Annotated in this window: 41 protein-coding genes and 2 pseudogenes (1 of these 43 running past the window's edge); 18 read left to right on the top strand and 25 right to left on the bottom strand. The window is 64.3% G+C overall.

Annotated features, from left to right (window positions below):
* A protein-coding gene (locus tag ACP7EG_RS25465; RefSeq protein ID WP_426089900.1) for a hypothetical protein crosses the window boundary here: on the top strand, window positions 1–774 show its 3' portion. The gene continues 408 nt to the left of window position 1, outside the view; 774 of the gene's 1182 nt are visible here — the last part of the coding sequence; the start codon falls outside the window, past its left edge; it ends in the stop codon at window positions 772–774.
* A gap of 170 nt (window positions 775–944) precedes the next feature.
* Window positions 945–1280: a hypothetical protein gene (locus ACP7EG_RS25460; RefSeq protein ID WP_426089898.1), complete on the top strand. Its 336-nt coding sequence runs from the start codon at window positions 945–947 to the stop codon at window positions 1278–1280.
* 70 nt (window positions 1281–1350) lie between these two features.
* Here ACP7EG_RS25460 and ACP7EG_RS25455 read toward each other — a convergent pair whose 3' ends face one another.
* The 5 genes from ACP7EG_RS25455 to ACP7EG_RS25435 form a co-directional block, all read right to left on the bottom strand.
* A complete protein-coding gene (locus tag ACP7EG_RS25455; protein ID WP_426089896.1) occupies window positions 1351–2787 on the bottom strand; it encodes a catalase in 1437 nt (478 codons plus the stop codon).
* A gap of 266 nt (window positions 2788–3053) precedes the next feature.
* Window positions 3054–3746, bottom strand: coding sequence for a tetratricopeptide repeat protein (locus ACP7EG_RS25450; protein ID WP_426089894.1), 693 nt, complete (start codon window positions 3744–3746; stop codon window positions 3054–3056).
* A gap of 56 nt (window positions 3747–3802) precedes the next feature.
* Entirely contained in the window at window positions 3803–5902 is a 2100-nt protein-coding gene (locus ACP7EG_RS25445; RefSeq protein WP_426089892.1) for a bifunctional 2',3'-cyclic-nucleotide 2'-phosphodiesterase/3'-nucleotidase, read from the bottom strand.
* Window positions 5903–6016: 114 nt separating this feature from the next.
* Window positions 6017–7123: a hypothetical protein gene (locus tag ACP7EG_RS25440; protein ID WP_426089890.1), complete on the bottom strand. Its 1107-nt coding sequence runs from the start codon at window positions 7121–7123 to the stop codon at window positions 6017–6019.
* A 31-nt stretch (window positions 7124–7154) separates the two neighbouring features.
* A complete protein-coding gene (locus ACP7EG_RS25435) occupies window positions 7155–7799 on the bottom strand; it encodes a hypothetical protein (protein WP_426089888.1) in 645 nt (214 codons plus the stop codon).
* A gap of 399 nt (window positions 7800–8198) precedes the next feature.
* On the opposite strand from ACP7EG_RS25435, the gene zigA reads away from it, so the two are divergent.
* From zigA to ACP7EG_RS25415, 4 genes are read left to right on the top strand one after another with little or no spacing between them, the layout of a single operon-like run.
* Window positions 8199–9425: a zinc metallochaperone GTPase ZigA gene (zigA, locus tag ACP7EG_RS25430; protein WP_426089886.1), complete on the top strand. Its 1227-nt coding sequence runs from the start codon at window positions 8199–8201 to the stop codon at window positions 9423–9425.
* A gap of 19 nt (window positions 9426–9444) precedes the next feature.
* Window positions 9445–10443 carry a CobW family GTP-binding protein gene (locus tag ACP7EG_RS25425; RefSeq protein ID WP_426089884.1) on the top strand — a complete coding sequence of 333 codons (999 nt, stop codon included), beginning with the start codon at window positions 9445–9447 and terminating at the stop codon, window positions 10441–10443.
* Window positions 10440–11228: a hypothetical protein gene (locus ACP7EG_RS25420; protein ID WP_426089882.1), complete on the top strand. Its 789-nt coding sequence runs from the start codon at window positions 10440–10442 to the stop codon at window positions 11226–11228. Before ACP7EG_RS25425 ends, ACP7EG_RS25420 begins: the two co-directional genes overlap by 4 nt.
* Window positions 11229–11272: 44 nt before the next feature.
* Complete coding sequence (locus tag ACP7EG_RS25415; protein WP_426089880.1) at window positions 11273–11791, top strand: GNAT family N-acetyltransferase; 519 nt, start codon at window positions 11273–11275, stop codon at window positions 11789–11791.
* A 15-nt stretch (window positions 11792–11806) separates the two neighbouring features.
* On the opposite strand, the gene ACP7EG_RS25410 is transcribed toward ACP7EG_RS25415, so the two are convergent.
* The 9 genes from ACP7EG_RS25410 to ACP7EG_RS25370 all read right to left on the bottom strand — a co-directional run bounded on the left by ACP7EG_RS25410 (window position 11807) and on the right by ACP7EG_RS25370 (window position 22478).
* A complete protein-coding gene (locus ACP7EG_RS25410) occupies window positions 11807–12232 on the bottom strand; it encodes a Fur family transcriptional regulator (protein ID WP_070218730.1) in 426 nt (141 codons plus the stop codon).
* A gap of 103 nt (window positions 12233–12335) precedes the next feature.
* Window positions 12336–13676 (bottom strand): alpha/beta hydrolase, encoded by a 1341-nt coding sequence (locus ACP7EG_RS25405; RefSeq protein WP_426089877.1) that lies wholly within the window; start codon window positions 13674–13676, stop codon window positions 12336–12338.
* Between the two features lie 106 nt (window positions 13677–13782).
* Window positions 13783–14661: a peptidase gene (locus ACP7EG_RS25400; protein WP_099763788.1), complete on the bottom strand. Its 879-nt coding sequence runs from the start codon at window positions 14659–14661 to the stop codon at window positions 13783–13785.
* A gap of 89 nt (window positions 14662–14750) precedes the next feature.
* Complete coding sequence (locus tag ACP7EG_RS25395; RefSeq protein WP_426089875.1) at window positions 14751–15560, bottom strand: transglutaminase family protein; 810 nt, start codon at window positions 15558–15560, stop codon at window positions 14751–14753.
* Window positions 15560–16504, bottom strand: coding sequence for an alpha-E domain-containing protein (locus ACP7EG_RS25390; RefSeq protein ID WP_426089873.1), 945 nt, complete (start codon window positions 16502–16504; stop codon window positions 15560–15562). Before ACP7EG_RS25390 ends, ACP7EG_RS25395 begins: the two co-directional genes overlap by 1 nt.
* Window positions 16498–17952 carry a circularly permuted type 2 ATP-grasp protein gene (locus ACP7EG_RS25385; RefSeq protein WP_426089871.1) on the bottom strand — a complete coding sequence of 485 codons (1455 nt, stop codon included), beginning with the start codon at window positions 17950–17952 and terminating at the stop codon, window positions 16498–16500. The genes ACP7EG_RS25390 and ACP7EG_RS25385 overlap by 7 nt, the downstream gene beginning before the upstream one ends.
* 128 nt (window positions 17953–18080) lie before the next feature.
* Window positions 18081–19238, bottom strand: a complete 1158-nt coding sequence (locus ACP7EG_RS25380) for a sensor histidine kinase (protein ID WP_426089869.1) — start codon at window positions 19236–19238, stop codon at window positions 18081–18083.
* A 44-nt stretch (window positions 19239–19282) separates the two neighbouring features.
* Entirely contained in the window at window positions 19283–20182 is a 900-nt protein-coding gene (locus ACP7EG_RS25375) for a hypothetical protein (protein ID WP_426089867.1), read from the bottom strand.
* Window positions 20183–20279: 97 nt separating this feature from the next.
* The gene (locus ACP7EG_RS25370; RefSeq protein ID WP_426089865.1) at window positions 20280–22478 is read right to left on the bottom strand and encodes a TonB-dependent receptor; all 2199 of its coding nucleotides are present in this window, start codon (window positions 22476–22478) and stop codon (window positions 20280–20282) included.
* 233 nt (window positions 22479–22711) lie between these two features.
* On the opposite strand from ACP7EG_RS25370, the gene ACP7EG_RS25365 reads away from it, so the two are divergent.
* Both ACP7EG_RS25365 and ACP7EG_RS25360 read left to right on the top strand, forming a co-directional pair.
* A complete protein-coding gene (locus tag ACP7EG_RS25365; RefSeq protein WP_426089863.1) occupies window positions 22712–23377 on the top strand; it encodes a hypothetical protein in 666 nt (221 codons plus the stop codon).
* Between the two features lie 350 nt (window positions 23378–23727).
* Window positions 23728–24678 carry a 2-hydroxyacid dehydrogenase gene (locus tag ACP7EG_RS25360; RefSeq protein WP_426089861.1) on the top strand — a complete coding sequence of 317 codons (951 nt, stop codon included), beginning with the start codon at window positions 23728–23730 and terminating at the stop codon, window positions 24676–24678.
* Between the two features lie 15 nt (window positions 24679–24693).
* On the opposite strand, the gene ACP7EG_RS25355 is transcribed toward ACP7EG_RS25360, so the two are convergent.
* The 5 genes from ACP7EG_RS25355 to ACP7EG_RS25335 form a co-directional block, all read right to left on the bottom strand.
* Complete coding sequence (locus tag ACP7EG_RS25355; RefSeq protein ID WP_426089859.1) at window positions 24694–35232, bottom strand: LysM peptidoglycan-binding domain-containing protein; 10539 nt, start codon at window positions 35230–35232, stop codon at window positions 24694–24696.
* A gap of 66 nt (window positions 35233–35298) precedes the next feature.
* Window positions 35299–36798 (bottom strand): endonuclease/exonuclease/phosphatase family protein, encoded by a 1500-nt coding sequence (locus ACP7EG_RS25350; RefSeq protein WP_426089857.1) that lies wholly within the window; start codon window positions 36796–36798, stop codon window positions 35299–35301.
* The gene (locus ACP7EG_RS25345; protein WP_426089855.1) at window positions 36795–40463 is read right to left on the bottom strand and encodes a hypothetical protein; all 3669 of its coding nucleotides are present in this window, start codon (window positions 40461–40463) and stop codon (window positions 36795–36797) included. The genes ACP7EG_RS25350 and ACP7EG_RS25345 overlap by 4 nt, the downstream gene beginning before the upstream one ends.
* A 180-nt stretch (window positions 40464–40643) precedes the next feature.
* Complete coding sequence (locus ACP7EG_RS25340) at window positions 40644–41021, bottom strand: hypothetical protein (protein WP_426089853.1); 378 nt, start codon at window positions 41019–41021, stop codon at window positions 40644–40646.
* Window positions 41022–41481: 460 nt separating this feature from the next.
* The gene (locus ACP7EG_RS25335; protein ID WP_426089851.1) at window positions 41482–41940 is read right to left on the bottom strand and encodes a hypothetical protein; all 459 of its coding nucleotides are present in this window, start codon (window positions 41938–41940) and stop codon (window positions 41482–41484) included.
* A gap of 168 nt (window positions 41941–42108) precedes the next feature.
* Here ACP7EG_RS25335 and ACP7EG_RS25330 point away from each other — a divergent pair, with 168 nt between their 5' ends.
* Complete coding sequence (locus tag ACP7EG_RS25330) at window positions 42109–43299, top strand: low temperature requirement protein A (RefSeq protein ID WP_426089849.1); 1191 nt, start codon at window positions 42109–42111, stop codon at window positions 43297–43299.
* Window positions 43300–43312: 13 nt separating this feature from the next.
* Here the strand turns inward: ACP7EG_RS25330 and ACP7EG_RS25325 are convergent, their stop codons facing one another.
* Complete coding sequence (locus ACP7EG_RS25325; protein WP_426089847.1) at window positions 43313–43843, bottom strand: GNAT family N-acetyltransferase; 531 nt, start codon at window positions 43841–43843, stop codon at window positions 43313–43315.
* Between the two features lie 80 nt (window positions 43844–43923).
* Between ACP7EG_RS25325 and ACP7EG_RS25320 the strand changes: the two genes are divergently transcribed.
* Window positions 43924–44496 (top strand): helix-turn-helix domain-containing protein, encoded by a 573-nt coding sequence (locus ACP7EG_RS25320; RefSeq protein WP_426089845.1) that lies wholly within the window; start codon window positions 43924–43926, stop codon window positions 44494–44496.
* Here ACP7EG_RS25320 and ACP7EG_RS25315 read toward each other — a convergent pair.
* The gene (locus ACP7EG_RS25315) at window positions 44493–45389 is read right to left on the bottom strand and encodes a LysR family transcriptional regulator (protein ID WP_426089843.1); all 897 of its coding nucleotides are present in this window, start codon (window positions 45387–45389) and stop codon (window positions 44493–44495) included. The two genes, ACP7EG_RS25320 and ACP7EG_RS25315, sit on opposite strands and share 4 nt — an antisense overlap.
* 63 nt (window positions 45390–45452) lie before the next feature.
* Between ACP7EG_RS25315 and ACP7EG_RS25310 the strand changes: the two genes are divergently transcribed.
* The 3 genes from ACP7EG_RS25310 to ACP7EG_RS25300 all read left to right on the top strand — a co-directional run bounded on the left by ACP7EG_RS25310 (window position 45453) and on the right by ACP7EG_RS25300 (window position 48954).
* Window positions 45453–46958 carry an MFS transporter gene (locus ACP7EG_RS25310; RefSeq protein ID WP_426089841.1) on the top strand — a complete coding sequence of 502 codons (1506 nt, stop codon included), beginning with the start codon at window positions 45453–45455 and terminating at the stop codon, window positions 46956–46958.
* 92 nt (window positions 46959–47050) lie between these two features.
* A complete protein-coding gene (locus tag ACP7EG_RS25305; RefSeq protein ID WP_426089839.1) occupies window positions 47051–48604 on the top strand; it encodes an EAL domain-containing protein in 1554 nt (517 codons plus the stop codon).
* Window positions 48601–48954: a hypothetical protein gene (locus ACP7EG_RS25300; RefSeq protein WP_426089837.1), complete on the top strand. Its 354-nt coding sequence runs from the start codon at window positions 48601–48603 to the stop codon at window positions 48952–48954. The genes ACP7EG_RS25305 and ACP7EG_RS25300 overlap by 4 nt, the downstream gene beginning before the upstream one ends.
* Window positions 48955–48957: 3 nt before the next feature.
* On the opposite strand, the gene ACP7EG_RS25295 is transcribed toward ACP7EG_RS25300, so the two are convergent.
* The 3 genes from ACP7EG_RS25295 to ACP7EG_RS25285 form a co-directional block, all read right to left on the bottom strand.
* On the bottom strand, window positions 48958–50322 hold the full coding sequence (locus tag ACP7EG_RS25295; protein WP_426089835.1) for a serine hydrolase domain-containing protein: 1365 nt from the start codon (window positions 50320–50322) through the stop codon (window positions 48958–48960).
* A gap of 124 nt (window positions 50323–50446) precedes the next feature.
* Window positions 50447–51820, bottom strand: coding sequence for a serine hydrolase (locus ACP7EG_RS25290; RefSeq protein WP_426089833.1), 1374 nt, complete (start codon window positions 51818–51820; stop codon window positions 50447–50449).
* A gap of 11 nt (window positions 51821–51831) precedes the next feature.
* Window positions 51832–52818, bottom strand: coding sequence for a VirK/YbjX family protein (locus ACP7EG_RS25285; protein WP_426089831.1), 987 nt, complete (start codon window positions 52816–52818; stop codon window positions 51832–51834).
* Window positions 52819–53007: 189 nt separating this feature from the next.
* On the opposite strand from ACP7EG_RS25285, the gene ACP7EG_RS25280 reads away from it, so the two are divergent.
* From ACP7EG_RS25280 to ACP7EG_RS25270, 3 genes and pseudogenes are all read left to right on the top strand, one after another.
* Window positions 53008–53616: a hypothetical protein gene (locus ACP7EG_RS25280; protein ID WP_426089829.1), complete on the top strand. Its 609-nt coding sequence runs from the start codon at window positions 53008–53010 to the stop codon at window positions 53614–53616.
* 52 nt (window positions 53617–53668) lie between these two features.
* Window positions 53669–53848, top strand: a pseudogene (locus tag ACP7EG_RS25275) (DUF1801 domain-containing protein); the annotation flags it as partial.
* A gap of 38 nt (window positions 53849–53886) precedes the next feature.
* Entirely contained in the window at window positions 53887–54396 is a 510-nt protein-coding gene (locus ACP7EG_RS25270) for a hypothetical protein (RefSeq protein WP_426089827.1), read from the top strand.
* A 141-nt stretch (window positions 54397–54537) separates the two neighbouring features.
* Here the strand turns inward: ACP7EG_RS25270 and ACP7EG_RS25265 are convergent, their stop codons facing one another.
* Entirely contained in the window at window positions 54538–55560 is a 1023-nt protein-coding gene (locus tag ACP7EG_RS25265) for a DNA-binding protein (protein WP_426089825.1), read from the bottom strand.
* Between the two features lie 221 nt (window positions 55561–55781).
* On the opposite strand from ACP7EG_RS25265, the gene ACP7EG_RS25260 reads away from it, so the two are divergent.
* Complete coding sequence (locus tag ACP7EG_RS25260) at window positions 55782–56801, top strand: tyrosine-type recombinase/integrase (protein ID WP_426089824.1); 1020 nt, start codon at window positions 55782–55784, stop codon at window positions 56799–56801.
* Between the two features lie 163 nt (window positions 56802–56964).
* A pseudogene (locus tag ACP7EG_RS25255) lies at window positions 56965–57419 on the top strand (IS5 family transposase); the annotation flags it as partial.
* Window positions 57420–57671 lie beyond the last annotated feature (252 nt).

Raw genomic sequence — 57671 nt, 5'->3', positions numbered from 1 at the left:
GCCATGGGCGTGCGTGCCGTGGCCAGCGACAGGGTGCCCGTGAATATTGTCGTCACGGGCGTGATCGACGCGCAACCGCACCGTTTCCGCTTGCGTCCGGCGCCGGGCGGCGTGTCGGTCGGGCATTTCCGCATCACGGCTGGCACCATCGGCTGCCTGGCCGTGGGGCGCAGCGCGCCGCGCAACAGCCGTTTGATGATTCTGAGCAATAATCACGTGCTGGCCAATTCCAACGGCGGCGCGTTCAACGACTGCATCGTGCAGCCGGGCCCCATCGATGGCGGGCGTTGCCCGCAAGACCAGGTGGCCGTACTCGAACGCTTCGTGCCCATCAATTTCAGTGGCGGCGTCAATTTTGTCGATTGCGCCACCGGCTGGGCCTGGCCAGACCGCGTGCGTCGCGAACTGGTCTACCTGAGCGGTGGCGTGCCGGCCTATTTCCGCATCAGCAACGCGCTGGCAGCGCCCGCGCTGGGCATGCTGGTCGGCAAATCCGGACGCACGACGCAATTGACGCAGGGCCGCATCACGGGCCTGGGCGCTACCATCAACGTCAATTATGGCGGCGGCAGGATCGCGCTGTTCCAGGATCAGATCGCCATTACGGGCGTCAGCGGGGCATTCAGCGCGGGCGGCGACTCCGGCTCGTCCATCTGGACCTGGAACCAGCAGCGCAATCCCGTCGGTCTGCTGTTTGCCGGCGGCGGCAATATCACGTTTGCCAATCAGATGCGCAGGGTGGTGGTGGCGCTCGATATCAATTTATATACTTGAGCATGGTCACAGAAAACGGCGCGGCGGCGTGATGCTTCCTTGCACTGCGCCACCTTTTGCACGATGATGATATGGTCAGGTGTAGCTGCCATGCATGGCCTGGCGGGCAAGAGGCGCTGCCGTGCCTCCTTGTTCCACGCGTGCCGTGGGCAGCATCAGGAGGATGTGTCATGTCAAACAGTAAATTTGTAACAGCGGCTTACGCCGTCTTCGAGGATGCGGCCATGCCGTATGTGCCGGACGAGGCGAGTAGCCTCGCGGTGGCGGGCTTCGCGCATGCCGCGCCGCCGCCCGGCCGGCTGGAAGCGGCAAAGCGGCGCAACGAGCGGGCCCTGATGGCGATCGATGGGGTCGAAGGCGTCAGCCTGGGGCAGACTGCCATCGGCGGCGAAGCCCTTGTCGTGTATTTGCGCGATGCGTCCGTCAAGCGCCGCGTGCCGTCGCAGGTCGATGGTTACCCGGTGGAAACGAGCATCACAGGCCAGATCGATATCCAGCGCTGGTAGGGCGTAGTGACGTATATGGCAGGCAAGAAAAGCCCGCTTGCGGGCCTTCCTTGCCATGCGTGCGCTGAGCCTATTTGCTCAGGCGGGCTATCGCTTCGGCCACGCCCGCGCCATACGCGGGGTCGCACAGGGTGCAGTTGCCGATGTGGCGTTGCTTGACTTGCTCCGAGGCACCCGAGATGGCACGCGCCGTATTGTCGAACAAGGCTTGCTGCTGTGCCGCAGTCATCAGGCGGAACAGGGCCCGTGGCTGCGAATAGTAATCCTCGTCGACCCTGTGGTTCCAGTGGTCGGCCGCGCCTTCGAGACTCAATGGCGGCTCGCGGAAGTCGGGCTGCTCGGCCCATTCCTGCTCGCTGTTCGGTTCATAGCCCAGGGTGCCGCCCTGGTTGCCGTCGACGCGCATCTGGCCGTCGCGGTGGTAGCTGTGGAACGGGCATTTCGGCGCGTTGACGGGGATATGGCTGTGGTTGACACCGAGGCGATAGCGCTGCGCGTCGCCATACGAGAACAAGCGGCCTTGCAGCATCTTGTCCGGCGAAAAACTGATGCCCGGCACTACGTTGGCCGGGTTGAAGGCCGCCTGTTCCACTTCGGCAAAGTGGTTGTCGGCATTGCGGTTCAGTTCCAGTACGCCCACCTCGATCAGCGGATAGTCGCCGTGCGGCCACACTTTCGACAGATCGAAGGGGTTCAGGTGATACGTGCCTGCCTCTTTTTCCGGCATGATCTGCACGTACAGCGTCCAGCGGGGGAAATCCTTGTTTTCGATGCTTTCGTATAGGTCGCGGTGCGAGCTTTCACGGTCCTTGCCCACCAGCGCCTCGGCTTCGGCATCCGTCAGGTTTTCAATTCCTTGCTGGGTTTTGAAGGTGAACTTGACCCAGAAACGCTCGTTTTGCGCGTTCAGGAAGCTGAAGGTATGGCTGCCGAAGCCGTGCATGTGGCGGAAGCTGCGCGGCAAGCCCCGGTCGCTCATCACCACCGTCACCTGGTGCAGCGCTTCCGGCAGCGAGGTCCAGAAGTCCCAGTTGCTGTTGGCGCTGCGCAAGCCCGTGCGCGGGTCGCGCTTGATCGCGTGATTCAAATCGGGGAATTTCAGCGGGTCGCGCATGAAGAACACGGGCGTGTTGTTGCCGACCAAATCCCAGTTGCCTTCTTCCGTGTAGAACTTCAGGGCGAAGCCGCGGATATCGCGTTCCGCGTCCGCCGCGCCACGTTCGCCGGCCACCGTGGAAAAGCGCGCGAACATGGGCGTTTGCTTGCCCACGGCGCCAAAGATTTTCGCCCGCGTGTAGTGCGTGATGTCGTGCGTGACGGTAAACGTGCCATGCGCGCCGGAACCCTTGGCATGCATGCGGCGCTCGGGAATGACTTCGCGGTCGAAGTGGGCCAGCTTTTCCAGGAACCACACATCTTGCAGCAGGGCAGGGCCACGGGGGCCGGCCGTCTGGATGTTCTGGTTGTCGACGACAGGTGCGCCAAAGGCGGTGGTCAGCTTTTTCATTGGACTCTTTCTTATAGGGAGGTCAACGGACGAGCCAGGGCCTACCCAAACACTGGCTGGGCTGAGCATTGCGACACGCTCACCGAGGCTGGTCCAGAGTAACAAATTTCTAAAAAGCAAATACAGTATGCCAATCGGGGCCAGCAACAGCCCCGCCGCCTCCACGGAAGCAGCTAGACCATCATAGCCCCTCAGCAATGTCCAGTCCAACACGATTGATTTGGCGCAAAGCGCAGCGTTATTTTCTGGCGCGCCAGCGACTTGGCTTAAAACCTGTTCCAGTTATTGTGCCGGTGTTCCGTCGCTTCCTTCATCAGGTGGCCAGCGCGCAAGGCGTCATCGGCCTGCACCGTCATGGCCAGCTCCTGGATGGCGGGCGGGTATTCGTGATGGGCCGCTTCTTCCAGCAGTGCATGGCCCTTGACCAGGTCGCGCGGTACACCGCGGCCTTCGCGGTAGGCGTTGTACAGCAGGAACATGGCATGTGGATTGCCCAGTTCGCTCGATTTTTCCAGCCAGCGCGCGGCTATTACGGCATCTTGCGGCACGCCTTCGCCATTCGCCGCCAGCAAGCCCAGCATCAAGGCCGCCTTGGCGTGCCCTTGCTGCGCCGCTTGCCGGTACCACAGCCAGGCTTGGGCCGGCGTGGCCGCGCGCAGCATTTGTCCCAGTTCGAAGGCCGCTTCCGTGTCGCCGGCGCGGGCCGCCTGTTCGAACAGACTCAGCGCTTCGGAGCGGCGCTCCGGACGGGCCTGGTAAATCAGCGCCAGTTCGCGCTCGGCGACGGGCATGTCCTTGCCGGCCCAGCTGCGGACCTTGCGCTCGGCCTGCTGGTCGCCCGCCTGGCGCGCGTGCATGGCGACGGCTTCGATTTCCGCTGACGTAGGCGGCGGCGATGCCTGGCAGGCGGCCAGGACGGAGGCCAGCACGACGGCGGGGAGGGAAAGTGCGTGTTTCATCTGGATCACCTTGCAGAATGAGGGGCCGGAACTGCAGCAGTTCCGGCCCATGGACCTTATTTGCTCAGGTCGATGCGGTACTTGGCGAAACCGCTGGCGTCGAGGCCGCCTTCGGCCGCCACGTTGGCGATGCCGCTGCCTTGCGCCAGCACCAGGTGACCGGGTGCCGAGCGCAGGATCACGGGACCGGCCGTGGCCGTCTTGACGAAGCTCCAGCTGCGCGCGCTGCCATTCGCCGCCAGGGTCACCTTGCCGCCCTTGGTGCTCAGCGAGGCCAGGTAATTGCTGACCACGGCCTGGTTCGCATCGGGCGACTTGATGATGGTCTTGCTGCCATCGATGCCAGGCACGGCGCCGCCACCACCGGCGCGGTAGTCGTTGGTGGCGACGATGAAATCATCGCCATCGGCGACCGCCGCGCCCTTGTACGTGAGGTTGACGATGCGGCTGCCTGGCTTTTTCGTCACGTCGATCTGGTACGTGAGCGCATTGTTTTCTGCATAGAACACGTCGTAGTTATAAATCGTGCCATACGACGGCACCAGGTCTTGCTCGGCAGTACTGGCCGGGTCGATCTGGCCAAATTGCTTGGCCGATGTTTCCAGCCAGGCCTTCAAGTCCGATCCCTTGATTTTCACGGCTTGCAGGTTGTTGTTGCTATATAAATACAGGTCGCCCGGATTGCGCACTTGCAAGCCGATTGGCGCGGCCGGCGTCGCACCTGCGGCCACATCCGTGAAGTCCGATGGCCCGTTGCGGCCCGCCTTGAATGGCGCGCTGCACGAGATGACGGGGATATTCTTGTAGCTGGACAAGGTCGCATCCGTGCTGGTGGCGATGAAATTCTTCACGTAGTCGAGCTGCGCCTGGTTCACCAGCTGGATGGCGCTGACATCGCCCACCAGCGCGAAGTAGGCGGACATTTCGAAATCCGTGCTGATGCCCAGCGGCTGCTTGGCGTAAGCGATGGTGGCTGCGTGCTCGGTGGCCACCAGCGGCGCAATGGCCGGGTCGGCTTTCACCAGGGTCTTGCCATCCGTGTACTTGAAGCCACGCGATTCCACCGTCGTCTTGGCCGGCTGCACCACCCATTTTCCGGCCTGATACACCATCGTCAGCTTGATGATGCCCAGGCGGCGGCCCCAGCTTTGCGCCATGACGGTCGGTACGCCGTTCACGAAGCCGTTGACGGCGTCGATCTTCGCGCTGGCGGGGAAGGCGGCAAACGAGGCGTCCAGCGCGGCCGCGCCTTCTTCCTTGCCTTTCGGGAAGATCAAGTGGGAATGGCCGATCATCAGTGCGTCGATGCCCGTGCTGGTCAAGTGATAGCTGCCGTTTTCCATCTTCGGGCTGTAGGCGCTGGTGTCCAGGCCGCCATGCGACAGGGCCACGACGAGGTCGGCGCCCTTGTTGCGCAATTCCGGCACATACTGTTTCGCCGCTTCCTGCACGCCCGTCACGCTAACTTTACCAGCGAGCACTTTCTGATCCCATTCGAGGATTTGCGGCGGCACAAAGCTCAGCACGCCCACATTGATCTTCACAGTCAGCTTGCTGCCATCGGGTGCCGTGGCGGCGAAATCGCGGGGCAGCAGGGTGTAGGGCTGGAAAATGGGCTTGCCGCTGGCCACGCCGACTACATTGCTCAGCACGGAAGGGAAGGCGGGCGCGCCGCAGGTAGCCGTCGGCTTGGCCACGCCCGGTATGCCGAAATCCGTGTTGGTGATCTGGCTCAGGTAAGGCAAGCCATAGTTGAATTCATGGTTGCCCATGCCGCCCGCATCATATTTCAGTGCGTTCATGGCCTTGTGTACGGCCAGCGTGCCGGAGCAGGGCACGGGCGCGGCTACGGCTTGTAAATCGGCCAGCAGGGTGCCCTGGATGACGTCGCCATCGTCGAGCAGCACGTTGTTCGGGTTTTCCGCGCGCGCCGCCTGGATCAGGGTCGACGTGCGCTCCAGGCCCAGGCTGGTGTCTTCCGCCAGCGCGTAATAGTTGTAACTCAGGACGTTCGAGTGGATATCGGTGGTTTCCAGCAAGGCCACGCTGACCGTCGTGCCTTCTGGAATGACCTGCGCCGTCGTCGAGCCGCCGTTGCAGCCAGTTATTAAACCTGCACTTGCCAGCGCCGCCAGCATGATCCAATTTGTTTTCATTGCCGCCCTCGGAAAGATTCAAAGGACGCGACTGTAACGCCGCCATATGACGCGGCGATGACAGCCGTGCAGGGCGCATGGATGCACGCTGCCGCGCGATGGCGCGACTGCCTGTCAATGCACGGGCAGTCTTTTCAGCACTTCATTACTAAAGTAAGGCTCGTCTTCTACCCAGAAAATATAGTCCAGGCCCAGGTAATTGCGGGCAAAATCGAGCAAATCTTCGACTGAATTTTTTTTCTTGGTACGGGGATTGATCTGACGCAGGTTGCCATCTTGTACTGCCATGCCCTTCACCAGGTTCGCAGGGTAGTTCTTGATAAAGCCGTAACTCTGACCCATATGGCTTTTCCGATATGGCATCAGGTCGGGACCGCCCACGCCCATCTGCAGCGTTTGCGCTTGCGCAAACAGGCTACGCATATAACCCTTGTCGGTCCACGGCAGCCATTCACCGGGCAAAAAATTCAAATACACCATGGTGGTGGTATGGGGAAAGGCGCCGGCCAGCACCCGCATGTTTTCCTTGATGGCATCGACATACTGTTGCGGCTTGAAATCATCGGGGAAAATCGTATTTCCCTTGCTATCCTCGACGCCGATGTCGATCGAGCTTTCGCTGAAATTAATACCCTCGATTTTCCCGTCAAATTCCTTGCCCAGCGCCTGGATCAGGCGTTGATAACGCTCGCGTACCGGTACTTCCCACATTTTCGGCGACCAGCCGTATTCATCATCCGTCACCGCTTTGTTCGGGTCGCGTTCTGGTGCGGAAAGCATGCTTTGCTTGATGATGCCGCCCTGGTAGCGAGGATCGCTGAGCAAATAGGCCGGCACATTATGGCGTGGCGTAAAGGACTTTTCCTGCAGTTGTATCCACAGTTTTTTCCCGATTGAATCGAGATAGGCGATGTCGTGGCGGATCGCCGAAAAATCATAACGGTCCTGCTCCGGCTCCAGGCTGCGCCATGTGTACACGATTTGCGCGCCACTGAAGCGGGGATCGCTTAACGCTTTATCCGAGGTGATGTTTTCCCCGTTCAGTTCGCGGTGATTGAAGTAGAGATAGTGCTTGATCGGCTTTTTTATGTCTGCCGCAATGGCACTGCCCATCATCAAAACAAGTAAGGCAAGAAGCCTTGTGGAGTTACGTAAGAACATCGATTCCTTGGTGATTGTGAAAATTGAACTGTGGCAAGATGGAGTATCTTCACGCGCCATGCAAGCACAATTTATCAAGCGCGCCAAAAATCTAATTTTGTATCAAATCTATATTTTCTGATGAATTTTTGGCCAATTCAGGATTGTTGCTATTATTTAAAACCCAGAGAACAAGCTTTCCATTTTCAATAATTTCTTTTTTGGAATAGATTGCACTAAAATAATCCTGTAGTTTGTTATTGTCTGTCGGTAACGGCAAATTTTTCATATCTTCAGCGATATCTTCGAAGTAATACCTTGATTTTTCCAATGAAGGATACTTCTTTAGCAAATAATCATTCATGGTATATGGCTCATAATTTCCCACGAATAAGTCTTTTGTCAATATTCCTGTAACTGTAATTTTATTGATATGTTTTTTTAAATATTTAAAATTCTCTTTTGTGGTCGAGAAGTCGGATTGTGAAATTGTGTTATTTTTCGACAATTGCCTGACAACAGAAAGCCGAACATGATCGCCATTGATCTCTATTACTTTGCAAATGTAATAATCCGTTTGAATGCTTTGGCTTCCACCATTAACCCCTGTTCTTTTGTTGAAAATAAAACTCCCAATTTGCAATTTATGCTCAGGGCTGTTAATGGTTTGTTTCCATATATGCGGGTTGTAAATCATTTGCTTAAAAGCATATATGGAGACGAGAGCGAGCAGGCTTATTATCAGTATTTTTTTCATTGGGCTAGGCGAGAATAAAATATTTAAGAGCGGCTTGCTAAGGGCTAATAAAATCGAAGCCAGCCGATGTGATGCTCGCGCGGCCGCGCGGCTGAGAAGCACTGCTGTATGTCTGCACGAGGGGCAGAACCAGTCTTCATCGCATCATCCAGGGGCTGTCGACAACAGTTCAGCCGCCATGCGCTTACTTCGATGGCGTCGCCGACGAGATCGCACTCTAGCACGTCGAGGGCTGGGATCCTGATCCTGCTGGTAGCGCATGGATTCCTCTTTTTCACGGTGGCAGGCAACGATCAGCGCACAAATGCAAGTCGATTGCATTATAATTCTAAAACGCAATTCATTTGCATTAACGAGACCATCGCCAACCCTGCAACTCAGCCAGCCTAAGGAATCCCCATGCCCCAGCGCAAACTCCCCGTCACCGTCCTGTCCGGCTTTCTCGGCGCCGGCAAGACCACCTTGCTCAACCACATACTGCGCAACCGCGAGGGCAAGCGCGTGGCCGTCATCGTCAACGACATGAGCGAAGTCAATATCGACGCCTCGCTCGTCAAGGACAGTGCCGCGGCGGCTGGCGCGGCACTGTCGCGCACGGAAGAAAAACTCGTGGAAATGTCGAACGGTTGCATCTGCTGCACCTTGCGCGACGATTTGTTGCTGGAAGTGCGGCGCCTGGCAGCCGAAGACCGCTTCGATTATCTGCTGATCGAATCGACGGGCGTGGGCGAGCCGATGCCCGTGGCCGCCACCTTCGACTTCGAGGATGAGCACGGCGACAGCCTGAACGACGTGGCGCGCATCGACTGCATGGTCACCGTGGTCGACTGCGCCAACCTGCTGATGGACTTTCATAGCGAAGACAGCCTGGAGCAGCGGGGAGAAACGGCGGGTGAGGGCGACGACCGGCAGCTGGCCAACTTGCTCACGGAACAGATCGAATTCGCCAATGTCATCGTCCTCAACAAGGTCGACATGGTGGCGGCGGCCGAGCGCCTGCGCGTGCTGGCCATTTTAAAAGCCCTGAATCCCGGCGCGCGCATCATCGAAACCAACCAGTCCATCGTGCCGCTCGATGCCATCCTGGGCACGAACTTGTTCGACCTGGAGCAGGCGGCCAGCATGCCGGGCTGGGCCCAGGAGCTGGCTGGCGTGCACACGCCGGAGACGGAAACGTATGGCATCGCCAGCTTCGTCTACCGGGCGAAAGAGCCGTTCCACGCGCAGCGCCTGCATGAGTATATTTCGCAGCCGATTCCGGGAGTGGTGCGCAGCAAGGGATACTTTTGGCTGGCCAGCCGCCCCGAATGGGTGGCCAGCCTGTCCGGCGCGGGCAAGCTGATGAATATCGAACCCGTAGGCCTGTGGTGGGCGTCCGTGCCGAAGGAACGCTGGCCCACGGATGCCGCCTCGCTGGCGGAAGTCAAAGCGGGCTGGAGCGAAACGTATGGCGACCGCTACCAGGAGCTCGTCTTCATTGGCCAGAACATGGACCAGGCCGCCATCGAGGCGGACTTGAAAAAATGTCAATTGAACTATACGGAAACGCGCCAGGGCATGGCCGCCTGGCGCAAGCTGCCCGATCCGTTTCCCCAATGGCAACGCATGGAAGAACTGGAAGACTAACCTTGAACAGGAATACACCATGACAGAACTGATCCCCGTCACCATCATCACGGGTTTTCTCGGCAGCGGGAAAACCACCTTGCTCAAGCGCATATTGCAGGGCGATCACGGCGTGCGCATTGCCGTGATCGAAAACGAATTCGCCGCCGAAAGCATCGACCATGGCTTGCTGGTGCAGGATAGCGACGAGCAGATCGTGGAAATGAACAATGGCTGCATCTGCTGCAGCGTGCGGGGCGACCTGATCCGCATCCTCGGTGAACTGCACGCGAAACGCGCAGCGGGCACGATCGCCTTCGACCACGTGATCATCGAAACGACGGGCCTGGCCGCACCGGGCCCCGTGGCGCAAACCTTTTTTGCGGAGCCGTCAATCAGCGAGTTTTACATGCTCGACGCGATATTAACCGTGGTCGATGCGCGCCATGCGCAGCAGCAATTGACGGCGCACAGGGAAGCGCAGGAGCAGGTGGGCTTTGCCGATCGCATCCTGCTGTCGAAGACGGACCTGGTCAGCAAGGACGCGCTGGCCGCGCTGCGCCAGCGCCTGGTCGCCATCAATGGCCGCGCCGGCATACAGAAAGTGCGCTTCGGCAACGTGCCGCTGCGCGACATCCTGAATATACGCGGTTTCAATTTGAACGCCATCGTCGAACTGGAGCCGGATTTCCTCGGAGAACTGGGCCACCGCCATGGGGACGGCGTGCAATCGTTCGTCTACCACCAGTCCCAGGCCCTCGATTTGCTGCAGGTGGAAAACTTTCTCGATGCCGTGGTGCAGCTGTTCGGCAGCCAGCTGATGCGCTACAAGGGCATTTTGTACGTTGCCGATCTGCCATGCCGCGCCGTGTTCCAGGGCGTGCACATGCTGATGGGCTCGGAACTCGGTGCGCCGTGGCGCGATGAGGAAACGCGCGCCAGCAAGATCATCTTCATCGGCCGCGACTTGCCGCAGGAAATGCTGATCCGTGGCCTGGACCGCTGCGTCCTGGACAGTCTGGCCAAGGTGGCGGCATGAGCGTTGAAGCGGGCTTGCCCGCCCTGGCGCTGATTTTCCTGCTCGGCATGCGGCATGGCCTGGAGCCGGACCACCTGGCCGCCGTCGACGGTCTCACTTTGCGCAGCCAGGCCACCCATGCGCGCTGGACACCTTGGATGGGCGCGCTGTTTGCACTGGGGCATGGCGTCTGCGTGCTGGCCATCTTGGCCGTGGCCGCCGTGGCATCGCAGCAATTTACGCCCTCGCCAAATCTGTTCGGCTGGCTGGAGTGGCTGCCCATCGCCTTGCTGTTGATAATTGCCGCCATGAATGCGCGCAGCTTGCTGGCCGGCGCGCAACTGGCCGAGGTGCGCAGCCGGTTGCTGCCTCGCTGGCTGCGGGGCGCTTCCGGGCCGCTCGGCGCCATCCTCGTCGGCATGCTGTTCGCGCTGGTGTTCGACACGGCCCTGCAGGCGGCGGCCTGGGGCTACGCGGCCGTGGCCCTGGGCGGCATGGGGCCGGCCTTGCTCACGGGTACGGTGTTTGCCGTCGGCATGGGCGTGACGGATACCTTCGATGGCTGGGTCACGGCGAAAGTCATGCGCACCGGCAAGACTGACATCGTGCGGGCCTTCCGTCGCCGTCTGGGCTGGCCCATCGTCGCCATTTGCGTGGCCATGGCCGCCTGCATGGCCGCCGGCAAGCTGGACCCGGCCTGCTCGCTGCCGGAAAGCTGGATGGCAGCACTGGGTGGGGCCATGGTATTGCTGATGGCGGCCCTGTACGGCTGGACATTGCATGGCTTGCGGCGCGTACGTGCGTAAGGGAAGGGCGTGGGTATAATGGAAAAAAACTCCCGAGTCCTCCTATGCCCGCACCCGATATCGTCATCCGCCTGCTGACGCCAGCCGACACCACCGCCTTTTGCGCGCTGCGCCTGCGCGCCATCCTGGATTCTCCCAGCGCGTTTTCCTCGTCGCGCGAGGATGAACTGGCGCGCACGCCCGAGGAACACGTGCAGCGCATCGCCGGCGGTTCCATGCAGCGCGGCTTTGGCGCCTTCGATGGTGATCGTCTCGTGGGTTTTGCCGGCTTGCGGCGCGAATCGCTGCGCCAGTTGTCGCACAAGGCCCTGCTATGGGGCGTGTTTGTCGATGTGACGCAACGGGGCCGTGGCGTGGCGCGGCGGCTCGTCAACGCCTGCATCGAACAGGCCGAGACGGACCCTGCCATCATGCAGGTGCACTTGAGCGTGAATGCGGAAAACAATGCCGCACGGCAACTGTATGAATCGCTGGGATTTATCGCGTATGGCACGGAACCGCGTTCGATGCGCGTGGGCGACTTGTTTTATGACGAGCATCACCTGGCCTTATTGATCAGGTAATGCTGCTGGCAACGCTTACTTGCAGCGCGGGCACAGGCCCTTGATCAGGTAATCGACTTCGCCGCCGCTGAAACCTTCCGGCAAGAGCACGGGCGGGGGCAGCTTGACTTCATTGAAACAGGTGACGTTGGCGCACTTGGTGCACTGGAAATGCGCGTGTTCGTGCGCCTGGTGGCCGGCGCCCGCGCTGAAGCGCCACACCTGGTCGGCGCCCGCGATGCGGTGCACGAGTTCATTTTCCGTCAGCCATTCCAGCACCCGGTACAGGGTGACGGAATCGATATCGCTGTCCTGCGACAGCGCTTGCTGGATTTCATGGTGGGTCAGCGAACGGCTCTGCGCCATTAAAAAGTCGAGCACCTTCACGCGTGTCTTGGTGACGCGGGCGTTGGTGTTACGGATCAGCGATTCGGCGTGCGGTGTAGAAGATGATGTCAACATGATAGGCCTGCTTGCGGGGGATCGGCTGACGGCGTCATCGCCGTGCCAGTTGCCACCCTATGGGCCGTATCTTAGCATGCGTGCCGCACCGGATGAAACGGTGTCATGCTTTGAACGTCCAATAGCGGCCGGCCGGCGTATCGACGGGGTCGAGAAAGCGCTGATCGGCGCGCGTCTGGTCGCGTATCAGATAAAACATGTCGGACAGGGCCGAGCGCTTTTCCGCAAAGTAGGAGTGCTTCATGAAGCTCGTGTCGACCCCGGTGGCGTCGATGGTTTCCACGCCCGCCACGATCAGCATGCCGGCGCCGCTGTCGCCTGCGCGCGGGTAGCCGTGCACGGCTTTCGAGGCGGCCAGGGCCAGGTCTTGCGACGAGGCATACAGTGTGACGGGGTTGCGCGCGTGGGCCAGTTTGGGCGCGATATCGTGCTTGAAGATGGCAGCGTCGATATCGGGCGCGGACAAGATGAGCTCCGTGATCTTTTGCGCCAGCTGCGGCTGCGCGGCCAGCAAGTCGGCCACGGCCCGCGCCAGCCCCCGGCTGCCCATGCTGTGTCCCACCAGATACACTTGCGCCGCCTGCGTGCTGGCGAGAAAGTCGGCCAGAAATGCCGTGATGTGGGGCGTGCTCCATTCGATATTGTTTTCATCGATGGTGTAGGCGGCCAGGTCGCCGCGCGACGGCCAGCTGTAGAACACGGGCGCGCCGTCGAAACCCAGGTCGTAGGCCATTTGTCCCGTGCGCCGCGCCGCATCCTCGAAACTCACGTTGTAGCCGTGCACAAAGACAAACGCGCTCTTGCCGGCCGAGGCTCGGATCCGGGTTGTCAAGGCGGCAAAGAAGTTGTCGCGGTCCTGCACCGTGGCGTCCAGCAGCACCACGTGCTTGGCCGGGTCGTCGCGAAATTCCAGGCGCCACAGCGACGGCGATTCCAGCTGGCCCATGCGGTGGTCGCGGGGAATGCTGATGTCGCAGCTGCCATAGCTGAGCGGGCCATTGCCGCCCATGACGTTGCGTTCGCCGCTGAAGCGCCGGGCCGGCGGCTTGCCCACGTCGCGCTGGCGGTCCGTGGCGAAATACACTTTGACCACCGCATAATTGGAGACGACGGCGCTTTTGTCGGCCGGGGCGGGCACGGCTTCCACGTCGTGTATCTGGGGCAAGGGCCGCTGCAGCGCATCGAGCAAACCTTGCGCGGCAAACAGGGTTGCCATGTAGTCTGGCACGTTTGCCGTGGCCAGGGCGGTCGACAGGGCCAGTTGCAGCCGGGCATCGTCAGGCGCCGCTTCCAGCGCGGCGATGGCGGCCAGGATGTCTGACGCACTGTCGAACTTGGCGATGGCCTGCTTGAGCCTTTGATAGTGGCTGGCGACGGCTTCGGATGCATGGCCGGGCGCGCCTTGCCCGATGGCCGCCACCACAGCGGAAGTGATCAAGTCCATGTGCCACCTGCCTTTCAGGTCAATCTGGATTGAGTGTCAACCCATCGCCATAAAAGCACGCGCAAGGCGATTTGTCCAGCGCCTTGCGCAGCGGTAGCGTCACCGGTCAATGCTGCTTGTCGTCGCTGAACTGCTGCGCCAGCGATTGCAGGGGCGCCACGGTCAGGCCGCCGCGGCTCACGTGCTCGGGGATGGCCACGCGCACGGGCTTGCTGTGCATGTTGGCGGACGACAGCACGTTCGTCGTGGTCTCCGGCGCCGCATTCCACACGGGATCGACGATGCCTTCGAACACATGTTTCAATTGTTCGCCCCAGGTGTCGCGGATCATGCGGAAATACTGGTTCTTTTCATCAATGGTGACGAAGCGCGTGACGGCCAGGCTGCCCGTCTCGTAGACGAGCAGATCGAGCGGCAAGCCGACGGAAATGTTCGAGCGCAGGGTCGAATCCATGGAAATGAGCGCGCACTTGGCCGCCTCGTCCAGGCGCGTGAACGGGTTGATGACCCGGTCGATGATGGGCTTGCCATATTTCGCTTCGCCGATCTGGAAATACGTGTTTTCATCGTGCGATTCGATGAAATTGCCGGCTGAATATACTTGGAACAATCGGCAGCGCTCGGCGCCTATCTGGCCGCCTAAAATGAAGCTGACATTGAAATCGATGCCGCACTCGGCCAGGGCCTTCGCTTCGCGCTGGTGCACGGTGCGCACGGCGTCGCCCACGATGCGCGCCGCATCGTACATGCTGGCCACGTTCCAGATGCTGCGGCCATCCGCATCCACGTGTTCGGAGACGATCTGGCGGATCGCTTGCGAGATCGACAAGTTTCCAGCCGTCATCAGGACCAGCATGCGGTCGCCCGGGTTCTCAAACACGCTCATCTTGCGGAAGGTGCCCACCTGGTCCACGCCGGCGTTGGTGCGGGAGTCGGACAGGAAGACCAGGCCTTCGTTGAGGCGCATGCCTATGCAATAAGTCATCGTCGTAAATCAAGTCAAAGGGGGAAGCATTCTACACCAGCCGAGCCGTGCCACCTGCTGGCAAGGTCCGGCCAGCCTCATTCTTGCCACTACACGGGCACGATCTGCACATCGACTCTTAACGTTTCCGTGCCGCCACCCTGGCGCACGCCGCGCACGGGGGCGGCTGAATCGTAGTCGCGCCCGATGGCCAGGCGGCAATACGCATCCGTCATCAGCCGCGCATGGGTCACGTCGATGCTGACCCAGCCCGCGAAATCCGTGTCTTCCGTCCAGGCATCGACCCAGGCGTGACTGGCCGCATGGCCCGTCGTGCCCGGATCGATATAGCCGGAGACATAGCGGGCCGGGATGCCCCAGGCGTGGCAGCAGGCCAGGAACAGATGGGCATGGTCCTGGCACACGCCGCGCCCCAGGGCCAGCGCGTCGCCTGCCGTGGTGGTGACCATGGTGGCGCCGCTTTCATAGGCCACCTTGCCGACGATGTGCTCGGCCAGGCGCAGCAAATGGCCCGTTCCCGCCGTCACGCGCCGGTCGGGCAGGCTGGCAGCCGCCAGTTCGAGGATGGCGGGGTTGGCCTGCGTCAGGGCTGTCGGCATGGTAAACAACAGCGGCGACAAGGTATCGATCAGGTTCAGGCGTCCCTTGTACGGGTAAATGGTGTCCACCACGCCGTGCGCGACCAGGCTCAGCGAATGATGGCTGCCATTGATGGTCAGCATGTGCGACAGATTGCCGTAGGCATCCGTATAGGCGTGGCACTGGCCCGGCGTGGTGATTTGCCAGGAAAGTGCCCGCTGCTGCGGCTCGATACGCGGCGTCAGGTGCAGCTGCTGGATGGTGTAGGCCAGCGGCGCACTGTAGGCGTAATGGGTTTCGTGGCGGATGGTGAGCTGCATCAGGCCGCCAAGGGAACGAGGAAATCGCGGCTGACGCGGTTGCCCAGGTCGTTGATGTTTTCCAGAAACTCCGTCAGGGTCACGTGCAAACCCGCCTTCATGATGTCGTCGATATGGCCGAATTTCAGCTCCGCATGCAGTTTCCCTGCAAACCGTTCCGTATCGGCCGACACATCGTTGCGGATATGCTTTAAGTTTTCCACCACGTCATCCATGCAGGCAAGTAAAGACCTGGGCATGTCGCCGCGCAACATCAGCAGTTCCGCCACGCGTGCCGGAGTGATCACGTCGCGGTAGACCTTGCGGTAGATTTCGAAGCCGGAAACCGAGCGCAGCAGGGCCGCCCAGTAGTAAAAGTCGCGCTGGGTGATGTCTTTCGAGGTGTCGCGCGCGCCGTGGAACTTCACGTCGAGGATGCGCGCCGTGTTGTCGGCCCGCTCCAGGAAGGTGCCCAGGCGGATGAAGTGGATCGCTTCATCCTTGAGCATGGTGCCTAAAGTGACGCCGCGCGACAGATGCGAGCGGTATTTGACCCATTCGAAGAAGGCGCTGGGGTCCGTTTCCAGCAGATTGCTTTTCAGGCGCTTCTGCATGTCGAGCCAGGTGGCGTTCTGGATTTCCCACACTTCCGTCGTCAACGTGCCCCGCACGGCGCGGGCATTTTCGCGCGCGCCCGTCAGGCAGGCGAGGATGGACGACGGGTTGTTCGGGTCGCGCACCATGAAGTCGAGCACGTCGCGTGTGTGGAAACGGCCATATTTGTGGTCATACGCGCTTTGCAGCTCGGAAATGCCCAGGGTGGCGCGCCAGCCTTGCTCGGCGTCCTGCTCGGACTGGGGCAGCATGGACGTTTGCATGTTGACGTCGAGCATGCGCGCCGTGTTTTCCGCCCGCTCCGTGTAGCGGGCCATCCAGAACAAATGATCGGCGGTGCGGCTCAGCATGTTTTCTCTCCTGCAAAAGCGGATGTCTCTTCCAGTACCCAGGTATCCTTGGTGCCGCCCCCTTGCGAGGAGTTGACCACCAGCGAGCCTTCGCCCAGCGCCACGCGGGTCAGGCCGCCCGGCACCATGGAAATCGTCTTGCCGGACAGCACAAACGGGCGCAAATCGATGTGGCGCGGCGCGATGCCGGCATCCACATACGTGGGGCAGGCGGACAGGGCGAGGGTCGGCTGGGCGATGTAGCCGCCCGGATTGGCCAGCAGGCGCTGGCGGAAGTCCTCGATCTGCGCGGTGCTTGAGGCCGGCCCCACCAGCATGCCGTAGCCGCCCGCGCCATGCACTTCCTTGACGACGAGTTTTGCCAGGTTCGCCAGCACGTAGGACAGGTCGGCGCTCTTGCGGCACTGGTAGGTGGGCACGTTGTTGAGGATCGGCTCTTGCGACAGGTAGAATTTGATCATGTCGGGCACGAAGGGGTAAATCGACTTGTCGTCGGCCACGCCCGTGCCGATGGCGTTCGCCAGGGTGACTCTGCCGGCGCGGTACACGGACAGCAGGCCCGGCACGCCCAGCGAGGAGTCCGAGCGGAAGGCCAGCGGATCGAGGAAATCGTCGTCGACGCGGCGATAAATCACGTCGACGCGCTTGGGCCCACGCGTGGTGCGCATGTAGACGGAGTTGTCGTTGACAAACAGATCCTTGCCTTCGACCAGTTCCACGCCCATTTGCTGGGCCAGGAACGCGTGCTCGAAGTAGGCGGAGTTGTACATGCCCGGCGTCATGACGACGACCGTCGGGTCGTCCACGCCCATCGGGGCGACGGAGCGCAGGTTGTCGAGCAGCATGTCCGGGTAATGGTCGACGGGGGCGATGCGGTTGCGCGCGAACAATTCCGGGAACAGCCGCATCATCATCTTGCGGTCTTCCAGCATGTAGGACACGCCGGACGGCACCCTTAAGTTATCTTCCAGCACATAGAACTCGCCCTGGCCCGCGCGCACGATGTCAACACCCGCGATGTGGGCGTAAATGTCGGAGGCGACGGCAATGCCCTGCATTTCAGGGCGGTACTGGGCATTCTTGTAGATTTGCTCGGCGGGAATGATGCCCGCCTTGATGATGTTTTGCTCATGATAAATATCATGGAGGAACATGTTCAAGGCTTGCACGCGCTGCACCAGGCCCGTTTGCATCTGCGCCCATTCGGCAGCGGGGATGATGCGCGGGATGGTGTCGAACGGTATCAGGCGCTCCGTGCCGGCATCGTCGCCATACACGGCGAACGTGATGCCGACGCGGCGGAACGTCAGGTCGGCTTCGGCCCGCTTGCGGGCGATGGTCTCGGGGGATTGCTGCGCCAGCCAGTTGTCAAATTCACGATAGTGTTCACGTACCTTGCTGTCCGTACCCACCTCATCCGCAGTCATTTCATTGAAAAAATTTGCCATGTTGTGATTTCCCTTGAGCCGTGTCTATGTATAGCTCAGCAGGAAGCGTGCCAGCGGGGCGGCCGCAGGAAGGTGTGAATATGACCACTTTTGTGGCATTGCACCATCTTTTGCACCCGTTTGGTGCGTCAGGTATCACTCTTGGGGCCGTCGGCGGGCTGGACGAACGGACGGCAATCGACGGGCACGTCGAAGATGAAGCTGGTGCCCGTTTCGGGTGCGCTGTCGACGGCGATGCTGCCGCCGTGGCTTTCGGCTACATTTTGCACGAAGGGCAGGCCGATGCCCCAGCCCGGCGCGGGGCTGTCGTTTTCGCGGCGCAAGTAGTCGAAGATGCGTTCGGCTTGTTCCGGCGCGATGGCGTGGCCACCATTGTGGACGGTGAGCATCAGGCGCTCGTGGACCGCTTCCACGTGCACATTGACGGGCGCATCGTCGCCGTACTTGAGGGCATTGCTCAGCAGGTTTTCCAGCGCGCGCCGCAGCGAGTTCTCGCACCACCAACCGGTGACGGATTGTCCGCTGACCTGGCATTTGCCGGGCCGCTGCAGGTTGACCTGGCCGGCCACGGCGTGCACCAGCGGCAGCACGTCGAACTGGCTCAGCGCCAGAGGCAGCCGCTGGCCCCGGTGGTAGCTGAGGCTATCGAGCAATTCCTCGATCATGCTGTCGAGCCGTTTGCTGTGCTCGGCAATTTTGTGCGCCAGCAAGACCACCCGTTCCGGGTCCGCCTGCCGCAGCAGCAACTGGGCGCTGGTGCTGATGACGGCCAGGGGATTGCGCATGTCGTGCGACAGGCCGGCCGCGATGCGGCGCCGGAACCCTTCGTGCATGTTGGTAAATTCGCGTATCGATTCGCGGATGCCCACATCGATCGATGCGTTGATCACTTGCCAATCCTTGCCGCGCAGGGTGATACCCGACGCATGCGCGGTAGCGGCAAAGCAATCGCGGAAGATCTGGTATTCCTGGATCACCTGTTCCGGCCCGTAATTGGTCATACGCGCCCGTTCATTGCCATGCACGGCGGGCACGTTGCTGTTGCTGGTGGCGTTTTCGCGCGGATGGCCCGGCGTGAGCGCTTCGGCCAGGTTGTCGAAAAAGGCGGGCAAGGTATTGATGAGTATGGGCGTGAGCAACTGGTCGGCGCCGCGCACGCTGGCGCGCACGCGCTGCTCCCAGGCGCTGAGGACGGCATCACGCATGGCGAAGAGGCGCTGCGCGCGCTGCAGTGGATGGCGTGCGCTGGCCTGGCGATCCGCCGGATGATCCGTGCCAATATTCACCTGAACTCCCTGACAGGAATGGCTATGCTTCGAATAGTATGCGCCTAATCCGCCGCCAGGGAAACGCCTTGTTGTTCAGTATTGGCTAGCCGCAGGGCCGCATGCAGGCGGGAAAGCGAGGCTGACCAGTCGGCCAGCGAAAAGTTCTGTGGATCATCATGACCGTTCACAAAGCCCGTGTCGAGCACGGCGTGGAAGGCAGGGATCAGCCACGTACCCTTGCGCACGCTGGCGGCGATGTACAGCAGGGCCAGCCGGTCGTATTGCTCGGCCGTAAAACCGGGATCGGGCGCCAGCCCGTCGTTGCCCTTGCCGCCACCGGGCACGGAATGGCGCGGCTGCACCAGTTCTACGTGCAGGAACAGGCCCGTCAGCGACGGCTTGTCCTTTTCCAGCTTGCTGGCATAGCCGGGCGTGCCAAAGTCGCGCACGGCCAAGGAATCGCCGAGTCGGTTCACGTAGACATGGCCTTTCGGCCCGCCGCCCAGCGCCGGATTGCGCAAGCTGAAGTCGTTGAAGTCCCAGCTGGCGTCGTTGATGTGGTCGGGAATGGTTTCTAACAAGAAATTCGGGTAGCTGGTGTCGTGGATGACGAAAAAGCGGGCCATGGGCGCCGCCAGCCGGCCCACGGCGCGCGACAACGGGGCATCGACGGCGCCACCCACGTCCGCTTCGGCTATGCCTTGCCCGGCCAGCCAGGCGCGCAGGCGGGCCGGGGCGATGCCGGTGCGCTGGCCGATGCGGGCATCGAGAAAGTCCGGCAGCGGCGCGCTGTCGCCCAGGCGCGCATACAGTTTCACAGGGCGCAGCAAACACGTGGCTTGCGCCCGCGCATCGCCCTTGAAGCCGCTCTTCCAGGCGGCATACGGGCAGGCGGTTTGCTTTTGGGCAGCGACCGGCAGGGATAGGCACAGCAAGAGCAGCAGGGCAGGGAGTCGTTTCATGCGGGCATTGTCGCCGAATCGCGCGCCCGGGCACAGGCGCGCACGCGAAAAAAAAGCTGCCCGGGGGCAGCTTTGGCGCAGGAGGGCGGAGCTTGCTTTAGAACGCCACGCTGCCCGACACGACAACGGTGCGCGGCGCCGCCAGCACCAAGGAGCCGATGTTGAAGGACGAAACAGCCGACGACCAGTAGTTGCGGTCCGTCACGTTGTCCACGCGGGCGCGCAAGGTCACGTCATGGCCCGCCACTTGCGTCAGGTAGCGCGCGCCGATGTCGAGGCGGGTCCACGATGGCAGTTGCTTGTTGTTGGCCAGGTCCGCATATTGCGTCGAGGTATAGATGCTGCGGGCGTTCAGGCTCAAGCCTGGCGCGCCGGGCACGTCCCATTCACCGCCCACGCTCACCTGTGTTTCCGGCGCGCCGATGGGGCGCTTGCCATTGTTGGCGGCCACGTCGGTCTTGCTTTGCTGCGCATCGAGCCACGTCAAGCCGCCCAGCAGGCGCACGCCCTGCATCGGCGTGCCGAAAATCGACAACTCCAGGCCTCGGTTGCGCTGCTCGCCAGCCAGTTCGGCGCGCTTGCCGACCACGGCCAGCAAGGGCTTGGCCGTGGTGAACAGGGCGGCGCTCATGCCCAGCTTGCCACCGTCATACTTGACGCCGATTTCCTTTTGCTTTGATTTGTACGGCGCAAACACCTCACCCATGTTCTCGACATTGAAGCGCTGGCCGTTTTCCACATACGTTCCCGTGGCCGCCGGTCCATTGACCAGCGCCTCGATGTAGTTGGCGTACAGCGACACGTTCTTGCTGGTTTTGAAGACGATGCCTGCCACGGGCGTCGTGGCGCTCTCGTCATAGGCCTTGCCTTGCAGCACCGAGGTGTTGTAGTCGTAACCGGCATCCTTGATCTGCTGGCGGCGCAGGCCCACGGTCAGCAGCAGCTTGTCGTCGAGGAAGGCCATGGTGTCGGCCAGGGCATAGCTGCTGAGGATGGTTTTCTGGGTGATGCGCGGGTCGCTCATGATGCCGTCCGTATAGGGGGTTGCCGGCGCGGCGACATTGACGGGCGCGTAAATATTGGTGGCAAACGCGTCGCCGATGGCATACGCATTCTTCGCTTCATTCCAGTGCCCGGACCAGCTGGCCACCAGCGTGTGCTTGACGGCGCCCGTGACGAGCTTGCCGCGAATGCCCACTTCGCCCGTGCGGATTTCCTGCTTGCGCGCATTGTCGAAGCGCGACACCGTGGCGTCGCCGTTGATCGAGGTCAATGACGGTTCGGCCAGGCTATTGGCTTCCTTGGTCGAACGGCTGCCGAACGCGGCCCAGGCTACCACATCCTTGGCGAGGTCCACTTCGGCGCGCGCCGTGCCGAACACATCGTGTTCCTTGGAATAGCTCCAGGGCTGGGCGAAGTTCTTAGCCGCGCCGGGCGCGCCAGGCAGCATGGCCACGCTGCCAATGCCGACGGATGGGCGGGGAGACGTCAGGTTGAAATTCTGGTAGCCCGCGTCGGCCGACAGGCGATAGTTGCGGCCGCGGTAGTCGAGACCGACGGAGAACATGCCCACGTCGTGGTCTTCGCGCTGGATGCCGGTCTCGCCCTGGCGCTTGGCGGCGTTGACGCGCACGCCAAATTCCTGCTTGTCGCCGAAGCGGCGCGCCACGTCGATGGCAGCATAGGCGTGGCCGCCCGATTCCACGCCCACCGTCAATTCCGTCAGCGGCGCATTGCCGGCGCGCTTGGGCATCAGATTGATGGCGCCACCGATGCCGCTGCCGCCCGGCGCGGCGCCGTTCAGGAAGGCGCTGGCGCCACGGAACACTTCCACGCGCTCGAGCAGTTCCGGCGATACGTATTGGCGTGGCAAGACGCCGTACAGGCCGTTGTACGCCACGTCATCGGAATCGAGAGCGAAGCCGCGGATCACATATACTTCCTGGAAATTGCCATAGCCGCGCGACATGCGCACGGCCGGATCGCTCTGCAGCAAGTCGCCCACGCTGCGCGCTTGTTGGTCGGCAATAAATTGCTGCGTGTAACTGGTGCTGCCGAATGGCGAGTCCATCATGTCCACGGCGCCGAGTATGCCCATGCGTCCGCCGCGCGCCACCTGGCCACCCGCATACGCTTTCGACAAGCCTTCTGCCGACGCATCGGCCGAGGCGTTGACGAGCACCGTGGGCATGGTTTGCGCGTCGCCGGCCGGCGTGGTCTGGGCATGGGCGGCGCTGCTGGCCAGCAGGAAGGCGGCCAGGGCGAACGGGGTAGGGACGAGGCGGAAGGTGCGCATGGAGTTATCTGGATATTAATGAGAATGATTATCATTATATTCCAGCGCGCCGCGGTGCGTGGGAAAGTGTGAGAATGTTGAAAGAAAGTCGCCATTCGTACAACACACGGCGAGCCAAGGCACTGGAATCTGCCGGAAAAAGGCGCGCCAGACGATACCTTGTGGATTTATCAATGCTTGTCGCACCATTTCGCTAGAATGAGTGATCGCGCCCGGCGCCCACAGGAAACCGCATGCCATTGCACCGCCATCTACCCGCCTCCATGCGCCTGCAGGGGGGCTTGAGCTTGAGAAGCGCGGCCGTCGCGCTGATCCTGGCCATGCACGCGCTGGGCCTGTACTTCCTGTTGCTGCCAGCGCGGCAGCTCAAGCAATACACGGAAGTGGCCTTCATGACCCTGCTGCCGTCCCGGCCGCCGCAGACGCCGCCGATGGCCTTGCCGTTGCCCATGCCGCTTCCATTGCCGCGCGCGCGGGCCAGTATGCCGCCTGTCATCCTTGCGCCACCGGCCGTGGCTGCGGAAGCCATCACGGCTCCCGCCGAGGATTTCCCCGCCGCGCCCGCCACGGCGCCATCCACAGCGGACCTGCGCACGCGCGCCCGGCTGGCGGCGGGGGCCGCCGACAAGGCCCTGCGTGGCGAACTGAAACAAGACAAGCCTTGGCTGGCCGCAGCCGACCTGAAGAGCGAAAGCAGCTTCCAGAAACTGGTCGCCTCCGCCTGGCGCGGCGGCCCCGTCATCCGCGTGGAGGAATACCTGACGGCCGATGGCCGGCCCGCCACGCGCGTCGTCAGCGCCGTCGGCGCCACCTGCTATGGCCTGGATGCGAACCCGGGCGCGGGCGCCGATCCGTTCAAGACGGGCGGCAAGGTCAAACGCGTGCCTTGCCCGGGTTGAGGCGATCTGACCATCGTTGTGGCGGTGCCTGTCGGCTTACGCCCTGCGGGCTAAGCCGACCTACGCATGGCGTAAGGGTGATACATGCCAGGAGATCGCGCGCCGGACCGCGCTCTAGCTGCGCAGGTCAGATTAGCGCAGCGTAATCTGACAATCTTCGTGGCGGTGCTTGTCGGCTTACGGCCGTTGGGCTAAGCCGACCTACGCATGATGCAAGAGTGATCCATGCCAGGCAAAAACCGCGCGGCGGGCAGGGTTTTAGGGGCGGTAACAGGCGATGCCATCCCCCGCAGGGTCGCAAATATGCTAAGTTGCGTCTGCAAATCTTGCCGATACCGACCCGGACGCCCATGCCACCCGAACTCCTCATTCTCGCCCCCAGTCCCTCGGCTGCCGTCAACGCGCAGCTGGAGCAGCAATACACCTGCCATCACGCCTGGCAAGTGCCGGCGGACGAGCGCCACGCCTGGCTGGCCGAGCGGGCGCCGGCCATCCGCGCCGTCGTCACGACGGGCGCGCTGGGATTGAATGCCAGCGACATGGCCTTGCTGCCGCATCTGGAAATCATCGCCGTCAACGGCGTGGGCCTCGACGGCGTGGCGCTCGACCAGGCGCGTGAACGGGGCATCGCCGTCACCACCACGCCGAACGTGCTGACCGATGACGTGGCCGACCTGGCGCTGGCCTTGCTGCTGGCCAGCGCGCGGCACATCGTGGCGCTCGACCGTTTCGTGCGCGACGGCGGCTGGGAACGCCGCGAAGCGATCGCGCCAGCCTCCAGCCTGCGTGGCAAAACGGCCGGCATCTTCGGCTTCGGCCAGATCGGCCAGGCCATCGCGCTGCGTCTGGCTGCCTTCGGCGTCAAGGTGCGCTACTTTCAGCCGCGCGCCATCACGGGCACAGCCGTGCCGCGTGCGCAATCCTTGCTGGCCCTGGCGCAGGAAAGCGATTACCTCTTTGTATGCGCGCCGGGCACGCCGGCCACGCGCCAGAGCATCGACCGCAGCGTGCTCGACGCGCTCGGCCCGCAAGGCACCTTGATCAATATCGCCCGTGGCGCGCTGATCGACGAAGATGCCCTGATCGCCGCCTTGCAGGATGGCCACCTGGGCGCGGCCGGTCTCGACGTGTTTGCGGATGAACCGCGCGTACCAAACGCCCTGCGCGCCTTGCCGAACGTGGTGCTCACGCCCCACGTGGGCAGCCTGACCGTGGAAACGCGCCATGCGATGGGGCAACTGGTGGTCGATAACCTGGCCGCGCACTTTGCCGGCCTGCCGCTGCGCACCCCTGTGCCCTGACGCTGCACCGCCGCGTCAGGGCCGCACCACCCAGCGCACGTCTTCGAGCGACAGCAGCAGTTGCTCTGGCGCGCCGTCCGTAAAGAAGTTCAGGCGGAAATCCATGGCGGCGCCGCCACCCGTGGTCGGCTGCTGCGTGTCATACCATTGCTGCACCTGGGCCACCAGCGCCATCGGCGCGGCGGGAGGCTGGGCCGCATCGATGGGCGCGAGCACGGCCGGCAGCAGGCTGACCGGCAGCGAGGTGCGGGGAAAGCCCGCCACGGCCGGCATCACGCTGTAGGAATAGCTGCCATCCATGGCGATGCGCACGCTGCCCGAGGCGCCCGTGAAGAGGGCGCTGAAGAAGCCTCTCATGTAGGCCGCCACATCGCTGCCGCCCACCGGTGCGACTTGCCGCAAATCATAGCCTTGCCAGCTCAGGCGTGGCAGGATGGGGTCGCTGAACTTGACGACCGGCGTCTGGTACAGGAAGGCATGCATGGTCGACACCTGCGTCTGGCTGGGCGGGCACAGGTAGCGATTGCGCTGCACGTACAGCGAGGCCTGGGCGTTCTTGTACACCATCACGTTCAGCCCTGGCATGCGCACCTCGCGGCCGGTATTGGCCAGTGCGGCGGCAAACGACAGGTCGGGCGCGTCGGCGGCGATGGCCGCGTAGCGGTAGGCCAGCAGCGCATCGGGCGGCGTGGGCGTGGCCGGCGTGGCCCGGTACTGCTGCGCATCGATGTCGAGCACGGGCACGGGCACGCTAACGGCGCCGTTGCTCAGTGTGCCGGCCAGCGGGTCGTAGGTGGCGGGCGCACCGCCAACGGTGACATTGAGCAGCGCATACCAGGCGTCGCCGCCATGGTCTTCCAGGCGCGCGTCGAATTCCACGGCCACGCTGGCTTCGCCTTGCGCCGCCGCCAGCCGCGCCGCGCCGAAATGCCCACCATAGCTGGCTGCCACCTGGGTCACCAGCTGCTGGAAGGCGGTGGTGGCCAGTGTTGCCTTGGCGATACTATCGGCCGTATCCTGCTTGCCATCGAGGGGCGCGAGGAACGCGTCGAGGTCGGCCGAGATGAGCGGATAGTTGCTGACGAAGGCGGCCAGCGCCGTAAACAGGTCGGGACCGGCTGCCGCGGACAGCCTGGCCGCCTGCGGCGGCACGTTGAGCACGACGCTGACATGCACGGCATCCTGCGCCGCCTGGCGATAGGTATAGCTGAAGCTGTAATCCCACTGGGCCAGCTGGGCCGGTTGCAAGCTGTTGGCGGCCAGGCGCATGCGGCCGGCCTGCGGCGCGGCGGACGCGGTGGCGGTCTGCCGGTTGACCGTGGGCGGCACGGGCAGGGCGCGGTTCAGCACGGGGATATATTGCGTGCCATTGCCCAGCGCTACCTCGAACGGACCGGTGATGAACAGCAGCCACTGGCTTTGCGCGTAGTTTTCGATGCCGGGCACGAATTGCTGGTCGAATTCCATGTGCGTGATCTGATAGCGCAAGTCCAGCGGCACATAGGCCTGGCCTTCGACATTCTTCGAGATGAAGTTGAATGACAGCCGGCTCTGCTCTGGCGCGGCCGTGCCTTGTAGCGGCAGCCGGGTCGGGAACAAGGTGTAGTTCTGGTTGCCGTCGCCGGCCGCGTCGTCCGCAGTGCCGCCGGCTGCGCCCGCGCCGGCGGGCTGGCCGTACAGCGCGGGCGGCCCGGCCGCGTAGATGCCGTCCACGCCCGTGATCTGGTCCACGCCGTACACTACCACGGCGCCGGCGGCAAAGGCCGGCCCCAGGGTGGTCAGCAGCTGCTGTCGCATGGTGGCGGCCGCGCTGACGCGCGTGGCTTCGTCCGCCGCGCTGCTGCTGAGCACGGGGCTGACCGTGGCGCTGATGGCGTCGGCCAGCGTCTGTTTCGCCTTGAGTACGAGGCCCAACTGGCCGCTCTGCAGCGGATCGGCGATGCCGTTGAGGCGATCGAGGATGTAGGCGGGCGGCGCATAGGTGGCCGAGAGGAACTTGTCGATGGCGTCGAGACAGCTTTGCAGCCACAGGTTCAGGTCGACGCTATTGAGCGTCAGCGCATGCGCCGTATTGGTCGGATAGGCGTCGATGCTGACCATGCGGCTTTCCAGCGAATTGGCGACCGGCAGCGGCGCGTAGTAGCTGGCCTGCTGGCCCAGGCGGAAATGGATGCCCTGGCCGGGCGTGTCGCTGAAACGCACGGCGAACAACTGCTGCGTCTGCTGGCCGGCGCTACCCACGCGCGTCAGACCCGCGCCAGCGCGCATCGACCATTGCGGCGTCTTCAGGCACGCTTCGAGCGCCTTGGCAAACGTGGTGTAGCTGGACGCGCCGCCATTCGTGTCGGCCTGCGGCAGCACGGCGCTGACCACGCTGGCGCCGTCCGGCAGGGCCGCCAGCACGGGGTCGAGCAGGATGGCCTGGCGCGTCAGCACCAGTGCCACGTCGAGCGCGATGCGGTTGGCGCTGGCCAGTTGCGCCAGCGGTACCGGCACCGACAGCGTGGCGGCGGGCGCCGTGGCGCTGCCGCCGCCGGCCAGCGCCTGCAAGTAGATGGCGCAGGCGGCGACGAAGTCGCGCACCTGTCGCGACTGTGCCTCGCCCAGCGGCTGCAGCGGCGTGGCCAGCAGGGAGTTGCTGAGGGAAATGCTCACCGCATTTCCGCTCAGTCCGGGCACGCCCAGGCCCGTATAGTCCTGGTGCAGCTGGAAGTACAGGCGCTGGTAGGTGGGCAAGTCTTGCGCCGCGTCGGCTGGCGTGGCATACGCCAGGCCATCCATGCGCAAGGTCAGCAGCAGCGCGGGTGCGCCGCCCGCATCCGTGTCGTACAGGTAGCTGGCCTGGACTTTCGGCCAGGCGGACAGGCCCAGCAGGCGATCCGTGTAGCGCAGCGCGGCGGGGGCCTGGTCCAGCGCCCCCGTGTAGCCGGCCGGCGGCGCCTCGAACGGCGTGACGGTGGTGTTGCCGAACAGGTCTTGCCAGCGCAGGGCCAGCGACGCATGGCCGCCCACGCCCAGGTAGGGATTGTCGGCGGCGGGCGGCAGGCCGGCCGGCGGATTGGCCGGCGCCGCATTGAGCGTGGCGAATGGCCGTCCGTCGCTGTTGTTGCCCAGGTAGCCCAGCGCCTGGCGATAGTCGTAATCGGCCAGGGCCGCAGCCGCATAGCGCCGGCGGTGCGCTTCGCCATCGTTGCCGCCGTCGCTGTCGTTCGCATGGTCCTGCGGTCCGAAGGGCAGGCTGTAGGGACTGGGCAGGAAATACGGGTTGTGGCCCAGGCCGGCCGACAGCGTGTTGTACAGCGCAGACAGGGTCGCTTGCGCATATTGCTGCTGTTGCTGCGGCGTGGGATCGGGCGGCAGCACGGGCACGCCGTCGTTGCTTCGCTTGAGCTGGAACGACAGGTTGCCCGGCGCCAAGGTCGCTTGCGCATCGAGGGCCAGGCTGTCGACGTCGAGCACGGCACCATCGGCGTACAGGCCCGCGGTGGCGGCCGCGCCCAGGGCCAAGGCGTCCACCGACAAGCCATAGTAGGCAGCCAGGGCGGTGAAGGTATTGCCGGGAGCGTCAGACGTGGCTGGCACGCGATAGACGAGCGGCGGAATGCGCATGGTCGCGCCCAGCGCCACCGTCACGCCGGGATTGTAGGCGGCGATCTGCGCCGCGCTCAGCGGGGTGGCGCCGGCCGAGTAATACGCGGCCAGCTGCTCCAGCGCTTGCGCGGGCGCGGCCATGTCTTGCTGGTTCAGCTGGTGCAGGATGCCGCCCACTGGCACGCTGGCGCCGGCGCGCAGCGGCCGCACGGCGTTTTGCTGCGCCAGCTGTCCCACGCCCATGCCATACGTGGCGGCCAGGACGGTCAGGGTGCTCGTGGCGGCGTGGGCCAAAGGCTGGGTCTTGGCCGGCTTGCTCAGCGATTCGAACACCAGCACGTCCTGCTGCGGATCGATCGCCTGCGTTGTCAGCAGGGCGTTGACGAAGTTCGGCACGGTGTCGGCGGCGCCCGCCGCCGGGCGCGCCAGCGGAACCACCAGCGTCAGCGTGGCCGTGCCCGTGGCGTCGAAGACGGATGGGGGCAGGCCAGCGCCCGACACCATGTCCTCGAAATACAGATAGTAGCCGCCGCCGCGCACCACCGATTGCTCCCACAGCAGCTTGATGAATTGCGAGGGACTGTTGGCTATGCCGCGCGGCAAGGCCGTCTCCGCCGCGTCCAGCAGCATGCGGCTGGCCGGTGGATGGCTTTCCGTGGACAGATTGGTTTGCGTCAGGAAGCACAGGTAGTCGGCATCGGCCTGGCCCGTCAGCGCCACCTGGTCGCTGCCGCCTTCGCTATACAGCAGAAACAGGCCGGCCACCAGGGTTTCGCCCACGGCGGCCATGCCGCTCAGCAGGTATTGCAGGCGCTGGGCATCGGCGGCCGACGGTCCCACCAGCTCGTAGACGTGGGCCAGGGTGGCGGCGCTGGCCAGCGCGGTGCCGCTGGCGTCGTTGGTGGCCACGGTGGCGGCCGGCATGCGCGTGATCTGGAAGTCCACGCGCGTGGCGTAGGCATAGCCGCTCAAGTCCTGGAACACCGTGCTGCTGCTGTTGGGCGGCGTGTTGCCGATGCGGGGACGATAGGCGGGCATCAGGGCCAGCATGTCCGCGTACTGCGCCTGCGTGTACAGCGCCTGCAGCGTATCCTGGCGCTGGGCGATACTGGCCAGCATGGCGTCGGGCAATTGCCACAGATACGGCGCGGGCGTGGCCTGGCTGGCGGCGCGCGCCGCTGAAGCGGCGCCGGACGTCACGGCCGTCAGGCGCGCCAGGTCGGCGGTGATCCAGGCGGCGTAGCCTGCCGCAGGGAACTGCCGCGGCTGCAAGGAAGCCAGCGGCAGGAGGTGCAGCGCAGGCGACGGCACGAAGCTGCCCGCCTGCGCATACGCCAGCACGCCCGACAGCAAGCCGTAGGCGGCGTCCAGGTCGATGGGCAGGCTGGTGCCGGGCGCGCCGGCGAAGGTGATGAAATCGAGGGCGACGCCATGCGAAATGGCATTGCGTCCCAGGCCGATGCGGTAGCCGCCGGCGGCGCTGGCGGGCGTGGGGAATTGCTGCCCCGTCAGCTGGTACAGCGCGTAGTCGGTCTGCGTCTTGCTATACAGGAAGGATGGCGACAGGCTCAGGCCCGCCGCCACCGGCAGGCGCAAGCCATAGGTGATGAAGCGCGCGACCTGGCCGGCGGCCTGGGCCACGGCGCCGCTGGCCTGCACGCCGCACCACAGCTGCTCCAGCGGCAAGGCGTCGAGGCGGGCGATGGCCAGCCGGCCCGGGGCCGCGGCGAACAGATCGGCGACGCCGGCATTGTCGCGCCCCAGCGCGGCGGCCGTGGTGGCGAAGCGGCTGGCGATGCTGGCCAGTGTATCGCCGGCAACCGATGCATAGGCCAGCGGCGGCACGGCGAGGAGGGCCGTCGGCAGCAGCAGATCGGTGCGCGCATACAGCGATGCCTGCTGCGCCAGGGCGGCCAGCGGCACGCCCAGCGCGGCGGCGATGGCGCCGAAGCTGTCGCCGGGCGCGGTAACGTGGCTGACGGCGCCGGCGCCGAAGTCGAAGACCAGCGTCACGCCCGTGCGCAGCGCGCGCGGCGCCGCATTCGCGCCGATCAGCTGGGCCGCAGTGGTTTGCCAGCGCCCGCCAGCGCCGGCCGGATCCGTGTAGCGGGCGGCGATGGCTGCCAGCGTATCGCCGGCCTGGATCACGGCGGACAGACCGCCGACCTGCAGCGGCAGCGCGCCGTTCAGCCCATACGTGGCATTCGGCAGCGACACGTCGTCCGCGTCGATGGCGTTGCCGGCCAGGTTGAAGGCGGCGACGATGCTGGCGATGCTGTCGCCTGGCTGCAACGCATAGCTGTAATTGTCGAAGGCATCGATGGCCGATTGCAGCAGCGCGCGGCCGATCAGGCTGAAGACGTCGACGAAGATGAAGGCCGCCATCGATTCGGCGCCAGCGTCGTCCTGCGCCAGCAGCGCGGGCCTGGCGGGCGCCTTGCCCACCTTGGCTGCCACCTGGCGCAGCACGCCGGCCACCGTGCTGCGGTACTGTTCCGTCGCCGTCGCGTAGGTCTCGAGGTCGATCGCTTGCGTGCCGGCGCCGCCTTGCGGGTCGGGCACATCCAGCCGCAGCCCGTCGAACAGCGGGAATAGCGTGGCGCCGTCCATACTGGCGCCCGGCGCGCTGATGTTCACGATGAAGCTGTCGGCAAGGAACTGCAGCAGGTCGCCCATGCCGAATGGTTGCATGGCGGGGTCGGCCAGCACCTGGATGCCCGCCACCAGCTGCGCCAAAGTGACGCTGGCGGTCGCGGCGGCAGCCAGGTCCAGCGCCGCGTCGTCGGCCCGCGTCGCCGGCTGCAAGGCGTCGAGCAGCCACGGGAAATACGCCTTGCACAGCAGGTCGAACGAGGTCTTGCCTGTCCCCGCGCCGCCGGCGGCCGGGTCAGGTGCATCCATGGCGAACAGGCAGACGAACGCGCCTTGCTGCGCGCTGCTGGCGGTGGCGCCCTGCGGCGCCAGCACCGTGAATTGTGGCGCCGTCACCAGTTGCAGCAGCGGCTTGGCATCGGTGCGCAGCACGCGTCGCGGCTGGCGGCGCGGCCCGGCGCGCAGCATGGCGGCCTGCAGTTCCATCGGCAAGGTGCGCGCGCGGCCGCGCGCCAGGCTGTCCAGGCGCAGCGCGCCGCCGCCATCCCACGGCGCGCGACTGTCGCTGCCGATGCGGAATTGTGCGCTGACGGTGGCGGAAAAGCCCACGGAAATGGTGAAGCTGAAGATGCCCAGGTCGATCTTGACGCGCAGGCTGATGCGCACCGAGGCCGTCACGGACAGGGGGATGGCGCGGTAGGATTCGTAGCCGATCTGCACCGACACGGTGATATTGACGAGCAGCGAAGCGCTGATGATCTTCAAGTCCACTTCGCCGTACAGCATGCCGATCACGCCGAACGTGCCCGTCAGCTTGAAGTAGCTGCTGTCCTGTACGCTGCCGGACGCGCCGGCGTTGGCCAGCGCGACGGCGTTGCTGCGGTCGTACGGATGGTAGGTGGCGATCACGCCTTCGATGATGCCGAACACGGTCAGCGCGAAGCCGGCTTTCAGCGGCCCCTTGACGAAGTTGTAGCCCAGGCCCAGCTGCAGGCCCAGGCCGAAGACGATGACGGGATTGAAATACCCGAGATCGGTTTTCGGCACCTGCGTCGCCGTCGCGCTCGACAGCTTGCCGAAATACACGCCGCCCGAGCCCATCACTGGCACGCCGTAGACGATGGCGCTAAAGCTGAACGAGCGCGTAAAGTCCATATTGTAGGGAAAGCCGATGTCGATCAGGAAATCGCCATTCGTGTAGATCTTGATGCCTATCATCGGCAGCACCACGCTGACGGCGCCGAAGTTCAGGTTGCGTATGCTGTCGGGGAAGGTGAAGTCGATCTGGAACAGGCCCACGTCGTCGCTGATCTTCTTGTACAGGATATCGACCACCAGGCCGGCCAGGCCGCCCATCTTGGGGCTGCCCAGGGTCAGGCGCAAGCCGTACAGGTTGGGATCGTTGAAGACGATCTGTACGTCGACGGCCCACACGCCGGCCGTCTGCAGCACGCCGAAATGCGCGGCGATCAGCCAGTTGCTGTCCGGCTGGTAATACGGCTGGCCCTGCACGCCGCTGCCCGGGTTGACGGGATTGTTCTTGCCCGTGGTGGGCGGCACGCCGGCCAGCGCGTCGATGACGGCCTTGGTCGAGCTGAAGTCGGACGCGCCATTGATGGCCACGCGCTGGCCCAACATCAGCAGGAAGACCTTGAAATAGCTGGAACCGGCGCCCGGCACGCTGGGCATCTCTTCCACGTCCTGTCCCTTGTCCGGGTCCAGCAAGTCGCCCATGCTGCCTTTGAGCAATGGCGGTACGCTGGCGTCCAGTGCCAGGGTCACCTTGCCGTCCGTATTGCGCTTGAAGACGATGCTGCGGATGACGATGAATCCGAGGTTGAGGGGGGAACTGAGCGTGTAGGTGGCGCTGAGGCGGTTTTTTTCGCCGGTTTTCAGCGACACGTTGATGGACAGGCCGTCCAGCGTGACCTGGTTCAGCAAGTCCCACGGCGACGGCAGCACGAAATACGGATCGCCCAGCGTGCGCACGAGCGCCTGGATCAGGCTGCCCAGAGACCAACCCGCCAAGGTGAAGCTGAGCATCTCGTTGCCGCTGGTATAGGTTGCCGTGAAACCTTCCCAGCTCACGTACAGCGTGTGGTTCGGCCCCTTGTCCGTCGGCTGGAACGCATAGCCGAAGCCCAGTTTCAGATTGATGGCGGTATAGATCCATACGGCATCGGCTTTGCCCGAGAATTGCTGCGCGGTCGGCTTGGCGCCGTCATACTGCACCGAGAGCGTGGCTTTCTCCAAGCCGATCTGTTGCTGGCCAAGCATGAACAGCCAGGTAAAGGTGGTGTCGACCGTGTAGCTGGTGGCCAGGTCCGTGCTGGGCTTGCCGCTGGGAATGACCGCTTCGATGGCGAACGCGGAAATCTTCAGGTTGCCCGGCAAGAAGAGGGGGAAATCATAGATGCCGCCGGCGGCAAAGAATTGCTTGATCATCTCGCCCACGTCGAGTTCTTGCGCGAGGGAGGCGGAGAGGGTCCAGCGGGGCGGCGTTTCCTGGCTGCTGTAGGCCACGCTGACGGCCGCCTGCAGGCTGGCGCCCACGCCCAGCAAGCCGGAAATGGAACCGGCCCAGGCCGTGCCGGCGCCCGCCTTGCCGGCCTCGACAAGGGCCAGCGCGCCTTCCTGCTTGTCCGCGGCCACCGTGGCGCTGATGCCCGACAGGCTGATCTGGCCGTCCGAAATGCTCAGGATGGGCGCGCCGCCCACCGTCAGGAAGGACAGGCTGATGGCGTAGTCGCTGGAAAACGCGAAGGACTGGGCCGCGCCGTCTATGCTCAGCGCGATATTCGACACCTCGGCCTGGATGCTGTCGGGCAGGCTGACGAGGCCGTTCGAGACGACGGACAGAAAGTCCGACAGCGTGGCCTTGCCGGGAAAGCTGGCCTGGAACAGCTGCGCCGAGTTGAACTGCACGTCGAATTCGCCGCCCGGCGTGCCGTCGAGGTTGCGAAATACCGTGGGCAACAGGGTGAAGGTGGTGCCGAACAGGTATTCATAGCGCGACTTTCCGCTGGCCTTGCTCGCCAGCGGCTGGTAAGCCGTCCAGTCGAGGAAGAACGAGGTGATGGTAAAGCTCAGCGCGGGCGTGGGCGCCGGGATAGGCTGCCAGCTGAGACCGCGCACGGTGCGCAGCTGCAGCGTGACCTGGTCCACCGTGGGCGGCGCCTTGGGCGGGATGCTGCCACTGATGGTCATGCCGCCGAGGCCGAACGACGTCAGGAACTCCTGCAGCACGGCCGGGGTCGCGCGGAAATAGCTGGCGCCCCCGCCGATCAGGCTGATGGCGGCGCCGGGACTGAGGGGCGGCCCGTCGCTGCCCGCTTCCAGGCTGACCGCGTAGTTGCCGTCGCCGTCGGCGTTCGATGGCTGCAGCAGCAGCGACAGCGTGTAGTCGGTGGCGCCTGCGCCTTCCACGCTGAGCGTCGCCGTCAGGGCCAAGGTGGCGGCCTGGTCGCCGTCGGCCGCTTCCTCGTCGTCCGGTTCGCCGTCGCCGCGCAGCAGCAGCTGCATGCCGCCGTCGAGCAGCAGGGCGTCGGGCGGCGCCGCATCGACGGGCGGCGGGATGGTCACGGTCAGGCTGGGCGCAGCCACGCGCAGGTAGCCGGCGAAGGTGCAGTCGAGCTCGCTGAGCGTGGCCGACAGCACACCGCTGGGCATCAGGCCGCCCAGTTCGAACGTCTTGCCGTCGTACAGCGCCATGTCCAGGTAGCCGCCGATCTGCAGCTTGCCCGGCGGCGCCGCCAGGTCGGAAAATAGTTCCAGAAATGGCGTCACGAAGGCGGGCAGGGCCACACTGGCGCTGAGGTTCTGCTTGGCGCCGCCCGTGACGGACAGCCCGCCGTCGCCCCCCCATGGATAGACGCCGTCGGCGCTGGAAAATACCAGCAGCGCGCCCGCCAGCGGCAACTCGCTGAATGGCCAGCCGCCCATGAAGGGAAAGCTGCTATCCCAGTTCCAGTCGGCGGGACTGGCGGCCACCTGCACCACCAGCACGGCCGCGTCATCCCCGTCGTCATCCCCGTTGTCGCCCGGCGTGCGCGCGGCGGCCGGCTGCGTGGAAAACACCAGCGTGGCCGGGGTTTGCAGCAGGCCGCCGATGAAGGGCAGGCTCGCCTTGCTGACTGTAAAGACGCCGTCGCTCACGGCGCCCACGTCGGCTGCCGCGCAGCTGATCAGGAACTGCGCCGCGTCGATCTGGAATGCCTGGCCGATGATGGCGTCGAATTTTTCGGGCGGCGCGACGTCCGGGTCGGCCAGGCCCGCTTCCAGGAAGGCGGCATCGAGGGCGAACGGGCCGCTTCTGGCGGCGTCGACGATGGCTTGCTGCAGGTTTTCCAGCGCGGTATCGGTGGTGGCCATACGAACTTGCTCCTTGAATCAGTCATGATGTCCAGGGCGGACGCTTGCACCCGCCCGACGCTCTGTCTACAGCACGGCAAACAGCGCCAGGTGGTCGCTGGTGCTGCGCAGATAGCCGTAATTGGCCCAGCCGTTCAGCGTGCGCGCCTGGCCTACGGCATACACGGCCGCCGGCGATTGCGGCCAGGCCATGCCGGCAGGCAAGTTCGTAAATTGCGCGGGCAGCGGGCGCGTGCCGATGGGCACGTCCGGGGGCATGGCGCCCGCCGCCGTGAACGGCGTGCCCGACACGGGATTCATCACCGTGAACTGGTAGTTATTCGCCGGCACCAGCGGGTTGATGAGCATATTGTCGATCGAGAAAAAGTTGCTCACCATATCGCTGCCGATATAGTTATAGCCCGGATACGGCGCCGCCAGCAGCGCGCCGCCGGCCGTATTGTCGGACCACAGGAAGCGCGATTGCTGCGTCAGCTGCTGCTTGGTGCGCTTGGGGCGGATATGCGTGGCCAGGTAGCCCTGATACGCGTCGAGCGTCAGGTTCGGTGCCACCGGCATGGCAGGCGGCGGGTTCAGCAGCGGCACGTAGTTGATCGTGCGCAACTGGTCGTAGGCCGTGGTTCGCCCGCCCGCCCCGGGCGGCTGAGCGTAGATGGCGTTCAGGTTGAAGTCGCCGCAGATCAGCTTGATTTCATTGTGCGGCGCGCCGGCAGGCGCCGCCGCCACGTCGTTCACGCCGCGCAGCAGGATATTGATGAAATTGGTGGCGCCACCGTGGTTGGGCGGCGCATGCACGGCAAACAGGGTCAGGTTGCGCGTGATGACGTTGGCCTGGTTGGTTTCCACGAAACTGACCATGAAGGGCTGGCGCAAGCCGTTGAAATTGACCAGACCGCCAACGACGGGCGGCACGGCTGGCGCCGGCGCGGGCGCGAAGGCGATGCGCGCCGCCGCCATGCCCTCGGCCAGGCCGCCGTTGTACTGCGCGCCGGCCGGGATGGTGCGCGCCGGCTGGCCTTGCGGGTTGAGCAAATCCTGGATATTGGGCGCGCCGGCGCCCCCGACCGGGTAGGCGGCGGGCACGGCGCCGGCCGCCACAGCCGACACGCCGCCGCCCGTCCACACGTTCGGCCCCGTGAAATAGCGCCGCACTTCCGTGGGCGTGCCAGCCGTGCCCGATATGCCGCGGTACAGCACGGCGACCGATTCCGTGCGCCCGCCCGTGCCCACTTTCAGCGGCGGCACCATGCGCCAGGCATCGCGGTTGGGGTCGGTGGGGTCGTTGCGCAGCTGTTGCAGCAGGAAGATCGCGCCCTGCAGGCCGCCCGTGGCGGGCGCCAGGTCGCCAGCGCCGGTCGCGCTGGCCGACACCTCGATCAGGACGAAAATATCGGGCTGCGTTGCGCGCAGTATGGTCAGGATATGGTTGCGGCGCTGCAGCGCGGCCACGGCCGGCAGGTTGCCGCCGCAGCGGCCGCCTTCGCCATAGCGGGGCCGCTTGCGGCTGGGATTGTTGACCTTGTTGATGCCGAAGTTCTCGATATTCCAGTACACGACGTTGGTCATGCTGCGCTCCCCAATGAAATGGCAGGCAATGGCAGCGCGGCCAGTGCCGGCTCCTGCCGGGCGGCCGCATCGGCGATGTACGCGGCATACCAGCCCAGGCTGCCCGTATTCTTCGGGTCGCCAAACAGGAAGAACTGGATGTTCGCGTCGGGCGGCAGCTTGGCAATGCCGAGGAACTTGATGGCGATATTGTCGAGCCGCAGGCAATAATAGTAGGAGTCGCCGTCGGGCACTTTTTGCCGCATCAGCCCGATATTGTCGATGGCCAGCTTGAAGATGCCTTGCAGGCTGATCAGCCTGGCGCCGGGCGCCGCGCCGGGCAGCGAGAGACCGACGAAGACGGCTTGCTCGTCGTCGCCGGCGGTGCTGGCGGGCGACCAGGCCAGCAGCAGGGTCGAATGGAAGCCGGCGGCCGAGACGAGCGCGCCCGGCCCGCCCATGGTGACGTCGTACACGACGCCGTGCCATGGCCCGTCGAGCGTGCCCAGGTTCAGCGCCGTGCTGACGGGCAGGAAGCCGAAATCGGCCGGCTTTTGCCCGTCGGCGGCGGCGATAAAGCCCGACAGTTCCAGACCGAAGCCCTTGAACAGGCTGTCCGGCCTGGCCTGGCTGGCGTCGAGGTCGTAGGCCAGGTTGGCCGTCACCTCGTCGAAGCGCACGGCCGACGGCGTCGTCTGCGGATAGCGCATGTCGATCACCAGGTTGGAAAAGGCCAGGCCTGCGCCATCCGGCGGCAGGTCCGGCGCCAGCGCGCCGAACGACAACAGGTCCAGCACCGCGCCCGTGCGGTCGTCCAGGCTGGCGAAGTCCAGCGTGCCCCACACGGAAAAACGGTTCAGCACGGTCGCGCCCGCGTCGATGGTACCCAGGCAGTTGAACTGGATGCGCTGGAAAGCCACGTGGCGCAACAGGTTGCTGTCGAGGCTGAATATCGACGGCGTGGCTTGCTCGAAGATGTAGATGCCGGTGCCATTCTGGTCGATATAGCTGCCGTCGAGTACCACGCCGTTGTTCGGCATCGCATTGCCGCCGAAGGTGGTGGCCGTCACGCGCGAGCCGAGCAAGCCGTTGACGGCCAGCTGCACGTAGCTCTTGAAGGTCTTGATGACGGCATTGTCGAACAGCACCTGCAATTGCAGCACGCGGAACGCATAGTTGTCGGTGTCGGGCAGGGCGATGGGTGTATCGGGCGGCAAGCCGTTGCGCTGGCCTGCGGCGAAGGCCGGATCCTGGTAGTCGACCAGGCCGAAGGTGCTGGAATTGCCGTCGAGGGTGATGCTGCCGTCGCCATGCACCGTCACGCGGCTGGCCGTGAAACCGAAATGGTGGGCGACGAAGCGCGTCAGGTCGAGGCCGGCCGCGATGCCCTGCAGGCCAGCCGGCAGACTGGACGGATCCAGGTCCGCCTGCAGCACCAGCACGCCCGTCCAGGCGGGATCGCTGACCAGTTCCAGGAAATGCCGGTACGGCGATTCGGGCTTGTCCGCCGCCAGCACCTCGGCCGCTTCGATGACATCCTGCAACCACTGCGACAGCCCCGTGTAGGCGATGCCCTGGACGCTGGGGCCGGCGTCGGCGGCCAGCGAAAAATCGGGCGCGCCCGACCAGGCGTTCGGATTGGCGACGCGTTCCCTGACACTGCCGCTGCAATACTTGAGCAGCATTACGTTGCGGTAGGACGTGGGCGTCACGCCCAGGCCCACCTGCGCTTGCATGGTCCAGCCCGCGATGCCCACGGTACTGTCGAAACGCGCGCCGCCGTCCGACAGGTGGGCCGCGTTGACGGCCACCAGGAACAGCTGGTTGGTCTGCAAGGCATCCTGCAAGGTAGCGTCCGGGAAGCGGAAGCCGAACGGCAAGACCTGGCTGCCGCCGCCCAGGGTCTGGCCCAGGGTCACCGACAGGAAGGCATCCTGGTCCTGCTCCTGGCTGGACACGGTGGCGACAGCTCCCTGCGGCGTGGTGCGGTAGTGCGGCGCTTCCGCCACCGCCTCGCCGGCGGCCAGCCCGCGCACGCGGTGGCTGGCGGCCGCGCGCGCCTGCCAGGTGGCGCCGGCGCCGCTGGAAATGACGGCCTTGCGCGTGGCGGCCACGATGCTGCTTTCAAAGCTCGACAGCAGGGAGGCGCTGATCTCCAGCGGGCCACCACTGACGGCGCCGCCATACGGCAGCAGGGGAAAGGCATGTGCGGAGCCCTGTGGCACGGGCAGCGCGGGCGGGGTCGAGGCGAGCACGGTATCGGCGGCTACGGCGCGCAGCAAAGCGGCTGCCCGGGCGGCAGGCGGCAGGCCGTACATGGGACTGCCCGCCGGCTCCGCATGGTATTGCGGCACGGCCGCACCGCCCTTGAGCACGCTGGCCCAGGAGCTGAGGTAAACGGCCGTCAGCGGCGTGGCCACGTTACCAGAATCGGGCAAATCCAGCGTCGCGGCCTGGAACGGGAAGACGGACGCGTAGGCGGGCGAGGCGGGCACGAACAGCAGGCTGTCATTCTCCGGCGCGGCGCCATCATAGGTGGTCATGCTCAGCTGTTCGGAGCCGAAGATGCCGCATAACAAGTTTGTCTGCGTCCCGGCAGCCTGGCCGCCGACGCTCAGGCCGAAGCGCCCGGCCGGCATCAGCAGGGCCTTGCTGGTAGCGGGCAGAGAGGGTGACCGCGCGGCGCAGCCAAAGGCCAGGGCGCCCGACTGCAGGCCGACCACGGGCGGCTGCCCGCTGGTGGCGCCCAGCGGCAGCAAGGTCGTCGCATGGCCCAGCGCCGTGCGGTAGGTGGACGGCAAGGCGGGCTGGCCGGCCGGCAGCAAGCCGCAGCGCAATACGCCTTCCAGCCTGGCCTTGGCGGACAGCTTCTGATTGTAGGGATCGAGCGGGTCGACCGTGCCGACCCAGGCCAGGTTGGCCGACAGCGCGGCGGGCGCGCTCAGCGCCGGGTAGAACAGCTGCTGCAGCTGGCCGCTGGCCGTGTCGCGCGCGCTCAGGGGGAAGCCGACGGCCAGGCCGCCGGGGCCGAAGGTGACGGCAGGGTTGACTGTGGCCGTAAACGTCAGGCAGCCCGCATTCGGGCCTGCCAGCGGCACGAACGTGCGGATCGTGTTGCCGCTGCCCGTGACGCGTATGCCGATATCGCTGGCGTTGCGCTGGAAGGCCAGCGCCGGCGGCGTAGCCAGCGGCGCGGCCAGCCGCAGACTGCCGCTGGCGGCGTCGATGGACAGGCCGACGCCGGACAGCACGTTGAACAGCAGGTCCTGTCCCAGCCGGAAATTGACATTGCTGCTGGTGGCAAAGCCCTTGGTCAGCTGGTTATAGCTGTAGCTGCAGCCGTAGTTTTTGAAGGAATCGGCCGGCGCTGCATCGGCGTCGCGCAGCCACAGCAGCGCGTTCAGGTTCAGTCCCGGCGCCGGCGACTGCTGGTCGATATACGCGGCGAGGGCGGCGATGAAGGGGCCGGGCGCCGCGTCCAGCGCCGCCGGACGGGCGCTGGCAAACACGTAGCCGCCCATGCGCTGCGGCGACAGGCTGTCGGCATAGCTGATGCTGTCCGGCGGCGTGGCCGGCGGCGCGACGGGCGGCAGCAGGTAGCCGGCCCAGGCATGGTCCGCCTGCGGCGGCGATTCATATAGGCTGACCTTGCTGGCGGGATCGGTGGCGACGAAGCTGAAACCCATGACTACCTCCACTCAAGACGCGACTCGGGCTGCGATGCGGCGGCATGGCGGCCGCGCGGTATCGCAATCGTTTACAACGGGTGGGCCCGGAAGGGCGTCGGATGGCCAGGCTGCTTGCCTGGATGCGGTGGCGGGCGGCCATCCAGGGCGCCCGCCCGCAGGCGGGCGCGGAACCGCCGCTTACTGCGAGTTGGAGGTAAAGGTAGCCAGCACGAAGCCCGTGTAGGCATACACGGTGCCGCCGTCGACGATGTCGCCGGAGAGCAGCACGTTATACAGCCCCGTGCTCTGCGGCGAGTAGGTAACCGTCAGGCCGGCTTTCCAGGTGACGACGCCATTGCCCGTGTCGCTTGCCAGCTTGGCCGTCGTGAAACCGGTGCTGACGCTGGGATTCCAGTACGTGGTGCGGCCCTGGAACTGGAAGGCGATGCCGGTCTGGTTGTTGCTGTCGCTGCTGGCGATGGACAGCGCGATGCTGTTCGGCGTGGTGTTGGTGGTGACGCTTTGGCCGGAGGCCAGCGTATGGTTGGTGACTTCGACGCGAGGTAAGTTAGACATGACATTCTCCATGAGGTGATTTCGGCCTGCACTTGCGGTGGGCGCCCCGTGGCCGACAGGTCCGGGGCAGTTGGGTAAGTCGGTGGAAACGGTATTGCAACGGCTTTGCGACCATGCCATAAAAATATGGCGGGACAATACGCAATTTCAAATAAAGACAAGACATTTGATATTAGTCAATCCGGAATTGATTAATATGTTCTTTTATTTGCTTATTCGAAAAATAGTTTCCGGCGATTCGAAATATAACCATGCCGGCTCTTGCACATCACGAGTAGCGATTCTATGCCTATTTTTTTGCGCGATTCTCTCGAATTGTCGCAAAGGCAGTAATGGTGCGCCATCCAGGCGTGGCGCGGGAAAACACCGCCGGCCATTTTTCGCGGCGGCAGGCTATCCTGACAGGCAATGCAATTGAATATAAACGGTTTATTGACTTAAATAGATGGCATGCGCGGCTTTATTGCGCAGCCGGTGCGGGCGGGACCGGACAGCGTTCAAAAACGGCTATCACTTTGCCAGTCAGCGTGTACTGCGTGCCGTCATCGAGAATGGGACCATTGATGAGGATTTGATATTGCTGCGGACCGAGGGCCTGGAAACGCAGGGCCAGTCCTTTCTGGAACGTCACGATGGTATCGCCGCGGTCGGCGTCCAGCTGCAGCAGGATATTCGCTGTCGACAATAAAACCGTCCAATACGCGGTGCCGTTGGCGCGCAGCGCCACCAGGGTGTTGTCATTGATATCGTTGCTGGCCGTGGCGATGGCGTCGCTGTTGACCGTCAGCGCCATGGTTTGCGGCGCCCGGCACGCGGGGGCCGGTTCGGCCAGCTGGCGCGCCAGCGCCGGGGCGTCGCCGCCGAGCGATAGCAGCAGCACGGCAGCCAGCCAGGGGCCGCGCCAATTCAGCTGATACATGGTAGAGGTGGTGTCCCGCGCATGCGGCCCATCGTAGCGAAATTCGGCCGGAAGAGCAAACGCCTGCCGACCGCAGCGCGCCGCCATGGCCGCCATCCCCATCTGCTATGATCGTGCCGTTTTGGCCGCCGCCGCGGGCGCCGGTCCGATATTTATGCAAGGAAAAAAATGAATAATCGCATTTCCCTGCTGCGTCAGCGCGGTGGGCAGGACAGCGGCAAGGTGGGCATGATCGAGCTGTTCTTCGACCTGGTGTTCGTGTTCGCCGTCACGCAACTGTCGCATGGCTTGCTGGCGCATTTGACCGCCATGGGCTGGCTGCAGACGGGCTTGCTGCTGATGGCCGTCTGGTGGGTGTGGATCTTCACGTCGTGGATCACCAACTGGCTCGACCCCGAGCGCATTCCCGTGCGCATCAGCCTGTTCGCCCTGATGCTGGGCGGCCTCATCATGTCGGCCTCGATACCCGAAGCGTTCGGTACGCGCGGCCTGGGCTTTGCGGGCGCGTACGTCGCCATGCAGGTGGGCAGGCCCCTGTTCGCCTGGTGGGCCGTGCGCCATGAAGAACTCGCGCGCCGCCGCAATTTCCAGCGCATCACGCTGTGGGCCGTGCTGTCCGGCATTTTCTGGATCGCCGGCGGCGTGGCGTCGCCTGAGCAGCGCATCTTCTGGTGGGGCGCGGCCCTGCTGATCGATTTGGCGGGACCATGGATGCAGTTCGGCCTGCCCGGCCTGGGCCGTTCTTCGACGGCCGACTGGGATGTCGATGGCGGTCACATGGCCGAACGCTGCGGCCTGTTCGTCATCATCGCCCTCGGTGAATCCCTGCTGGTGACGGGCGCCACCTTTGCGGGCCTGGAATGGACGCCCGGCAACTGGCTGGGCTTCTTGTCGGCTCTGGCCGGCAGCATCGCCATGTGGTGGATCTATTTCGACACGGGCGCCGAGGCGGGTCATCACCGCATCGCCCATTCGAAGGACCCGGGCCGCATCGCCCGCAAGGCGTACACGTATATCCACGTGCTGATCGTGGGCGGCGTGATCGTTTCCGCCGTGGCCGATGAACTGGCCCTGGTGCATCCGGATGAAGCAAGTTTTGCCGGCATCAGCGCCTTGCTGGGTGGCCCGATCCTGTATCTGCTGGGCAATGCGCTATTCAAATGGGTCAGCAACGACCGTGCCACGCCGCCGCTGTCGCATCTGCTGGGCATCTTGATCATCCTGGCGCTGATCCCGATGGCGTATGGCCGCCTGTATTCACCGTTGACCCTGGCCTGCATCACCAGCTGCGTGCTGGTTCTGGTGGCCGTGTGGGAACATATGGCGCTGCGCCGCCCGCCGCCGGAGATCGATCCTTGACGTCCCCCTGACCTTATCCGGGCGGCGCAATGCCGTCCGGATCGCTGCGCGCGTCGAGCTGCAGCTGCAGGAACGCCAGGTCCAGCCAGGCGCCGAACTTGGTGCCCACCTGGCGCATCAAGCCCACTTCCGCGAAGCCCAGCTGCTTGTGCAGGGCGATCGAGCCGGCATTGCCCGCTTCGATGCCCGCCACCATCACATGCTTGCCCAGGCCACGCGCCCGCTCTATCAATTCCCCCATCAAGGCCTTGCCGACGCCGGCGCCGCGGCGATCCGCGCGCACGTACACGGAATGCTCGACCGTATGGCGAAAACCCTCGAACGGGCGCCAGTCGCCGAACGAGGCGTAGCCAGCGACAGTTCCTTCCGCATCGATAGCGACCAGTACGGGATAGCCGGCCCGCTGGCGGTCGGCCAGCCAGGCGGCGCGGTTGGCCGCATCGACCGTCCGTTCATTCCAGATGGCCAGGGTATTGCTGACGGCATCGTTGTAGATGGCCGTAATGGCGTCGATGTCGCCCGCGTGGGCATCGCGTATCTGCATATTGATCTCCTTGCTAGTCGTCTACTATAATGGACAAATCATAGATTGCCACCCGCCACTTGTCCAATAAAATCCCATAGATGTCCACTAAACCAGACGAATTGAACCAGCGCATCGGCGCCCGGGTGCGCCTTGAGCGGGAAAACCTGGGCTGGTCGCTGACGGAGCTGGCGGCCCGTTCGGGCGTGTCGCGCGCGATGGTGCACAAGGTGGAGCGCGGCGATTGCAGCCCCACGGCCACCTTGCTGGCGCGGCTGTCGGGTGCCTTCGGCCTGAGCATGTCCGAACTGATCGCCCGCGCGGAAATGCGCGCAGGGCGCTTGCTGCGCCAGGCCGAGCAGCCCGTGTGGGTCGATCCGCAGAGCGGCTATGTGCGGCGCCATGTGTCGCCCGCGTCCGACATGCCGCTTGACCTCGTGCATATCAGCTTGCCGCCCGGCGCGGTGGTGGCCATGCCGGCCGCCGCCTATGTATCGCGGCGCCAGCTGATCTGGTCACTCAGCGGCAGCCTCGTCTTCATCGAAGGCGATACGCGCCACGTGCTGGACGCGGGCGACTGCCTGGAGCTGGGGCCGCCGGCCGACTGCGTGTTCAAGAATGAAACGGCGACCGCTTGCACTTACGCCGTGGCGGTATTGAAGAACTGCGGCTAAGCCAGCGCCGCTGCCCGCAACTGGGCGATGAAGGTGCGCGCGGCGGGCGCCTGCTCATGGCGGCGGAAGGCTACGGCGATTTCCGAGCTGATCTGCGGCGCTGCCAGCTCGCGGAATACCACGCCGGGCAATTGCACGCTGGCCATCACGGAATGGGGCACGATGGCGCAACCCACGCCCAGCGACACTTCCGTCAGCACGGCCACCAGGCTGCCGGGGCGCGACACCACCTGCGCCGCAAAGCCGCCGCGCCGGCTCACCTCCAATGTTCCCAATTCCTGTTCCGGCACGATGAACGCCTGCTGCGCCAGCGCGGCCGGCCCGATGACGCCGAGGCGTGCCAGCGGGCTGTCGGCCTGCACGGCCAGCACGAAGCGGTCGCGCAGCAACACCACGCTGTCCAGTCCGTCCGGCAAGTGCAGGGGCGGGCGCACAAAGGCCAGGTCGACGCGGCCCTGGTCCAGCAAGCCGGGCAGGGCATCCATCGCGTATTCGCGCGCACTGATATGGATGCCGGGGTGGCTGGCGCGAAAGCGGGAAAACTGGTCTTGCAGCACGCCTGAGTATGCGGCCGAAGCCACGTAGCCGATTTCCAGCCGTCCCAGTTCGCCCCGACCCGCGCGCCGCGCCACGTCCTGCGCCTGCGCCAGTTGCGCCAGCGCGCGCGTGGCCTCGATGACGAACAACTCTCCGGCCGCCGTCAGGGACACGGCGCGCTTGCTGCGCTGGAACAGCCGCGTGCCCAGCAACTGTTCCGTTTCCTGCACCTGCTTGGTCAGCGCGGGCGGCGAAATGCCCAGTTCCGCGGCCGCCCGCGCGAAGTGCAGGCTGTGCGCCACGGCCAGTACGCAGCGGAAATGCCGCAATTCCATCTCTTTGTCTGTATTCACCATGGGTGAATTATAAGGCGCCTGTCTTATAACAGAAAATAATACAAGCCTGCTTAAAATACAGGCATGAAAAATACCAACTGGACTTTATATACGTGCTCGGGCGTGTGTGCGCTGATCATGCTCGATACCAACGTCGTGGCCGTCTCGCTGCCCTCGATCGCCCGCTCGCTCAACGCCAGCTTCGTCGACGTGGAATGGGTGGTCAGCGCCTACATGCTGGCGTTCGCCTCGTTCCTTTTGCCCGCCGGCAGCATCGCCGACCGCCTGGGACGGCGCAGGGTCATGTTGTATGGCCTCGCCGTGTTCGCGCTGGCGTCCCTGCTGTGCGGCCTGGCGTGGACGCCGTTCGTGCTCAACGTGGCGCGCGCCATCAAGGGCCTCGGTGCGGCGCTGCTGCTGACGTCCGCGCTGGCCGTCATCGGCCACACGTTTCACGCGGAAAAGGAGAGGGCGCGCGCCTGGTCCGTGTGGGGCGCGGCCATGGGCGTGGCCATGACGGTGGCACCGCTGCTGGGCGGCCTGATCACGAGCGCCATCAACTGGCGCTGGATTTTCTACCTGAACTTGCCCGTCGTCGCCATCCTGATGCTGCTGGTACGCAAGCACGTGGACGAGTCGAAGGATGCCTCCAACGCCAGTTTCGACCCGGCGGGTGCGCTGCTGTTTTCTGCCGGCTTGTTCTGCATCATCTGGGGCTTGATCGACGCCAGCGTGGCGGGTTGGTCCAGCCATGCCACCATGCTGCGCTTTGCGGCCGGCGCGGCGCTGCTGCTGGTCTTCGTGCTGGTGGAACGGCGCCAGCGCGCACCGATGGTCGATTTATCGCTGTTTGGCCGGCGCGTCTTCGTCGGCGCCGTGCTGGGCATGTTTGGCTACGCCATCGCCGCCCAGGTAATGATGACCTTTTTGCCGCTGTACCTGCAGAACGGCTTCGGCTTTTCCGCCGTGCTGGCCGGTTGCGCCATGCTGCCGTTTGCCGTCGCCATGGTGGTATTTTCCCGCCTTGCGCCGCGCGCCATGCGGGTTCTGGATGATCGCGGCATCCTCGTGACGGGCTTGCTGATCGTCGCCGTGGGCAACGTTGCCACGGCCTTGGCCGCCGCCAGCCTGCAGTACGGCTGGGTGGCTGCCGGCATGGTCATCACGGGGGCGGGCGCCGGATTGCTGAACGGCACGACGCAAAAAGCCATCCTCGCCTGCATTCCCCGCGAGCGCACTGGCATGGGTTCCGGCATCAGCACCACCACGCGTTTTGTCGGCATCGTGCTGGCCGTGGGCGCGCTGGGCGCCGTGCTGGCCATGCGCACGGCGGACTCGTTCGACAAGCTGGCGTGGCTGCACGGTTTGAAAGCCTCGCCCGAGATGATCGGGCGCATCGTCGCCGGCAACGCGGCCGACGCCTTCGGCCAGTTGCCGCCCGCCATGCAGGCCGTGGCGCAGGAAGCGGCGCGCCATGCCTTCATCGACGGCTTTGCAAGCGTGCTGTACCTGGCTGGCGGCTTGGCAGCCGTGGTGGCGGCGCTGGTGTTCGTGCTGGCCAGGCCCGTGCAAAAAGCGGAAAAAGTGTAACTGTTCAGCAAGTTCCGCGTGCGCCGCCTCTGCTTGTAATATGATGCCATCGAGAAATACATGGCATTCATATAACTACCGCAGGTAATCATATGCGCAGAAAACGCATCATCGTCACGAGTGTGCTGGTCGCCGTCATCGGCGTGGCAGCTCCCCTGAGTCTGGCCTTTTACCTGTCGTCCGTGCGCGCAGAGCAGGGCGAGCAGGAACGCCTGCGCCTGCTGGCCGGCTACGCGCTCGAGCGCGCCCACCGTTCCATCGCCTCGGCAAGCATGGCGCTGCGCAGCGCCGATGCGCTGGACCTGGCGCCGTGCTCGGAAGCGCATATCCAGCAGCTGCGCCGCATCACCATCACCACGCGCAGCATCGACGATATCGGCTATGTCGAAAACGGCTTGCTCAAATGCACGTCCACGGGCATGGAGGAGACACGCATCGCCATCACGCCCGCCGATTTGACCCTGGCCAATGGCACGGGCATCGATTTCAACCTGCACCCCGTCGTCAGCGGCGGCAAGCGCATGGTAGGGCTGACTTACCGCGCCTACAAGGTGCTGATCGATCCCGTGCGCTTTTCCGACGTCATCGTCGACAGCGATATCCAGATGGCCGTGGCCATCGGCAAGGGCGGCGTGCTCGACACCTTGCACCATCCGGATCCGGCGCTGGTGCAAGCCCTGCTCGCCGGCAAGCCAACGGCGGACGGCAGCATCCATGCGCTGCTGTACCGCGATGGCTTGACGGCTGTGATGATCGAACCGCGCAGCAAGCTGAACGACAGGCTGCGGCGCGAGCAATTGCTGCTCTTGCCGCTGGGCCTGCTGATGGCCGCCTTCATCGTCGGCATCGTCGTGTGGCTGTCGCGCCGCCGCCTGTCGCTGATGGGCGAACTGAAGATCGCCATCGAGCGGCGCGAATTCTTTGTCCATTATCAACCCATCATCGCGCTCGACACGGGGGTGTGCGTGGGCGCCGAGGCGCTGATACGCTGGCGCCGTCCCGACGGCAGCATGATACGGCCCGACCTGTTCATTCCCGTCGCCGAGGACAGCGAGCTCATCTTGCCCATCACCGACCAGGTGATCGATTGCGTCATCGCCGACATGCGCGCCGCGCTGCTGGCTGACCGCGAACTGCACATCGCCATCAACCTGTGCGCCAGCGATATCGAAACGGGCCGGGTGCTCGAGGTGCTGGAGCGCGCGCTGGACGGCACCGGCATCGAGGCGCAGCAGATCTGGCTGGAAGCAACGGAGCGGGGCTTCATCAACGTGGAAGCGGCGCGCGCCACCATCGACAAGGCCAGAGCGCGCGGCCACGCGGTGGCCATCGACGACTTCGGCACGGGATACTCCAGTCTGTCGAGCCTGCAAAACCTGCCGCTCGACGCCCTCAAAATCGACAAATCCTTCGTCGACACCATCGGCACGGACGCCGCCACCAGCAGCGTCACGCCGCACATCATCGACATGGCGCGCACCCTGAACATGCTGATCGTGGCCGAAGGCATCGAAACGCAGCAGCAAGCTGATTATTTGCGCGAACGCAAGGTCGAATTCGGCCAGGGCTGGCTGTTCGCCAAAGCGCTGCCGGCTGCCGAGTTCCTCACCTTTTATCGGGCGCGCCGCGCGCCATCGTCCATATGAAACAGCCACGCTTTTCGTATCCCCTGCAGCCGCTGCGCGTGCCCGGCGGCTGGCACCTCACCGTCAACACCCTGTTCGAGGTGGAGCCTGGCCCGGATACCATGCAATGGTTCAGCAGCGCACTGCTGCTGTGGGGTCATTGCCGCGACAGCGGCTACTGCTTCAACTCGCATTTCGAGCCGGAAGATGATCCCGCTGGCGAATTCGTGCTGGAGATGGCCAAGGTGGAATATGACCGCCACGGCAAGATCGTTCGGGGCAGCGACGCTTTCCTGGGCGAGTTTCGCACGCGCAGCAAGGCGGCGTTTGTCGAGCGGGTCGAACAATTCATGCAAGACCCGGTCGCCTGAGCGCTACTGCTTGCGCGGCAAGACCACGTCCTGACCGCCTTGCCTGAGCACGGCGCTGACTATTTTGCCCGCCGCATCGCGCGTAAACGCCAGTTCCGCCTCGATGGCACGGAAGAAAAACTGGTCTTTCGCGCTGGCAAACAGGGACGCCGAACCGACACCGGTGCCGGCCGCTTCCAGGCCCTGCTTGCCCTGGCTCACCGTCAAGGTGAAATGTTCCTCAGGGGAATGCTCGAGCACATACTCGGCCACGTATTCAGCCAACGTTGCGCGCGGCAACTCGATCGCGGTTTGCGGCTTTTTCAGCGCTGGCAAAGGCGTGCCGGGCAGCAAGGCGGACAAGCCCAGCGCATCGACGGTGCGCGCCGTGTTCGTCAGCACCACCACGCCCCGCTTGCCGTCCGTGGTGAACGCCGCATAGCTGGTGTAGCCGCCCGTCTGGCCGCTGTGCCAGGCGTAGCTTTGCCCCTGTTGCTGCTCCAGCAGCCAGGCCAGGCCGATTTTTGTATCGCTGTCGGGCGCCAGCGGACGCTGCGGCTTGATCGCCAGCGCATACGGGCGCAGCGGCTTGAACATATACGCTTGCAGGTAGGCAACCATGTCGCGCGCGCTCGAATACACGCCGCCGGCCGGCGCCACCACGTTCAGCTCCCAGGCGGGTGTGGGCTCGCCCGACAGCAAATGGCCGGGCGCCAGGCGCGCCAGCATGCCGTGCGTGGGGCGGTTCGAGGTCGAGCGCATGCCCAGCGGCACCGCGATGCGCTTTTGCAGCAGCGCTTCATAACTGCTGCCGGCCTGCGCCGCCAAGGCCGTGCCCAGCACGGCATAGCCAATGTTCGAATAGTCGAAGGCGCTGCCGGGCGCTCGGGGCAAATGGTAGGCGGCGAGAAACTGCCGCTGCTTCGCTTCCGAGTAGTCGGCATATGGGTTGGCCGGGTCTTTCGGCGCGAAGTTGTCGGGCAGGCGCGGCAGCGAAGAATAGTGCGTGGCCAGGTCGAGCAGGCTGATCGTCTTGCCGTCGAAGGCGGGCAGCGTATAGCCCGGCAATAAAGTGGCTACCGGCTCATCGAGTGTGACCTTGTTCTCGGCGACGGCGTCGGCCAGCAGCAAGGCCGTCATGGTTTTGGTGATGGAGCCGATCTGGTAGACGGTATCGATGCCCGGTTTGATGTGCTTGCCGGCATGCACGCTGCCAAAGCCGTACACGGCGCTGTGCTTGCCGTCGATGACGGCAATGACGATGCTCGGGTGCATGCCCGTGCGCGTGAGTTCCTCGGCGCGCTGGCGCACGGCGTCGTCGAGGACGGGCGCGGCCAGGGCGGCGCTACCGAGCAGGCAAAGGGGGAGGAGGGCGAAAGTGGGTGTCATGGGAACCTTGTCCAGGGTGGGCCGAATACACGCCAGCGCCTGGATAAGGTGGCTGGCATGCCCTGGGAAGGATACGGCGCCAACATGAAGGCCGCCTGAGTTTTATGCCACTTTTGCCGCTTTGCTAAGGTTTGCGCTTGCCCGGCAGCGCCTGGCCGTTCTGGTGCAGGACGACGCCCGTGATGGCGCCCTGGGCGTCGCGCTGGAATACCAGTTGCGCTTCGACCACCTTGTAAAAGAAGGTGTCTTTCGCGCTGGCGTACACGGGTGCTTCGCCCTGGCCCGTGGCGCCCACCAGCAAGCCGTCGGGACCCTGGCGCACGCTGAGGACAAACGTGGGCGCCAGCCCATACTGACCCGCATATTGGGCCAGTTCGGCCGGGGCGATGGCGATTTCCTTCGGCGCCGGGGCATTTGGCGGCGGCAGGCTGCCGGGCAGCAGCACGCCCACGCCCAGGGCGTCAACGTCGCGCGCCGTGCTGCTCAACACTACCACGCCCCGTTTGCCGTCCAGGGTGTAGCCGGCAAAGCTGGCATAGCCGCCCGTCTGCCCGTTATGCCAGGCGAAAGGCTGGCCCTTGACCTGGTCGAGCATCCACGCCAGGCCGATCTTTTTCACGCCGTCGCCATCGCCTGTGCCGGCCAGCACCTGGCGCGGCTGCACGGCCAGTTGCTGCGCGGGACTGGTCGCGCGCATATACGATTGCATGTAGGCAATCATGTCGCGCGCGCTGGAACGCACGGCGCCCGCCCCCGCGATGGCCAGGAAATCCCAGTTCGCGGCCGGCTTGCCATCGGCCAGGTGGCCCGGCGCCAGGCGCGCGCGCAGGGCGGGCGTGGTCACTGCCGAGCTGCTGGCCATGCCCAGCGGACGGAAAATACGCGCTTGCAGCAGTTCTTCGTAAGACATATTGGCTTGCGTGGCCAATGCCGTGCCCAGCAAGCCATACGCCAGATTCGAGTACTCATACGCGGCGCCGGGCGCGCGCGCCAGCGCATGGCCGGCCAGGAAGGTGCGCAACTGGCCTTCGGCATAGTCAGCGTAGGGATTGCGCATGTCCGCCGGCGCCAGGTTGGCGGGCAGCCGGGGCAAGCCGGAAAAGTGCGTGGCCAGCTGTGCCAAGGTGATGTTCCGGCCAGCCAGCGCGGGGATGGCGTAGGCGGGCAGCAGCGCGGCCACCGGCTGATCCAGCTGCGCCTTGCCTGCCACGACGGCGTCCGCCAGCAGCAAGCCCGTCATGGTTTTCGTCACGGAGCCGATTTCATACACGGTGTCGGCATCGGGCACGCCCTTGTCGCCGGGCCGCGCGCGGCCGAAGCCGTACACGGCGCTGTCCTTGCCATCGATCACGGCGATGACCAGGCTCGCATGCTTGCCGTCACGCACCAATGTTTCTGCCCGTTCACGCACGGCGGCATCGAGGGCGGGGGCGGCCAGGGCGGCGGCGCTGGACAGGGACAGCATGGATAGCAGCAGGATGTGCAAGCGTGGGAGCATCGTCGATTCCGTCAGGTAAGTGATTGATGGGAATACAGCATAACAGCTTCATTGACAAGATGGCCGTTTTGGCAAGATGGCGCGGTGAGCATGGCCGCCAGCTGCGCGCGCATGTCGGCGGACATGCATTGCAGCAATTCGCCGCGCCGGCGCGCATCGGCGCGTTTCTTCGATGGCACCTCGGCCAGATCCGGCACCCGGTAGGGTGCGCAGGGCAAGTGATAATTACCGTCGCGCATGCGCAGGGCGTGCAATTCCTGCCACGCCAGGTCGTAGTCGGCGGCGATATGGCGGCGCCGGCGCGCATTCAGGGCGATGCGGTTGTCATTGCTGATCAAAAACAGGTTATTGCAAGCAAAAAAATCACCGAAGTCGCGCAAGGCCGTCACCATCAGGTTTTTCGGACGGCATCCGTGCAGCGCCCGCGTGGCTTCCTTGACGGCCAGCTTGCCTGCCTCCGAGCGCAAGCCTTGCAGCGCGCCCAGCTGCAGGGAGACGCCATCGGCGCGCGGCAGGAACAAAAAACTGGCCAGGTACAGGGGTTGGCCGTCGCGCGTCAGGCGCAGGCACAGTTCGCCTTCGCGGTAGCTGTCGTGGATGGCCGTCAGCTGCAAACGGTACAGTGCCCCGTCCTTGCCTTCGAACGCGGCCAGTACCAGGGGCTGGCGCGCGGCGCGCTCGACCAGCGCGCGCGCGCCCGCCTGCCACAGGAAGCGGTAGTGCCCTTCCAGCAAGGCCAGGCGATCCGCGCAAGCGAGCTGGCGCGAAGCATAAGGCCGGTAAATCTTGAAGCGCAGGCAGGGATGCAGCTGCGCCAGCGAGCTCAAGCCCGGCATGCTGCCCAGGAAAGCTTGCCAGCGCGTGCGCTGGCGGGGAAAGAAGAGGGCGCCCAGCGCCGCTTTCAGGCGGTGGCCGCTGGCGGGAGGGGGTGGCACTGCGGGTGGCACAACGAGCGGCACGGCGGCGCCGTGGCGCAAGGTTGAAACGATGTCATTCATGGTTCTGCCGGAAAATGGCAGGCGCTGCACAATGAGAGCCTTGCCAATTTGAATGCTACGCAGGCAAGGTGAATTTCATATTAAGACGCTAGCCCCACAGGCGTTTAGAGGATGACAACTAAACATTTGCTTTCTAGTAATACGGACGGTTATGCTCGCCGTACCTTAATTCGATGACTGGTATCGCCCATGAAGCACCGCCATTTGCTTGCCATCCCCGCACTGCTCGCCGCACTGGTCGCCCAGGCGCAAGACCGTACGGCCGATCCTTTGGGGCCCTTGGCGCAATGCATCAACCGCAGCGAATTCCAGTTCCGGCAGCAAGACCGCTTGCCCGCGCACGTGACGACGCGCAGCGTCAAGCTGGCAACGGGAGAAGGCCGGGTATCGGTGGCCGACGGCTATCGGCTGATGTTGTTCCACAAGGGCAGCTTGCCGTTCGTGAATCTGAAAATCGAACGCAGCGCCGACGGCCGGTTTGCCGCCGACCACGACACCATCCTGGCACAAATGCAGCAGATGTCGGCCAACAGCAAGCCGCCCCAGGTGGTGCCGCTGGAGAGGGAGACGCGCCAGGGCGTGGAAGTGCTAGCATTGAACAACCCCTATATCACCCGATCGTCCGGCGTGATCAGTCTATACACCTTGCTGCATGCCGCCAGCGGGACGGTCGCCACCGCCTATCTGCTCAATCAGCCGCCGGACAAGCGGGAATTCGCGACGGATGCGCAGTACCAGGCCTTGCGCGACCAGTTCCTTGCCGCGCTGCTCAATTGCATGGCCGATCCAGCGCAGTAAGGCAGGCGGCAGGAACGGAGATATCGTCCATGAAAAAAGCAGCACCGGCACGCAACTCACCTTCGCCAAGGGCGCCGCCTTGCCCGATCCGGCCGACCTGTTCAATGCCAGCCTGGACGGTAACACGCGCCGGGCTATCGACCTGCACCCTCGACACTGCGGCATTCAAGGCGCGATACACGCCGCCGTGACGGCAAATACAGCACCGACACCAAAGCGGACGAACACTTGAGACATTATTTGTATATCTGGCACGACCCGGTGACGCGCATGATTGTCGTTTCCGGCATCGAATTCAAGGATGTCATCCCCGCCCTCCAGGACGCGGACGGCATCGTGCTGCGCAAGGGCGGCGCCGGCACGGCCAGCAAGCCTGCCAGCTATCAGACCTTGGCGCGGCAGCAACTGGCGGCCCTGGCCCAGGAAGACCTGTACGCCTGCGGCAGCCATGCCTGGGCCGACTGGCAGGGCGCACCGCCGGCCCCCGGCGATGCGGATGTGGCCGCGCTGCTCGGCCACCATGGAGCGCTCGCGCCGCTGCCGGCCTTGCGCGGCCGCTTTCTCGCCTTTGCCCACGACGATGGCTGGTATCTGAAGCTGTTGTATGCGGCATGGGACGACGTGGCGGCCTTGCTCGCCGGCGCCATCCCGCCAGCGCTGGGCACGCTCGACATGGATACGCTACAACGGGGAGGTGAAGGCTACTGGCTGCAAGACGGCGTGGTCGAGCTTGAACTGGCCACCCACGACATCGACAGCGTGCTGAATCGCCGCCTGTAGCTCATGAAAACACCGCAAGAAAAGAAACACCTCAGTTACGCCAAAGACCGCCGCAACACGTATGGCGAAAACAGTAAATCCTCGCGCAAGGCGATCCGTGTTCTGGGGCCATCATATCAATCCCAGACCATGTAGACGGGTTCAAACATTGCGTTTCTCCTGGCTATCCATGAGCAGGGCCAGCCTGGCCGCCATGCCGGCATGGTCGCGCAGCAAGCCATCGCGCTCCTGCGCCAATGCGTCCATTTTCTGCTGCGCTATTTGCCCATGTTCCGCCAGCATGTCGAGCTGGCGGTCTTGCGCGGCCAGCGCCACCTTGGCGTCGTTCAGCGCAAGCAGGGCCGTATCGAGCTTGGCCAGCAAGGCATCGGCGGACGCGGCCGCCTGCAGATACTGAAATTCGAACTGGTCGCGCTCGGGGCGCACGGTGGCCAGCGCTGCGCGGTCGGCGGCCGCTTCGCCCGATAAGCGCGTTTGTTCTGCCTGCAACTGCGCCAGGCGCATGTCTTGCTGCACCAGAGTCGCTTGCTGGCCCTGCAAACGATGCTGCAGCTGGGCGTTGTCCTGTTCCAGCCGGCTTACACGCTGCTGCGCCTGGGCGCGTTCTTCGCTGCGCTGGGTAGCGGCCGCTTCCTGGTAATGGTCGAACTGCGAGCGCACCTGCGCCAGCTGGCGGTTCAGGGCGGCGATTTCCTCGCCCCGGTCGGCCAGGCGCTGCGTCAGGCCCGCGTTGTCGCTGTGCAAGGTGGCCAGGGTGACGGCGCGAAAATGATGTTCTTCCTTCAGTTGTGCCAGCGCATGCTGGGTGGCGCGCAATTCCTGGGTGAGGGCGGCGCGCGACTCCGTCAGCTTCAGGCGTTCGCTTTCCGTCTTCTTCAGTTTTTCCAGCGCCGCATCGAGTTCGGCGCGATTCTGCTGCATGCCCGTTTCCAGCTGCTGCGCCACGTCGCGCTGCTGCTTGTCATACACGCCGCGCATCGCTTCCATCAGCTCGGCCGGCAAGCCGGACTCCGTCTTCACGGCGCCAGCACCCTGAAATTCTTCCTTCCAGCGTTTTAACAGGGGAGCGATGGTGCTTTTGCTGCCCGTGCTGCCCAGCGCTTCACGCACGCTGTCGACCGTGGGATTACGTCCATCGGCAGCGACGATTTTGGCTGCTTTCATAACATCAGAGTACAAAATGCCGGTGCGGGCCATGAAACCACCTATGAGCGAAATTTAGTAACGTATTACATGATACGTAATATCGCATCATATTACGATATAAATTTCGATGATTCTTGAGAAATATAAGTCGCGATAAGATCGCTTATCGCGTGTTATGGGGGTGTTTGGCATGGTATTCTGTGTGTCTCCCAGTACAAAACCGCGATTTCGCTGCCGCCATGCCCGATTTGCCCCTCTCGAAACGCCGTATTGCCCCTTCGAAAAACGCCGCCATCGCCGTTGCACCGTTACACGGCGCCCTGATCGCTGCCGAGCTGGCCGCGCGCCACCAGGCGTTTCTCGCCGCCGCCACGTCGGACAACACGCGCCGCACCTACCGTTCCGCCATCCGCCACTTCCAGGCGTGGGGCGGGGCGCTGCCCGCCGACGAGTCGACCGTCATCCGTTACCTGATGGCGTATGCGGACAGCCTGAACGCGCGCACCCTGGCCCTGCGCCTGACGGCCCTGTCGCAATGGCATGTGTATCAGGGCTTTGCCGACCCCGCGTCCACGCCCACCGTGCGCAAGACCCTGGCCGGCATCGCCCGCCTGCACGGCAAGCCGAAAAAGAAGGCCAAGGCGCTGCCATTGGAGGACCTGGAGTTGATCGTGTCCAGACTGGCCGCGCTGGGCAACGTCAAGGCCCTGCGCGACAGCGCCTTGCTGCAACTGGGATTTTTTGGCGGTTTCCGCCGTAGCGAACTGGCGGGATTGACACTGGAAGACGTGAGCTGGGAGCCGCAGGGCATGGTGATCACCTTGCCCCGTTCGAAAACGGATCAGTTGGGGGAGGGCATCGTCAAGGCGATTCCGTTCGGCGACGGCGTCTGCTGTCCGGCAACAGCCCTGCGCGCCTGGCTGGGCGTGGCGCATATCCGCACGGGGCCGCTCTTGCGTACCGTCAACCAGTGGGGCCATGTGGGAGCGAAGGGATTGCACGCCAGCAGCATCAACACCATCCTGGCAAGCTGCGCCAGGATGGCGGCGCTTGATTACGTGCCAGAACTATCGAGCCACAGCCTGCGCCGCGGCATGGCCACCAGCGCACACCGCGCGGGCGCCGATTTCCAGGCCATCAAGCGCCAGGGCGGCTGGCGCCACGACGGCACCGTGCATGGCTATATAGAAGAAGCGGGGCGCTTCGAGGAAAATGCGGCGGGGAGTTTGTTGAAGGCGAAGAAGAAGGCGGCGGGCTGAGGCGCCCGACAGCGCCTTGCTGGCATTGGTCTGGCAGCGAACAGGACGGCCAGTCCTAACGCTCGCACCATGGCTTAGAACGCCTAACAAAACGTCGTCCAGAGAAACAAACGGCCCCGAAGCTGGTCCAACCCACCTGACATCATTTCGGGGGGGCCGCGCCATGGCTAAATCACTTCTTCCTGACGACCTGTGGGCGCTGATTCAGCCTTTGCTACCAGCACATCGTCCTTCTCCCAAAGGCGGGCGTCCTCGCATTGACGACCGCGCCGCCTTGACCGGCATCCTGTTCGTCCTCAAGACCGGTTTGCCTTGGGAATACCTTCCCCGTGAACTGGGTTGCGGCAGCGGCATGAGTTGCTGGCGGCGCCTGCATGCCTGGCAACAGGCGGGTAGCTGGCAACGCATCCATGACGCCATGCTGCAGCACTTGCGGGAATACGACCAGATTCAATGGGAACGCGCTAGTGTCGACTCGGCCAGCGTGCCATCCCCCCCCTCGGCGGACAGCATACCGGCCCCAATCCCACCGGCCGCGGCAAGCTCGGTTGCAAGCACCATCTGCTCGTTGATCAACGCGGACTGCCTCTGGTGGCGAGCATATCATGCGGCAATAGGAGCAGTTGCAGCGCCGTGCCGTCTTGAGTCCGTCGGTAAGTTGAACTTGAAATCTTACAGCTCCACAATGGCATGAACCTCGTAACTTTCCATCAGTGCTTTCCATTTTTTTCCTTTCAATGAAGGCTTCTGGCTGCGGATTCAATCGGTGGTCGCAACACTCTAACCTAAACGCCCAGGTTACAGGAGTGTTGAAGATGAAACAGAAACCACGCATTTATTACACCGAGACTCAGAAGGCCTTGATGTGGG

It is taken from the genome of Janthinobacterium sp. PSPC1-1, assembly GCF_049897625.1.
GTDB classification, from domain to species: domain Bacteria; phylum Pseudomonadota; class Gammaproteobacteria; order Burkholderiales; family Burkholderiaceae_D; genus Janthinobacterium; species Janthinobacterium tructae.
This window is presented reverse-complemented; position numbering and strand designations above follow the sequence as displayed.

Excerpts from the sequence above, each read along its gene's own strand:
- ACP7EG_RS25460 (WP_426089898.1), top strand. The coding sequence starts at position 945 with ATGTCAAACAGTAAATTTGTAACAGCGGCTTACGCCGTCTTCGAGGAT.
- ACP7EG_RS25455 (WP_426089896.1), bottom strand. The coding sequence starts at position 2,787 with ATGAAAAAGCTGACCACCGCCTTTGGCGCACCTGTCGTCGACAACCAG.
- ACP7EG_RS25450 (WP_426089894.1), bottom strand. The coding sequence starts at position 3,746 with ATGAAACACGCACTTTCCCTCCCCGCCGTCGTGCTGGCCTCCGTCCTG.
- ACP7EG_RS25445 (WP_426089892.1), bottom strand. The coding sequence starts at position 5,902 with ATGAAAACAAATTGGATCATGCTGGCGGCGCTGGCAAGTGCAGGTTTA.
- ACP7EG_RS25440 (WP_426089890.1), bottom strand. The coding sequence starts at position 7,123 with ATGGCGCGTGAAGATACTCCATCTTGCCACAGTTCAATTTTCACAATC.
- ACP7EG_RS25435 (WP_426089888.1), bottom strand. The coding sequence starts at position 7,799 with ATGAAAAAAATACTGATAATAAGCCTGCTCGCTCTCGTCTCCATATAT.
- zigA (WP_426089886.1), top strand. The coding sequence starts at position 8,199 with ATGCCCCAGCGCAAACTCCCCGTCACCGTCCTGTCCGGCTTTCTCGGC.
- ACP7EG_RS25425 (WP_426089884.1), top strand. The coding sequence starts at position 9,445 with ATGACAGAACTGATCCCCGTCACCATCATCACGGGTTTTCTCGGCAGC.
- ACP7EG_RS25420 (WP_426089882.1), top strand. The coding sequence starts at position 10,440 with ATGAGCGTTGAAGCGGGCTTGCCCGCCCTGGCGCTGATTTTCCTGCTC.
- ACP7EG_RS25415 (WP_426089880.1), top strand. The coding sequence starts at position 11,273 with ATGCCCGCACCCGATATCGTCATCCGCCTGCTGACGCCAGCCGACACC.
- ACP7EG_RS25410 (WP_070218730.1), bottom strand. The coding sequence starts at position 12,232 with ATGTTGACATCATCTTCTACACCGCACGCCGAATCGCTGATCCGTAAC.
- ACP7EG_RS25405 (WP_426089877.1), bottom strand. The coding sequence starts at position 13,676 with ATGGACTTGATCACTTCCGCTGTGGTGGCGGCCATCGGGCAAGGCGCG.
- ACP7EG_RS25400 (WP_099763788.1), bottom strand. The coding sequence starts at position 14,661 with ATGACTTATTGCATAGGCATGCGCCTCAACGAAGGCCTGGTCTTCCTG.
- ACP7EG_RS25395 (WP_426089875.1), bottom strand. The coding sequence starts at position 15,560 with ATGCAGCTCACCATCCGCCACGAAACCCATTACGCCTACAGTGCGCCG.
- ACP7EG_RS25390 (WP_426089873.1), bottom strand. The coding sequence starts at position 16,504 with ATGCTGAGCCGCACCGCCGATCATTTGTTCTGGATGGCCCGCTACACG.
- ACP7EG_RS25385 (WP_426089871.1), bottom strand. The coding sequence starts at position 17,952 with ATGGCAAATTTTTTCAATGAAATGACTGCGGATGAGGTGGGTACGGAC.
- ACP7EG_RS25375 (WP_426089867.1), bottom strand. The coding sequence starts at position 20,182 with ATGAAACGACTCCCTGCCCTGCTGCTCTTGCTGTGCCTATCCCTGCCG.
- ACP7EG_RS25370 (WP_426089865.1), bottom strand. The coding sequence starts at position 22,478 with ATGCGCACCTTCCGCCTCGTCCCTACCCCGTTCGCCCTGGCCGCCTTC.
- ACP7EG_RS25365 (WP_426089863.1), top strand. The coding sequence starts at position 22,712 with ATGCCATTGCACCGCCATCTACCCGCCTCCATGCGCCTGCAGGGGGGC.
- ACP7EG_RS25360 (WP_426089861.1), top strand. The coding sequence starts at position 23,728 with ATGCCACCCGAACTCCTCATTCTCGCCCCCAGTCCCTCGGCTGCCGTC.
- ACP7EG_RS25355 (WP_426089859.1), bottom strand. The coding sequence starts at position 35,232 with ATGGCCACCACCGATACCGCGCTGGAAAACCTGCAGCAAGCCATCGTC.
- ACP7EG_RS25350 (WP_426089857.1), bottom strand. The coding sequence starts at position 36,798 with ATGACCAACGTCGTGTACTGGAATATCGAGAACTTCGGCATCAACAAG.
- ACP7EG_RS25345 (WP_426089855.1), bottom strand. The coding sequence starts at position 40,463 with ATGGGTTTCAGCTTCGTCGCCACCGATCCCGCCAGCAAGGTCAGCCTA.
- ACP7EG_RS25340 (WP_426089853.1), bottom strand. The coding sequence starts at position 41,021 with ATGTCTAACTTACCTCGCGTCGAAGTCACCAACCATACGCTGGCCTCC.
- ACP7EG_RS25335 (WP_426089851.1), bottom strand. The coding sequence starts at position 41,940 with ATGTATCAGCTGAATTGGCGCGGCCCCTGGCTGGCTGCCGTGCTGCTG.
- ACP7EG_RS25330 (WP_426089849.1), top strand. The coding sequence starts at position 42,109 with ATGAATAATCGCATTTCCCTGCTGCGTCAGCGCGGTGGGCAGGACAGC.
- ACP7EG_RS25325 (WP_426089847.1), bottom strand. The coding sequence starts at position 43,843 with ATGCAGATACGCGATGCCCACGCGGGCGACATCGACGCCATTACGGCC.
- ACP7EG_RS25320 (WP_426089845.1), top strand. The coding sequence starts at position 43,924 with ATGTCCACTAAACCAGACGAATTGAACCAGCGCATCGGCGCCCGGGTG.
- ACP7EG_RS25315 (WP_426089843.1), bottom strand. The coding sequence starts at position 45,389 with ATGGTGAATACAGACAAAGAGATGGAATTGCGGCATTTCCGCTGCGTA.
- ACP7EG_RS25310 (WP_426089841.1), top strand. The coding sequence starts at position 45,453 with ATGAAAAATACCAACTGGACTTTATATACGTGCTCGGGCGTGTGTGCG.
- ACP7EG_RS25305 (WP_426089839.1), top strand. The coding sequence starts at position 47,051 with ATGCGCAGAAAACGCATCATCGTCACGAGTGTGCTGGTCGCCGTCATC.
- ACP7EG_RS25300 (WP_426089837.1), top strand. The coding sequence starts at position 48,601 with ATGAAACAGCCACGCTTTTCGTATCCCCTGCAGCCGCTGCGCGTGCCC.
- ACP7EG_RS25295 (WP_426089835.1), bottom strand. The coding sequence starts at position 50,322 with ATGACACCCACTTTCGCCCTCCTCCCCCTTTGCCTGCTCGGTAGCGCC.
- ACP7EG_RS25290 (WP_426089833.1), bottom strand. The coding sequence starts at position 51,820 with ATGCTCCCACGCTTGCACATCCTGCTGCTATCCATGCTGTCCCTGTCC.
- ACP7EG_RS25285 (WP_426089831.1), bottom strand. The coding sequence starts at position 52,818 with ATGAATGACATCGTTTCAACCTTGCGCCACGGCGCCGCCGTGCCGCTC.
- ACP7EG_RS25280 (WP_426089829.1), top strand. The coding sequence starts at position 53,008 with ATGAAGCACCGCCATTTGCTTGCCATCCCCGCACTGCTCGCCGCACTG.
- ACP7EG_RS25270 (WP_426089827.1), top strand. The coding sequence starts at position 53,887 with ATGATTGTCGTTTCCGGCATCGAATTCAAGGATGTCATCCCCGCCCTC.
- ACP7EG_RS25265 (WP_426089825.1), bottom strand. The coding sequence starts at position 55,560 with ATGAAAGCAGCCAAAATCGTCGCTGCCGATGGACGTAATCCCACGGTC.
- ACP7EG_RS25260 (WP_426089824.1), top strand. The coding sequence starts at position 55,782 with ATGCCCGATTTGCCCCTCTCGAAACGCCGTATTGCCCCTTCGAAAAAC.